Annotated in this window: 45 protein-coding genes and 1 tRNA gene (2 of these 46 cut by a window edge); 9 read left to right on the top strand and 37 right to left on the bottom strand. The window is 72.6% G+C overall.

Translation table 11 applies throughout. The features are described 5' to 3' along the window. The 3 genes from pgi to AC3EVP_RS13565 all read right to left on the bottom strand — a co-directional run. Window positions 1-146, bottom strand: the beginning of a protein-coding gene (gene pgi, locus AC3EVP_RS13555; protein WP_435129716.1) for a glucose-6-phosphate isomerase. It extends 1,513 nt beyond the left edge of the window; only the first 146 of its 1,659 coding nucleotides appear in the window; the start codon lies at window positions 144-146; its stop codon lies beyond the left edge, outside the window. Window positions 147-273: 127 nt separating this feature from the next. Then, window positions 274-1,038 carry a sugar isomerase domain-containing protein gene (locus AC3EVP_RS13560; RefSeq protein WP_335973512.1) on the bottom strand — a complete coding sequence of 255 codons (765 nt, stop codon included), beginning with the start codon at window positions 1,036-1,038 and terminating at the stop codon, window positions 274-276. Window positions 1,039-1,175: 137 nt separating this feature from the next. After that, the gene (locus AC3EVP_RS13565) at window positions 1,176-2,321 is read right to left on the bottom strand and encodes a BadF/BadG/BcrA/BcrD ATPase family protein (RefSeq protein WP_435129719.1); all 1,146 of its coding nucleotides are present in this window, start codon (window positions 2,319-2,321) and stop codon (window positions 1,176-1,178) included. 58 nt (window positions 2,322-2,379) lie between these two features. On the opposite strand from AC3EVP_RS13565, the gene AC3EVP_RS13570 reads away from it, so the two are divergent. Continuing rightward, window positions 2,380-3,267 (top strand): MurR/RpiR family transcriptional regulator, encoded by an 888-nt coding sequence (locus AC3EVP_RS13570; RefSeq protein WP_335973515.1) that lies wholly within the window; start codon window positions 2,380-2,382, stop codon window positions 3,265-3,267. A gap of 61 nt (window positions 3,268-3,328) precedes the next feature. On the opposite strand, the gene AC3EVP_RS13575 is transcribed toward AC3EVP_RS13570, so the two are convergent. The 11 genes from AC3EVP_RS13575 to uvrA form a co-directional block, all read right to left on the bottom strand. Beyond that, the gene (locus AC3EVP_RS13575; protein WP_073497103.1) at window positions 3,329-3,664 is read right to left on the bottom strand and encodes an RNA polymerase-binding protein RbpA; all 336 of its coding nucleotides are present in this window, start codon (window positions 3,662-3,664) and stop codon (window positions 3,329-3,331) included. A gap of 229 nt (window positions 3,665-3,893) precedes the next feature. Then, window positions 3,894-4,130, bottom strand: coding sequence for a preprotein translocase subunit SecG (secG, locus tag AC3EVP_RS13580; protein WP_335973522.1), 237 nt, complete (start codon window positions 4,128-4,130; stop codon window positions 3,894-3,896). Between the two features lie 126 nt (window positions 4,131-4,256). After that, window positions 4,257-5,042 (bottom strand): triose-phosphate isomerase, encoded by a 786-nt coding sequence (gene tpiA / locus AC3EVP_RS13585; protein ID WP_335973525.1) that lies wholly within the window; start codon window positions 5,040-5,042, stop codon window positions 4,257-4,259. 6 nt (window positions 5,043-5,048) lie between these two features. Continuing rightward, window positions 5,049-6,263, bottom strand: a complete 1,215-nt coding sequence (locus tag AC3EVP_RS13590) for a phosphoglycerate kinase (RefSeq protein WP_335973527.1) — start codon at window positions 6,261-6,263, stop codon at window positions 5,049-5,051. A gap of 149 nt (window positions 6,264-6,412) precedes the next feature. Beyond that, window positions 6,413-7,420 carry a type I glyceraldehyde-3-phosphate dehydrogenase gene (gap, locus tag AC3EVP_RS13595; RefSeq protein WP_335973531.1) on the bottom strand — a complete coding sequence of 336 codons (1,008 nt, stop codon included), beginning with the start codon at window positions 7,418-7,420 and terminating at the stop codon, window positions 6,413-6,415. 189 nt (window positions 7,421-7,609) lie between these two features. Further along, a complete protein-coding gene (gene whiA / locus AC3EVP_RS13600) occupies window positions 7,610-8,587 on the bottom strand; it encodes a DNA-binding protein WhiA (RefSeq protein ID WP_103884000.1) in 978 nt (325 codons plus the stop codon). Next, window positions 8,578-9,597 (bottom strand): gluconeogenesis factor YvcK family protein, encoded by a 1,020-nt coding sequence (locus AC3EVP_RS13605; RefSeq protein WP_335973536.1) that lies wholly within the window; start codon window positions 9,595-9,597, stop codon window positions 8,578-8,580. The genes whiA and AC3EVP_RS13605 overlap by 10 nt, the downstream gene beginning before the upstream one ends. A gap of 2 nt (window positions 9,598-9,599) precedes the next feature. Further along, the gene (rapZ, locus tag AC3EVP_RS13610; protein ID WP_335974149.1) at window positions 9,600-10,457 is read right to left on the bottom strand and encodes an RNase adapter RapZ; all 858 of its coding nucleotides are present in this window, start codon (window positions 10,455-10,457) and stop codon (window positions 9,600-9,602) included. A 287-nt stretch (window positions 10,458-10,744) separates the two neighbouring features. After that, window positions 10,745-12,889 (bottom strand): excinuclease ABC subunit UvrC, encoded by a 2,145-nt coding sequence (gene uvrC, locus AC3EVP_RS13615; protein ID WP_435129728.1) that lies wholly within the window; start codon window positions 12,887-12,889, stop codon window positions 10,745-10,747. 59 nt (window positions 12,890-12,948) lie between these two features. Continuing rightward, window positions 12,949-13,380 carry a Rieske (2Fe-2S) protein gene (locus tag AC3EVP_RS13620; RefSeq protein ID WP_335973541.1) on the bottom strand — a complete coding sequence of 144 codons (432 nt, stop codon included), beginning with the start codon at window positions 13,378-13,380 and terminating at the stop codon, window positions 12,949-12,951. Between the two features lie 117 nt (window positions 13,381-13,497). Beyond that, a complete protein-coding gene (gene uvrA, locus AC3EVP_RS13625; RefSeq protein ID WP_435129731.1) occupies window positions 13,498-16,476 on the bottom strand; it encodes an excinuclease ABC subunit UvrA in 2,979 nt (992 codons plus the stop codon). Window positions 16,477-16,721: 245 nt separating this feature from the next. Between uvrA and AC3EVP_RS13630 the strand changes: the two genes are divergently transcribed. Continuing rightward, window positions 16,722-17,378: an MBL fold metallo-hydrolase gene (locus AC3EVP_RS13630; RefSeq protein WP_335973549.1), complete on the top strand. Its 657-nt coding sequence runs from the start codon at window positions 16,722-16,724 to the stop codon at window positions 17,376-17,378. Between the two features lie 62 nt (window positions 17,379-17,440). On the opposite strand, the gene AC3EVP_RS13635 is transcribed toward AC3EVP_RS13630, so the two are convergent. The 5 genes from AC3EVP_RS13635 to uvrB all read right to left on the bottom strand — a co-directional run bounded on the left by AC3EVP_RS13635 (window position 17,441) and on the right by uvrB (window position 24,690). Then, window positions 17,441-18,499, bottom strand: coding sequence for a cytochrome c oxidase assembly protein (locus AC3EVP_RS13635; protein WP_435129735.1), 1,059 nt, complete (start codon window positions 18,497-18,499; stop codon window positions 17,441-17,443). Between the two features lie 138 nt (window positions 18,500-18,637). Further along, window positions 18,638-19,702 (bottom strand): TerC family protein, encoded by a 1,065-nt coding sequence (locus AC3EVP_RS13640; RefSeq protein ID WP_435129738.1) that lies wholly within the window; start codon window positions 19,700-19,702, stop codon window positions 18,638-18,640. Window positions 19,703-19,817: 115 nt separating this feature from the next. Beyond that, entirely contained in the window at window positions 19,818-21,746 is a 1,929-nt protein-coding gene (locus AC3EVP_RS13645) for a TerD family protein (protein ID WP_435129741.1), read from the bottom strand. A gap of 86 nt (window positions 21,747-21,832) precedes the next feature. Continuing rightward, window positions 21,833-22,411, bottom strand: a complete 579-nt coding sequence (locus AC3EVP_RS13650) for a TerD family protein (protein ID WP_335973561.1) — start codon at window positions 22,409-22,411, stop codon at window positions 21,833-21,835. Window positions 22,412-22,593: 182 nt separating this feature from the next. Then, complete coding sequence (uvrB, locus tag AC3EVP_RS13655; protein WP_335973564.1) at window positions 22,594-24,690, bottom strand: excinuclease ABC subunit UvrB; 2,097 nt, start codon at window positions 24,688-24,690, stop codon at window positions 22,594-22,596. Window positions 24,691-24,831: 141 nt separating this feature from the next. Between uvrB and AC3EVP_RS13660 the strand changes: the two genes are divergently transcribed. Continuing rightward, window positions 24,832-25,359, top strand: a complete 528-nt coding sequence (locus tag AC3EVP_RS13660; protein ID WP_435129745.1) for a methylated-DNA--[protein]-cysteine S-methyltransferase — start codon at window positions 24,832-24,834, stop codon at window positions 25,357-25,359. Between the two features lie 63 nt (window positions 25,360-25,422). Here the strand turns inward: AC3EVP_RS13660 and AC3EVP_RS13665 are convergent, their stop codons facing one another. From AC3EVP_RS13665 to rpsA, 5 genes are all read right to left on the bottom strand, one after another. Beyond that, window positions 25,423-26,358, bottom strand: a complete 936-nt coding sequence (locus AC3EVP_RS13665; protein ID WP_435129748.1) for a slipin family protein — start codon at window positions 26,356-26,358, stop codon at window positions 25,423-25,425. A gap of 32 nt (window positions 26,359-26,390) precedes the next feature. Further along, the gene (locus AC3EVP_RS13670; protein ID WP_335973576.1) at window positions 26,391-26,756 is read right to left on the bottom strand and encodes a tetratricopeptide repeat protein; all 366 of its coding nucleotides are present in this window, start codon (window positions 26,754-26,756) and stop codon (window positions 26,391-26,393) included. A gap of 135 nt (window positions 26,757-26,891) precedes the next feature. Beyond that, window positions 26,892-27,500: a dephospho-CoA kinase gene (gene coaE / locus AC3EVP_RS13675; protein ID WP_435129751.1), complete on the bottom strand. Its 609-nt coding sequence runs from the start codon at window positions 27,498-27,500 to the stop codon at window positions 26,892-26,894. An 85-nt stretch (window positions 27,501-27,585) separates the two neighbouring features. Next, window positions 27,586-28,521, bottom strand: coding sequence for a PAC2 family protein (locus AC3EVP_RS13680; protein ID WP_335973584.1), 936 nt, complete (start codon window positions 28,519-28,521; stop codon window positions 27,586-27,588). 195 nt (window positions 28,522-28,716) lie between these two features. Continuing rightward, entirely contained in the window at window positions 28,717-30,219 is a 1,503-nt protein-coding gene (rpsA, locus tag AC3EVP_RS13685; RefSeq protein WP_335973589.1) for a 30S ribosomal protein S1, read from the bottom strand. Window positions 30,220-30,512: 293 nt separating this feature from the next. Here rpsA and AC3EVP_RS13690 point away from each other — a divergent pair, with 293 nt between their 5' ends. Both AC3EVP_RS13690 and hrpB read left to right on the top strand, forming a co-directional pair. After that, complete coding sequence (locus AC3EVP_RS13690; protein ID WP_435129755.1) at window positions 30,513-31,382, top strand: class I SAM-dependent methyltransferase; 870 nt, start codon at window positions 30,513-30,515, stop codon at window positions 31,380-31,382. Continuing rightward, window positions 31,379-33,895, top strand: a complete 2,517-nt coding sequence (hrpB, locus tag AC3EVP_RS13695) for an ATP-dependent helicase HrpB (RefSeq protein ID WP_435129758.1) — start codon at window positions 31,379-31,381, stop codon at window positions 33,893-33,895. Before AC3EVP_RS13690 ends, hrpB begins: the two co-directional genes overlap by 4 nt. Before the next feature lie 76 nt (window positions 33,896-33,971). On the opposite strand, the gene AC3EVP_RS13700 is transcribed toward hrpB, so the two are convergent. Further along, complete coding sequence (locus tag AC3EVP_RS13700) at window positions 33,972-35,258, bottom strand: lytic transglycosylase domain-containing protein (RefSeq protein WP_435129761.1); 1,287 nt, start codon at window positions 35,256-35,258, stop codon at window positions 33,972-33,974. Window positions 35,259-35,473: 215 nt separating this feature from the next. Beyond that, window positions 35,474-38,140 (bottom strand): DNA polymerase I, encoded by a 2,667-nt coding sequence (gene polA / locus AC3EVP_RS13705; protein ID WP_435129817.1) that lies wholly within the window; start codon window positions 38,138-38,140, stop codon window positions 35,474-35,476. A gap of 134 nt (window positions 38,141-38,274) precedes the next feature. On the opposite strand from polA, the gene AC3EVP_RS13710 reads away from it, so the two are divergent. Together AC3EVP_RS13710 and AC3EVP_RS13715 are read left to right on the top strand one after the other, a co-directional pair. Continuing rightward, window positions 38,275-40,560 carry an FdhF/YdeP family oxidoreductase gene (locus tag AC3EVP_RS13710; RefSeq protein WP_435129764.1) on the top strand — a complete coding sequence of 762 codons (2,286 nt, stop codon included), beginning with the start codon at window positions 38,275-38,277 and terminating at the stop codon, window positions 40,558-40,560. Between the two features lie 114 nt (window positions 40,561-40,674). Beyond that, window positions 40,675-41,163 carry a PaaI family thioesterase gene (locus AC3EVP_RS13715; RefSeq protein ID WP_335973605.1) on the top strand — a complete coding sequence of 163 codons (489 nt, stop codon included), beginning with the start codon at window positions 40,675-40,677 and terminating at the stop codon, window positions 41,161-41,163. A gap of 68 nt (window positions 41,164-41,231) precedes the next feature. Here AC3EVP_RS13715 and AC3EVP_RS13720 read toward each other — a convergent pair whose 3' ends face one another. Further along, a complete protein-coding gene (locus tag AC3EVP_RS13720; RefSeq protein WP_435129767.1) occupies window positions 41,232-42,011 on the bottom strand; it encodes a helix-turn-helix domain-containing protein in 780 nt (259 codons plus the stop codon). Between the two features lie 99 nt (window positions 42,012-42,110). Then, window positions 42,111-42,193, bottom strand: a tRNA-Leu gene (locus AC3EVP_RS13725). A 97-nt stretch (window positions 42,194-42,290) separates the two neighbouring features. On the opposite strand from AC3EVP_RS13725, the gene AC3EVP_RS13730 reads away from it, so the two are divergent. Further along, window positions 42,291-42,926, top strand: a complete 636-nt coding sequence (locus AC3EVP_RS13730; RefSeq protein ID WP_335973610.1) for an ANTAR domain-containing response regulator — start codon at window positions 42,291-42,293, stop codon at window positions 42,924-42,926. Between the two features lie 106 nt (window positions 42,927-43,032). On the opposite strand, the gene AC3EVP_RS13735 is transcribed toward AC3EVP_RS13730, so the two are convergent. The 6 genes from AC3EVP_RS13735 to pyk form a co-directional block, all read right to left on the bottom strand. Beyond that, a complete protein-coding gene (locus tag AC3EVP_RS13735; protein WP_335973613.1) occupies window positions 43,033-43,749 on the bottom strand; it encodes an ABC transporter ATP-binding protein in 717 nt (238 codons plus the stop codon). Continuing rightward, window positions 43,746-44,648: an ABC transporter ATP-binding protein gene (locus AC3EVP_RS13740; RefSeq protein WP_435129771.1), complete on the bottom strand. Its 903-nt coding sequence runs from the start codon at window positions 44,646-44,648 to the stop codon at window positions 43,746-43,748. The genes AC3EVP_RS13735 and AC3EVP_RS13740 overlap by 4 nt, the downstream gene beginning before the upstream one ends. Before the next feature lie 8 nt (window positions 44,649-44,656). Next, window positions 44,657-46,567 carry a branched-chain amino acid ABC transporter permease gene (locus tag AC3EVP_RS13745; RefSeq protein WP_335973618.1) on the bottom strand — a complete coding sequence of 637 codons (1,911 nt, stop codon included), beginning with the start codon at window positions 46,565-46,567 and terminating at the stop codon, window positions 44,657-44,659. A 5-nt stretch (window positions 46,568-46,572) separates the two neighbouring features. Beyond that, window positions 46,573-47,502 (bottom strand): branched-chain amino acid ABC transporter permease, encoded by a 930-nt coding sequence (locus AC3EVP_RS13750; RefSeq protein WP_335973620.1) that lies wholly within the window; start codon window positions 47,500-47,502, stop codon window positions 46,573-46,575. 147 nt (window positions 47,503-47,649) lie between these two features. Continuing rightward, window positions 47,650-48,897, bottom strand: coding sequence for a branched-chain amino acid ABC transporter substrate-binding protein (locus AC3EVP_RS13755; RefSeq protein ID WP_335973622.1), 1,248 nt, complete (start codon window positions 48,895-48,897; stop codon window positions 47,650-47,652). Between the two features lie 534 nt (window positions 48,898-49,431). After that, window positions 49,432-50,868, bottom strand: coding sequence for a pyruvate kinase (pyk, locus tag AC3EVP_RS13760; protein WP_335973628.1), 1,437 nt, complete (start codon window positions 50,866-50,868; stop codon window positions 49,432-49,434). Window positions 50,869-51,153: 285 nt separating this feature from the next. On the opposite strand from pyk, the gene AC3EVP_RS13765 reads away from it, so the two are divergent. Next, on the top strand, window positions 51,154-52,983 hold the full coding sequence (locus AC3EVP_RS13765) for a bifunctional metallophosphatase/5'-nucleotidase (protein WP_435129776.1): 1,830 nt from the start codon (window positions 51,154-51,156) through the stop codon (window positions 52,981-52,983). Here the strand turns inward: AC3EVP_RS13765 and AC3EVP_RS13770 are convergent. The 3 genes from AC3EVP_RS13770 to pepN form a co-directional block, all read right to left on the bottom strand. Further along, window positions 52,952-54,457 carry a lysine N(6)-hydroxylase/L-ornithine N(5)-oxygenase family protein gene (locus tag AC3EVP_RS13770; RefSeq protein ID WP_435129779.1) on the bottom strand — a complete coding sequence of 502 codons (1,506 nt, stop codon included), beginning with the start codon at window positions 54,455-54,457 and terminating at the stop codon, window positions 52,952-52,954. The genes AC3EVP_RS13765 and AC3EVP_RS13770 overlap by 32 nt on opposite strands. Continuing rightward, window positions 54,454-55,839: a pyridoxal phosphate-dependent decarboxylase family protein gene (locus tag AC3EVP_RS13775; protein ID WP_435129782.1), complete on the bottom strand. Its 1,386-nt coding sequence runs from the start codon at window positions 55,837-55,839 to the stop codon at window positions 54,454-54,456. Before AC3EVP_RS13775 ends, AC3EVP_RS13770 begins: the two co-directional genes overlap by 4 nt. Window positions 55,840-56,265: 426 nt before the next feature. Continuing rightward, window positions 56,266-57,671: the 3' portion of an aminopeptidase N gene (gene pepN / locus AC3EVP_RS13780; RefSeq protein WP_435129785.1), read on the bottom strand. Its footprint extends 1,096 nt past the window's final position; only the last 1,406 of its 2,502 coding nucleotides appear in the window; its start codon lies beyond the right edge, outside the window; its stop codon occupies window positions 56,266-56,268.

Genomic DNA, 57,671 nt, shown 5'->3' on the forward strand with positions numbered 1-57,671 from the left:
AGGGTGTAGCGGCTGCCCCGGTCGGGGTCGCGGTCGAACAGGTCCCGCAGATGGGTGCCGGACAGCTCCTCGCTGTGCTTGGCGAGCGCGTGCCACTCGGGGCGCTGGTCGAGCCGGGGCGTGCCCTGCGTGTTCGTTTCGGACATCAGTCCACTTCTCCTCGTCCTCGCTGCGACACCCAAACTAATTGATGCCGCCGCCGAACGAGATCCGGCACCCGGGTATGCCGCGCAACTGCCGTCGGGCGGCCGCGTCCCACCCGGGTGCCGCAGGTCAGAAGCCGCCGCGGTGGATGCGGCCGGCGTAGCGCTCCTCCAGTACGGCGTTGCGCTCGTGGCCGCCGGGGAGGTTCGCGGAGACGTAGACGGGCGCGTCGTGGCCCTCGGCGGTCAGCAGGCCGACGGCCTCGGCGACGACCATCTGCACCAGCAGCGCGGAGGTGATCGTGGACACCCCGCACAGGGCGCCGCCGGACGGCAGCGGCAGCAGCGCGTCGCCGGCCGGGGCGCAGTTGTCGAGCACGGCGTCGGCGATGTCGGCCAGCCGCCTGCCGCTGGCGTGCAGGGCGGGCACCGCGCGGGTGTGGGTGAGCGAGGTGAGCGCCACCAGCCGGTGGCCGGCCTCCTTGACGTGCAGCGCCATGTCCACGATCGAGTTGTTGACCCCGGAGTTGGAGACGATCACGAAGACGTCCTGCGGGCGCGGGGTGGCCAGGTCGTACAGCCGGCGGGCCAGGCCGGGCGAGCGCTCCAGCAGCGGGTCGGCGAGGACCGCGCGGTCCTCGCCGCCGCGCAGCACCAGGTCCGCGAGGCCGATCCGGTTGGTGGGGATCAGGCCGCCGGCCCGGCCGACCAGTTCCAGCACGGTGGCCTGGGAGTGGCCGGTGCCGAAGCCGTGGATCACCCCGTCGGCGGCCACGCTGTCGGCGAGCAGCCGGGCGGCGGCCGGTACGGACTCCCCGTTCGCGGCGATCGCGCGCTCCACCGCCGCGCGGCTCTCGTCGGCGAACGTCGCGGCGCTGATCTGTCCCTCGGCCATGCCCGGGTCCCTCCTGCGGAAGTGCTGCTGCTCGGACGACTGCGACCCGCGGTCCAGGCCCCGAACTTCTGGTTGATCGAACCAACCGCGTGATGACTTGATGAAACATTGAGCCACCGCCGGCCGTCAAGGCACCCTCACAGCAGGCCGCGGGCGAGCGCCGCCGCACCGGCGGAGCCGTCCGCCACCGGGAAGACCCGCAAGCCGCGGTCGGCCAGCCGCTCGGTCACCCGCGCCAGCAGCGGCCCGCCGGGCCCCAGCAGCCCGCCGGTCACCACCAGCGGCTCGCCCGGCCGCGGAGCGAGCGAGCGCACCGTCGCCGCGAGCAGCCCGGCCGCGGTGTCGAGCAGGCCCCGCGCCACCGCGTCGCCGCCCGCCGCCTCCTCGACCACGGCCGGGCTCAGCGCGCCCAGCCGGGCCGGCGCCTGCGCGTAGGCCCGCGTGACGACGAGTTCGCCCACCAGGTGGCGCGCCACCGGGTCGCTCGCCGGCCCCACCGCCAGGGCCCGCCGCAACTCCTCACCGCCGCCCGCACTCCCCTCACCGCCGCCCGGGCTCCCCTCACCGCCTGCGGTGTCCCCCGCGCCGGCCGGCCCGCCCAGGAAGTGCGCCACCACCCGCGGCACCAGCGCCGTCCACGGGCCGCGGCCGTCCAGCGCCTCCAGCGCCGCCCGGGCCGCGCGGTTGCCCAGCCAGAACCCGCTGCCCTCGTCGCCGAGCAGCCAGCCGTGGCCGTCGGAGACCGCCGCACTGCGGCCCCCGGCCAGCCGCGCCGCGATCGCGCCGGTGCCCGCGATGAGCACCAGCCCGTCGGCGGGCGCCCCCGGCGCCGCCGCCAGCGCCACCTCGGTGTCGCCGCCGATGCCGAGCGGCACCCCGGTGATCCCGTGCGCGGCCAGCGCGTCGCGCAGGCAGGACACGGCCAGCTCCGCCCCGCGCTCCGGCCCCGCCCCCGGCGCCGCGCCCGCGAACCCGCCGAACGCCGCGCCGACCCGGCCGCGCAGCTCGCCACCGTCCGCGCGCCACCGCGGGGCGGAGGCGGCCTCGGCGAGCGCCTCGCCCACGGCCGCGGCGAGGTGGCGGGTCAGGTCGGCGCGGCCGACGCTCAGCGCGTTGCCGGGCCCGCCGGTGCCCCGGCCCAGCACCCGGCCGCCGGGCCCGCCCTCGGCCAGGCACGCCCGGCTGCGGGTGCCGCCCGCGTCGATACCCACGACCAGGGGCGGCCGGCCCGCCGCCCCGCCACCGCTGCCGCCGCTCACCGGGTGGCTGTAGATTTCCGTCATCACCACGCATCGTGGTTGAAGGATTCACCGGCGCACAACCCCGACGGGACGAGTCGTCATGATCACCGCACTGATCCGCACCGAACTCCCCCGGATGTCGGGGTCGCTGCGCAAGGTCGGCGAGCTGGTGCTCGCCGACCCGGCCGCGGCCACCCACGGCTCCGCGGCGGAGCTGGGGCGCCGCACCGGCACCTCGCAGGCGACGGTGACCCGCTTCTGCCGGGCGCTGGGCCTGGAGTCCTACCAGCAGTTGCTGATCGAGCTGGCGCAGGAGCAGGGGCGTACGGCTGCCGAGCCGCGCACGGCCCCGCTCGGCCCGCGGATCGGGCCGGACGACGACCTGGAGCAGGTCATCGGCGTGGTCGCCGAGGCCGATCTGCGGGCCCTGCGGCACACCGCCGAGCAACTGGACCGGGAGGCGCTGGAACGCGCCGCACAGGCCCTGGCACGGGCCCGCCGGATCGACGTCTACGGGGTCGGCGGCTCCGGCATCGTGGCCCACGAGACGCAGGCCCGGCTCTTCGGCATCGGCTGCGCCGCCCACGCCTGGACCGAGGTGCACGCCGCGGCGACCTCAGCGGCCCTGCTGACGCCCTCCGACGCCGTGGTGGCCGTCTCCCACTCCGGCGCCACCCGGGAGGTCCTGGAGCCGCTGCGGACGGCCGCGGAGCGGGGCGCGGCGACCGTGGCCGTCACCGGCGACCCGCGCTCGCCCATCGCGCAGGCCGCCGACGTCCGCCTGACGTCGTTCTCCGGCGAGACCAGCTTCCGGCGCGGCAACTTCGGCACCCGCCACTCCGTGCTGCTGATCGTGGACTGCCTGTACGCCCGCGTCGCGCAGCTCACCTACGAGCGGGCGACCGCGTCCATCGCGCTGACCGCGCACCTCGGAGCGACCCACAGCGCACGGAAAACCCCCGGCCGCCGGGCGGGCTCAGGAAGCTGAGCCGGCCCGGCGGCCGGGGGCGGGACGTGCGGGTCCGAGACGGACAGGAGCGGCCCGGGGGCTAGATCTCGCCCCGGAGCTTCGCCAGCGCCTCCGCGAGGATCGCCTCGCCGTCGGCGGCCGAGCGGCGCTCGCGTACGTACGCGAGGTGCGTCTTGTACGGCTCGGTGCGCGGCGGTGCCGGCGGGTTCTCCTCGTCCTGCCCGGCCGGGAAGCCGCAGCGCGGGCAGTCCCAGGTCTCCGGGATCTGCGCGTCGCTGGCGAAACTCGGCTGGGTCTCATGCCCGTTGGAGCACCAGAAGGAGATGCGCAGGCGCGGCGCGGACTCGCCGCGCTCGGCCTCTCCCATCGGCCCCGCTCCGACCCGACTGCCACGGATCGCGTTGCCACTTGCCACGGTCGTAACTCCCTGCGTGATGGTGCTGCGAGGTCGTCCACTTGACGGAGACCGGTTCGCCCCCGCACCTGGCGGGAAAGGGCACCGTATCCCAAGACGCGCGTCCATGATAAGTCGCGGACAAGTCGTCTTCACGACGCGGCGTCAATTCGCCTGGAACCGGCGGTAGTCGGACGGGCCTTATGCGCCACCCGCGCGAGTCGGACGGGCAGGAGCCGTGCGGCGGCGACTAGTTGTTCGTCTTCATCACGATGCCCAGGGCGACGATGCACGCGAACCACAGCAGGCCGATCACCACGGTGATCCGGTCGAGGTTGCGCTCGGCCACCGACGAACCGCCGACGGACGACTGCATGCCGCCGCCGAACATGTCCGACAGGCCCCCGCCCTTCCCCTTGTGCATGAGCACGAGCAGCAGGAGCAGCAGGCTGAAGATGATGAGGGCGATGGAGAACCCGATGACCACGGCTGGACCAACTCTCTCGGCTACATGACGGCACCACACGATTACGGCGCGGGGCCGGACGCGGTGCGATCACACCACTCCGGCCCCGACAGGGTACTTCACCGGACCCCTGACTTCACCGGTCCGTCACTGGTCGCGGAAGCGCACGATCCGCACGAACTCCTCCGGGTCCAGCGCGGCGCCGCCCACCAGGGCGCCGTCCACGTCCGGCTGGGCCATGATCGCGGCCACGTTGCCGGCCTTGACCGAGCCGCCGTACTGGATGCGGACGCCGTCGGCCAGCTCCTGGTCGTACAGCTCGGCGAGCCGGCCGCGGATCGCCCCGCAGACCTCCTGGGCGTCCTCGGGGGTGGCCACCTCGCCGGTGCCGATCGCCCACACCGGCTCGTAGGCGACGACGATCCGGGCCGCCTGGTCGGCGGGGACGTCCTTCAGGGCGCCGTCGAGCTGCGCGAGGGTGTGGGAGACCTGGTTGCCGGCCTTGCGGACGTCCAGGCCCTCGCCGACGCACAGGATCGGGGTCAGGCCGTGCGCGAAGGCGGCCTTCACCTTGGCGTTGACGACCTCCTCGTCCTCGCCGTGGTACTGGCGGCGCTCGGAGTGGCCGATCGCGACGTAGGAGCACTTCAGCTTGGACAGCATCGGCCCGGAGATCTCACCGGTGTACGCGCCGTGGTCGTGCGCGGACACGTCCTGCGCGCCGTACTTGATCCGCAGCCGGTCGCCGTCCACCAGGGTCTGCACGGAGCGCAGGTCGGTGAAGGGCACCAGGACGGCGACCTCGACCGCGTCGTGGTCCTTGTCGGTGAGGCCGAAAGCGAGCTTCTGGACGTGCGCGATGGCCTCGAGGTGGTTGAGGTTCATCTTCCAGTTGCCCGCCATCAGCGGGGTGCGGGTGCTCTGCTCACTCATCGGTCTTCAGTTCTCCAAAGCGGAAAGGCCGGGCAGGGTCTTGCCTTCGAGGTATTCCAGGCTGGCGCCGCCGCCGGTGGAAATATGGCCGAAAGCGTTCTCGTCGAAGCCGAGGATGCGGACGGCCGCGGCCGAGTCGCCGCCGCCGACCACGCTGAACGCGGGGCTGTCGACCAGCGCCTGCGCCACCGCGCGGGTGCCGTCGGCGAAGTCGGGGTGCTCGAAGACACCCATCGGGCCGTTCCAGAAGATCGTCGACGCGTCGGCGAGCTTGGCGGCGAACAGCTTGCGCGACTCCGGGCCGATGTCCAGGCCGATCACGTCGGCCGGGATGGCGTCCACGGGCGCGGTGACCGGGTCCGCGGGGGCCTTCGTCGCCAGGTCCGGGAAGCTGGTGGCGCCGACCACGTCGACCGGCAGCACGAACTCCACGCCCTTGGCCTTCGCCCGCTGGAGGTACTCGGTGACGACCGGCAGCTGGTCCTCCTGCAGCAGGCTCTTGCCGACCTCGTGGCCCTGGGCCTTGAGGAAGGTGAAGACCATGCCGCCGCCGACCAGGATGCGGTCGGCCTTCTCCAGCAGGTGGTCGATGACGCCGAGCTTGTCGGAGACCTTCGAGCCGCCGAGCACCACCGCGTACGGGCGGGAGACGTCCTCGGTGAGCTTCTTCAGCACCCCGACCTCGGTCGCGATCAGGCCGCCGGCCGCGTGCGGCAGCCGGGCCGGCAGGTCGTAGACCGAGGCGTGCTTGCGGTGCACCGCGCCGAAGCCGTCGCCCACGTACGTGTCGGCGAGGGCGGCGAGCTGGTCGGCGAAGGCGCCGCGCTCGGCGTCGTCCTTGCTGGTCTCGCCGGGGAAGAAGCGCAGGTTCTCCAGCAGCACCACGTCGCCGGCGGCGGCGCCTGCCAGCGCCTGCCGGGTCCGGTCGCCGACCGTGTCGGTGCCGAAGAACACCTGGCCGCCCAGGAGTTCGGCGAGCCGGTCGCGGACCGGGGCGAGCGAGAACTTCGGGTCGGGCGCGCCCTTGGGGCGGCCCAGGTGCGAGGCGACGATCACCGTGGCGCCGGACTCGGCGAGCTTGGCAATGGTCGGCACGGCGGCCCGGATACGGCCGTCGTCGGTGATGGTCGCGCCGTCCAGCGGCACGTTGAGGTCGGCGCGGACGAACACCCGCTTGCCCTCGACCTGCCCCTCGGCGATCAGGTCGTCGATCGTCTTCATCTGTCGGGTCTCCTGTGAGTAGGTCCGGCACCTGACGCCACGCGAACAGGGCCCGGACGGCGCGTCATCGCGCTCGTCCGGACCCTGTCGCTCGCATCGCGGTGCGGTGGCTGACGGAAACGGCTACGCGGCCGCGGTTCCGGCGTGCCTCAGAGCCGGCCGCCGACGAAGACCGCGAGGTCCACCAGGCGGTTGGAGTAGCCCCACTCGTTGTCGTACCAGCCGACGATCTTGACGGTCTTGCCGCCCTGCACCATGGTCAGCTTCGAGTCGAAGGTGCACGACGCCGGGGTGTTGACGATGTCCGAGGAGACGATCGGGTCCTCGGTGTACTCCAGCAGGCCCTTGAGCTGGCCCTCGGCGGCCTTCTGGAAGGCGGCGTTGACCTCGTCCTTGGTGACCTCGCGCTCCAGGTCCACCACCAGGTCGGTGACCGAGCCGGTCGGGACGGGCACGCGCATGGCCATGCCGTCCAGCTTGCCGGCCAGCTCCGGGATGACCAGCGCGGTGGCCTTGGCGGCACCCGTGGTGGTCGGGATGATGTTCTCCGCGGCGGCGCGGGCGCGGCGCAGGTCCTTGTGCGGGAAGTCCAGGATGCGCTGGTCGTTGGTGTACGCGTGCACCGTCGTCATCAGGCCCTTGACGATGCCGAAGTTCTCCAGCAGCACCTTCGCCATCGGCGCCACGCAGTTGGTGGTGCAGGAGGCGTTGGAGATGATGTGGTGCGCGGCCGGGTCGTACGCGTCCTGGTTGACGCCCATCACGATCGTGATGTCCTCGTCGGTGGCGGGCGCGGAGATGATGACCTTCTTGGCGCCGCCGGCCAGGTGCTTGCCCGCGTCCGCGGCCTTGGTGAAGATGCCGGTGGACTCGATCACGATGTCCACGCCCAGCTCGCCCCACTTGATGGCGGCGGGGTCGCGCTCGGCGAGCACCTTGATGGTGTGGCCGTCCACGGTGATCGTGTCGGCGGTGTGCGTGACCTCGGCCTTCAGGCGCCCGAGGATCGTGTCGTACTTCAGCAGGTGCGCCGTGGTGGCGGTGTCACCCAGGTCGTTGACAGCCACGATCTCGACGTCCGCACCCTGTTCCAGGATGGCGCGGAAGAAGTTACGACCGATGCGGCCAAAGCCGTTGATGCCTACCCGGATCGTCACGAACCGATCTCCTCGCTCAGTCGCCGGAGTCCCTCTCCGGCTGCGAAATATGGGATGTCCCCGACCACCCACGACCCTACCTCCCCGACGTGTACGAGGTGACATCGGCAAGCCACGTCGCGGCCACACCGCGGCAACACGCCGGGGGCGGGCGGCCGGAGCACCCGCGCCCGGGAGGAGGGACGGGACTCAGCCGACCATTTCCTCGGTGAGGTTCGCCTCGGTGCCGGGCATGCCCAGATCGGACGCGCGCTTGTCGGCCATCGCCAGCAGCCGCCGGATGCGCCCGGCCACCGCGTCCTTCGTCAGCGGCGGCTCGGCCAGCGACCCCAGCTCCTCCAGCGACGCCTGCTTGTGGTCCATCCGCAGCCGGCCCGCGGCGGCGAGGTGCTCGGGCACGTCGTCCCCGAGGATCTCCAGCGCGCGCTGCACCCGGGCGCCGGCGGCGACCGCGGCCCGCGCGGACCTGCGCAGATTCGCGTCGTCGAAGTTGGCGAGCCGGTTCGCGGTCGCGCGCACCTCGCGCCGCATCCGGCGCTCCTCCCACGCCAGCACCGAGTCGTGGGCGCCCAGCCGCGTCAACAGCGCGCCGATCGCGTCACCGTCACGGACGACGACGCGGTCGACGTTGCGCACCTCGCGGGCCTTCGCCGGGATCTGCAGCCGGCGCGCCGCGCCGACCAGTGCGAGCGCCGCCTCCGGCCCGGGGCAGGTCACCTCCAGCGAGGACGAGCGGCCCGGCTCGGTGAGTGAGCCGTGCGCCAGGAACGCGCCGCGCCAGGCCGCCTCCGCGTCGCAGGTCGCCCCGGAGACCACCTGCGGGGGCAGCCCGCGGATCGGGCGGCCGCGCCCGTCGACCAGCCCCGTCTGCCGGGCCAGCTGGTCGCCGCCGGCCACCACCCGCACCACGTACCGGCTGCCGCGGCGCAACCCGCCCGGCGCCATCACCACCAGGTCCGAGGCGTGCCCGAAGATCTCCAGGATGTCCTTGCGCAGCCGGCGCGCCGCGATCCCGGTGTCGAGCTCCGCCTCGATCACGATCCGGCCGCTCACCAGGTGCAGGCCGCCCGCGAAGCGCAGGATCGACGAGACCTCCGCCTTGCGGCAGCAGGTCCGGGTGACGGGGAGCCGGGAGATCTCGTCCTTCACCGCTGCCGTCATCGCCATGGGCCGATCCTTCCACGCATACGAAAAATCCGGTCATACGCGGCCGCCAACGACTCGGGGTCGTGCCGCGGCCCGTCGGGGGCGGCGACCCGGGCCAGTTCGACCGTAGCGCCCAACTTCTGGGCGGCCTGTTCCAGGCTGTCCCGATCGGGTACGGCGGCTTCGTCGGCGAGAACCACGTCGATGGTGAGTTTAGGGGCGTGTCGGCCCAAAACCTCCAAGTGACGCTGCGGAGAAAAACCTTCGGTCTCTCCCGGCTGCGGCGCGAGGTTGAGCGTGAGCACCCGCCTGGCCCTGGTCTGCGCCAGCGCGTCGGCCAACTCCGGTACCAGCAGGTGCGGAATGACCGAGGAGAACCACGAACCCGGGCCGAGCACCACCCAGTCGGCGTCCATCACCGCCTGCACCGCCTCCGGTACCGCCGGCGGGTCGGCCGGCACCAGCTGCACCTGCTGCACCTCGCCGGGGGTCAGCGCGACCGTGGCCTGCCCGCGTACGGTCGAGACGGTGTCGGGTCGCGCCGGGTCGTGGCCGCGGACGATCGCCTCCAGTTCCAGCGGCACCGCCGACATCGGCAGCACCCGGCCGTGCGCGCCCAGCAGCCGGCCCACCCACTCCAGGGCGGCCACCTCGTCCTTCAACTGCTCCCACAGCGCGACGATCAGCAGGTTGCCCACCGCGTGCCCGTGCAGGTCCCCGCCGCTGACGAAGCGGTGCTGGAGCACCCGCGACCAGGTCTGCCCCCACTCGTCGTCGCCGCACAGCGCGGCCAGCGCCTTGCGCAGGTCGCCGGGGGGCAGCACGCCCATCTCCGCGCGCAGCCGCCCGCTGGAACCGCCGTCGTCGGCGACCGTGACCACCGCGGTGAGGTCGCCGGTGATCCGGCGCAGCGCGGCCAGGGAGGCGGACAGGCCGTGGCCGCCGCCCAGGGCGACCACCTTCGGCGGTACCCCGGACCGGCGGCCCGGCGCGGCGTCCTTGCCGCCGCGGCGCCGCCGCCTACCCGTCATGATCACTCGCGCCCCATGTCCCTGTGCACGGTCACCGTCTCCACTCCGTCCGCCGCCAGCCGCGCCGCGAGCCGTTCCGACATCGCCACGCTGCGGTGCTTGCCGCCGGTACACCCGACGGCGATGGTCACATAGCGCTTGCCCTCGCGCCGGTAGCCCGCCGCGATGATGTGCAGCAGCTCGGCGTACCGGTCGAGGAACTCCTTGGCGCCGGGCTGGTTGAACACGTACGTGGCGACCTCGTCGTTGAGCCCGGTGAAGGGCCGCAGCTCCGGCACCCAGTGCGGGTTGGGCAGGAAGCGGCAGTCCACCACCAGGTCGGCGTCGACGGGCAGCCCGTACTTGTAACCGAACGACATGACGGTGGCCCGGAGTTCCGGCTCCTCCTCGCCGGCGAACTGCGCGTCGAGTTTGGCGCGCAGTTCGTGCACGTTGAGACTGGAGGTGTCGATCACCAGGTCGGCGTCGCCGCGCAGTTCGCGCAGCAGGTCGCGCTCGGCCGCGATGCCGTCCACGATCCGGCCGGCGCCCTGGAGGGGGTGCGGGCGGCGCACCGACTCGAAGCGGCGCACCAGCGCGTCGTCGGACGCCTCCAGGAAGATCACCCGGCGCTTGACGCCCTTGGTGGCGAGGTCGGCGAGCGACTCGCGCAGGTTGTCGAAGAACTGGCGGCCGCGGACGTCGACCACCACGGCGATCCGCGCCACGTTCCCCTGGGAGCGGGCGCCGAGGTCGACCATGGTGGGGATGAGGGCGGGCGGCAGGTTGTCCACGACGAACCAGCCGAGGTCCTCCAGGCACTTGGCCGCGGTGCTGCGGCCGGCCCCGGACATGCCGGAGATGATCACGAGTTCGGGGATGGCCGCGCCGGACTCCCCGCCGGCCCCGGCCTCGCCGGGGGCGCTGCCGGGCTGGCCGGTGCCGTGGTCGCTGCGGTGCGCTTCGATGGTGCGGTCCCCGTCGGTGGTGCGGACGTCGTCGATCGTACGGTTGTCATCGGTGCCGCCGGTGCCGTCGGTGCGGTCGGTGCCGTCGGTGCGGTCATGGGTACGGCCGCCAGGCGCGCCCTGGTCATGGGCGTGTCCGCCGGCCCGTTCGTCGGCGGCGGCCGCGTCCGGCAGCCCGGTCCTCGGTTCTTCCTGGTCGCTCATCTGCTCTTCCCCCGATGGTCGGACGGTTCTTCCACGGGCCCGGCGGGCCGTACGTCGCTGTCCTCGATGATCTCGCCGGTCGCCGTGTTCACCGCGGGCCCGCCGGGCGCGGCGGCGGCCAGCGTGGCGACGACCGTCTCGGCCGTGACGCGGCCGATCCCCGGCACCTCGCAGATCTCCGCCACGGTCGCCGCCCGCAGCCGCTTCAGCGAGCCGAAGTGCTTGAGCAGGGCCTGCCTGCGGGTGGCGCCGAGCCCGGGCACGGTGTCCAGGGCGCCGGCCTTCATCGACTTGGAGCGCTTGCTGCGCTGGTAGGCGATGGCGAAGCGGTGCGCCTCGTCGCGCACCCGCTGGAGCAGGTACAGGCCCTCGCTGGTGCGCGGCAGGATCACCGGGTCGTCCTCGCCCGGCAGCCACACCTCCTCCAGCCGCTTGGCCAGCCCGCAGACCGCCACGTCGTCTATGCCGAGCTCGGCCAGAGCCCGGCTCGCGGCGGCGACCTGCGGCCGGCCGCCGTCGACCACGACCAGCTGCGGCGGATAGGCGAACTTGCGGGGGCGGCCGGTGTCCGGGTCGATCGGCCCGTCGATCGGCCCCGAGCCGCCCTCGTCCGCCGCCTCGGCGCCCTCGAACGCCGACCCGTCCCCCAGCGGCCCGCCCCCGTCCGCCGCGGCGGCCGGTCCGTCCTCCTCATGCTCCTCCCACTCGCTGGTGCGCTGCTTCTCCTGGAGGTAGCGGCGGAACCGGCGGGTGATCACCTCGTGCATGGACCGGACGTCGTCCTGCCCGGCGAACGTCTTGATCTGGAAGCGGCGGTACTCGCTCTTGCGGGCGAGGCCGTCCTCGAAGACCACCATGGACGCGACCACGTCGTCGCCCTGGAGGTGGCTGATGTCGTAGCACTCGATCCGCAGCGGAGCGGTGTCGAGGTCGAGGGCGGTGGCAATCTCCTCCAGTGCGCGGGAGCGGGTGGTCAGGTCCGAGGCGCGCTTGGTCTTGTGCAGGGCCAGCGCCTGCTGCGCGTTGCGCTGCACGGTGGCCATCAGGTCCTTCTTGTCGCCGCGCTGCGGCACCCGCAGGCTGACGTGCGAGCCGCGCCGCTCGGCCAGCCACTGCGCCACCGGCTCGGTCGGCTCGGGCAGCGCGGGGACCAGCACCTCCTTGGGTACGCCGCCGCTGCCGCCGGACTGCTCGGCGTCGCCCTGCTCGTCGCCGTACAGCTGCTGGAGCGCGTGCTCGACCAGGCCCGCGGTGTCGACCGCCTCGACCTTGTCGGTGACCCAGCCGCGCTGCCCGCGCACCCGGCCGCCGCGGACGTGGAAGATCTGCACGGCCGCTTCGAGTTCGTCCTCGGCGACGGCGATCAGGTCGGCGTCGGTGGCGTCGGCGAGCACCACCGCGTTCTTCTCCATGGCGCGGCGCAGCGCCTCGATGTCGTCGCGCAGCCGGGCCGCCTGCTCGTACTCCATGGCGGCGGCCGCGTCCTTCATGCGCTGCTCCAGCCGGCGCAGGTAGGTGCCGGTGTGGCCGGCCATGAAGTCGCTGAACTCCTCGGCGAGTTCGCGGTGGTCCTGCGGGCTGATCCGGCCGACGCAGGGCGCGGAGCACTTGCCGATGTAGCCGAGCAGGCAGGGCCGGCCGATCTGCGCGGAGCGCTTGAACACCCCGGCGGAGCAGGTGCGGACCGGGAAGACCCGCAGCAGCAGGTCGACGGTCTCGCGGATCGCCCAGGCGTGGGCGTACGGCCCGAAGTAGCGCACGCCCCTGCGCTTGGGCCCGCGCATCACCTGGACCCGCGGGAACTCCTCGTTCATCGTCACCGCGAGCGAGGGGTAGCTCTTGTCGTCGCGGTACTTGACGTTGAACCGCGGGTCGAACTCCTTGATCCAGGAGTACTCCAGTTGGAGCGCCTCGACCTCGGTGGAGACCACCGTCCACTCCACGGAGGCGGCGGTGGTGACCATGGTGGCCGTGCGGTGGTGCAGGTGGGTGATGTCCTGGAAGTACGACGACAGGCGCTGGCGCAGGCTTTTCGCCTTGCCGACGTAGATCACCCGGCGGTGCTCGTCCCGGAACTTGTAGACCCCTGGGGAGTCGGGGATCTCGCCCGGCTTCGGTCGGTAGCTGCTGGGGTCTGCCATGCCTTCCACCCTACTGTCGGGGCCTGACGGTCCCGGGACGATCCGGACGCGTGGGGAGGTCAGGCCCCGGGGCCTGCGGTCAGGCGGCCGCCGGCCGCCTTGACGTCGACGGCCGGCAGGGCCTTGTCGGCCGGGCCGCGCACCACGGCGCCGGTCTCGGCGTTGAACTCGCTGCCGTGGCAGGGGCAGGACGCGGTGGTGCCGTCCACCGTGTCGAGCACGCAGCCCTGGTGGGTGCAGACCGCGCTGAACGCCTTGAAGGTGCCCTTGCTCGGCTGCGACACCAGCACCTTGTCCTCGCGGTAGAGCTTGGCGCCGCCGACCGGCACCGCGGTGGCGGCGCCGAGGTCCACCTGCTTGGTCGGCCCGTCCGCGGAGTCGCTCTTCTTGCCGCCGCAGGCGCTGAGGCCGACCTCGGCGGCGCCGACGGCGCCGGCCAGGGCCGCGCCGCGGAGAACGGTCCTGCGGGTGGCGGGCAGTTCGGTGGACATGGGGTGCTCCAGGTGCGGGATGTGGCCGGTCTTGCGGTCGGTACCTTACGGCCCGCCGCCGGGCGCCCACGCCACGGCATGCCGTGCGCGCCCGACCGGGTCCATCCGCCGGTGGTCCTACGCCTTGGCGGCCCGTTTGCGGGGCGCCGCGGTCTTCTTGGCGGCGGTGGTCTTCGCCGCCGCTGTCTTCGCCGCGGCGGTCTTCTTCGCCGGGGCGCGCTTGCGCGGCGCCGGCACGGCCGCGTCGCTGACCGCTTCCGGGCTGAGGATGTCCCGCAGGAACTTGCCGGTGTGGCTGGCCGGGACGCCCGCGATCTGCTCCGGGGTGCCCTCGGCGACCACCAGCCCGCCGCCGCTGCCGCCCTCGGGGCCCATGTCCACCACCCAGTCGGCGGTCTTGATCACATCGAGGTTGTGCTCGATGACGATCACGGTGTTGCCCTTGTCGACCAGCCCGGAGAGCACCTTGATCAGCTTGCTGATGTCCTCGAAGTGCAGGCCGGTGGTCGGCTCGTCGAGGACGTAGACGGTGCTGCCGGTGGCACGCCGCTGCAACTCGGAGGCGAGCTTGACCCGTTGGGCCTCGCCGCCGGAGAGTGTCGGCGCGGGCTGGCCGAGCCGGACGTATCCGAGGCCGACTTCGTTGAGGGTGCGCAGGTGGCGGGCGATGGCGGGCACCGCCTCGAAGAAGTCGAGCGCCTCCTCGATCGGCATGTCCAGCACCTCGGCGATGGACTTGCCCTTGTAGTGCACCTCGAGGGTCTCCCGGTTGTAGCGCGCACCGTGGCAGACCTCGCACGGTACGTACACGTCCGGGAGGAAGTTCATCTCGATCTTGATGGTGCCGTCGCCCGAGCAGTTCTCGCAGCGGCCGCCCTTGACGTTGAAGGAGAAGCGGCCGGGCAGATAGCCGCGGACCTTCGCCTCCATCGTCTCGGCGAAGAGCTTGCGGACGTTGTCGAAGACGCCGGTGTACGTGGCCGGGTTGGACCGCGGGGTGCGGCCGATCGGCGACTGGTCGACGTGCACCACCTTGTCCACCAGGTCGTCGCCGTCCACCCGGGTGTGGCGGCCGGGGACGCTGCGCGCGCCGTTCAGCTCGCGGGCGAGGTGGGTGTACAGGATGTCGTTGACCAGGGTGGACTTGCCGGAGCCGGAGACGCCGGTGACCGCGGTGAGCACGCCCAGCGGGAAGGACACGTCGATGTCCTGGAGGTTGTGCTCGCGGGCGCCGTGCACGGTCAGCCGCCGGGAGCGGTCGATCGGGCGGCGCAGCTCCGGGGTCGGGATGGAGCGCTTGCCGGAGAGGTACTGGCCGGTCAGCGACTCGTCGTTGGCCAGCAGCTCCTTCAGGGAGCCGGAGTGGACGACCTTGCCGCCGTGCTCGCCGGCGCCGGGGCCGATGTCCACCACCCAGTCGGCGGTCTTGATGGTGTCCTCGTCGTGCTCGACGACGATCAGGGTGTTGCCCAGGTCGCGCAGCCGGACCAGGGTCTCGATCAGTCGGTGGTTGTCGCGCTGGTGCAGGCCGATGGACGGCTCGTCCAGGACGTAGAGCACGCCGACCAGGCCGGAGCCGATCTGGGTGGCCAGCCTGATCCGCTGGGCCTCGCCGCCGGACAGGGTGCCCGCGGCGCGGTTGAGCGAGAGGTAGTCCAGGCCGACGTCGACCAGGAAGCGCAGCCGCTCGTTGACCTCCTTGAGGACGCGCTCGGCGATCTTCCGGTCCCGGGCGGCGAGCTTCATCCCGGCCAGGAAGTCGGCGCAGTCGCTGATCGACATCGCGGCGACGTCGGCGATCGACTTGTCCTGCACGGTGACGGCCAGCACGATCGGCTTCAGCCGCCGGCCCTGGCAGGTGGGGCAGGGCACCGCCCGCATGTACCCCTCGAAGCGCTCGCGGCTGGAGTCGCTCTCCGACTCGTTGTGCCGGCGGCGAACGTAGGGGATCACGCCCTCGAAGTGCGTGGTGTAGGAGCGCTCGCGGCCGAAGCGGGTCTTGTACGCCACCCGGACCTCGGACTTGTGCCCGTGGAGCAGCGCCCTCTTGGCGCGGGCGGGCAGCCCGGCGTACGGGATGTCGGTGCGGAAGCCGAGTTCCTCGGCGAGGCTCTGCACCAGCTTGTCGAAGTACCCCTTGGACATGCCGCCGGACCAGGGCGACAGGGCGCCCTCGTCGAGCGACTTCTGGTCGTCGGGGACGATCAGCTCGGGGTCGATCTCCATCCGGGAGCCGATGCCGGTGCAGTCCGGGCAGGCGCCGAAGGGCGAGTTGAAGGAGAAGGAGCGCGGCTCCAGCTCCTCGAACGACAGGTCGTCGTACGGGCAGTAGAGGTGCTCGGAGAACATCCGCTCGCGCTGCGGGTCGTCCTCGGGCAGGTCGACGAAGTCGAGGACGACCATGCCGCCGGACAGTCCCAGCGCGGTCTCCACGGAGTCGGTGAGGCGGCGCTTGGCGCTGTCCTTGACGGTGAGGCGGTCGACGACCACCTCGACGGTGTGCTTCTCCTGCTTCTTCAGCTTCGGCGGGTCGGTGAGCTGGATGGTGGCGCCGTCGACCCGGGCCCGGCTGTAGCCCTTTGTCTGGAGGTCGGAGAAGAGCTCGACGAACTCGCCCTTGCGCTCGCGCACCAGCGGGGAGAGCACCTGGAAGCGGCTGCCCTCCTCCAGTTCCAGCACCCGGTCCACGATCGCCTGCGGGGACTGCCGCGCGATCGGGCGGCCGCACTGCGGGCAGTGCGGCTTGCCGATCCGGGCGAAGAGCAGTCGGAGGTAGTCGTAGACCTCGGTGATGGTGCCGACGGTCGAGCGGGGGTTGCGGGAGGTGGACTTCTGGTCGATCGAGACGGCCGGGGACAGGCCCTCGATGAAGTCCACGTCGGGCTTGTCCATCTGCCCGAGGAACTGCCTGGCGTAGGACGAGAGCGACTCGACGTACCGGCGCTGGCCCTCCGCGAAGATGGTGTCGAAAGCGAGCGAGGACTTCCCGGAACCGGACAGGCCGGTGAAGACGATCAGCGAGTCCCGGGGCAGGTCCAGCGAGACGTTCCGGAGATTGTGCTCGCGAGCGCCGCGGACGGTGAGTCGGTCGGCCACGCCAGTGCACCTTTCCGTAGGAGGGGTGATGAGCAGTCTGCTACCCCCCGAAAAGCGTAAACGGGGAGCGGCCGGCTTTTCTTCCAGTCGGACCTCTTGCCGGCCCTGGCGCCGCCGTCGGTACCGGCCGCGGCGACATCTACGACCCTATAGCACGTGCATTCGATTTCCGGGCTTCCGCTACCCGTTTCACCCGATCGTGTGGCGCCCGCGGCCCCGTTGCCGCAGGCCCTACGCTGGTGCCCATGGCGTATACGGGAGAGGTCACGGTCGGCGGCAAGCCCGACGTGCACGAACTGGAAGACCTGATCATCACGAAGATCGCGGTCGGCCCCATGAACAACAACGCGTACCTGCTGCGCAGCCGGGCCACCGGCGAGCAGCTGCTCATCGACGCGGCCGACGACGCGGGGGCCCTGCTGGAGGCCGTCGGCTCCGATGGTCTCACCTCCGTGGTCACCACCCACCAGCACGGCGACCACTGGCAGGCGCTCCAGGACGTGGTGACGGCCACCGGCGCGGCCACGTACGCCGGGCGCGAGGACGCCCCGGGCATCCCCGTCCCCACCGGCACCCTGCTCGACGACGGCGACACCATCCCGCTGGGCCCGCTGCGCCTGACCGTCCGGCACCTGGTGGGCCACACCCCCGGCAGCATCGCGGTGATCTACGACGACCCGCACGGCCACCCGCACGTGTTCACCGGCGACTGCCTGTTCCCCGGCGGCGTGGGCAACACGCACGACGACCCGGCCGCCTTCACCAGCCTGCTGGACGGAGTGTCGGCGAAGCTCTTCGACGCGCTCCCGGACGAGACCTGGGTCTACCCCGGCCACGGCAGCGACACGACCATCGGCGCCGAGCGCCCGCACCTCGCGGAGTGGCGCGAGCGCGGCTGGTAGGCAGCGCCGGTCACCCTCATCGCGGCCGGGGCCCCGTCAGGTACGGGCCCCGGCCGCGCCGCTCAGCGCCCCCGGCGCATCCGCGCGCCGATCTCGCCCTCGTCCGTCTCCCACCAGGGGCGGGTCGTCGCCGGCACCTCGGCCGCCGCCGCGGCCACGGGAGCGGCGGAGGCAGCGGGGCCGACGGGATCAGTGGGAGGGGCCGCCTGCGGGACCGCGGGCGCCGCCACGGGCGCGGGCGCGGTCCGCGCGGCCTCGCGGTCCAGGGCCGCGTCGAGCGCCGCGGTCCGGTCCCGCTCGGCCCGCCACCACTCCAGGAACACCAGCAGCAGGAACGGCAGCCCGACGAGTTCGGCCAGCGCCAGCATGAGGCCGCCGCCGAGCATCTGGTCCCGCCGCACCGACGGCCCCCAGTCGCGGCCGTGCGCGTGGTACCAGTTCCCGGCCACGAGGGTGCCGCTGGTCATCACGACGATCCCCGGCACCGAGTCGAAGAGCCCGTCGAGGAAGACCAGCAGCGCGCGCACCGGGTGGCTGCACCAGCGCGGCAGCATCTCCTGGCGGCTGAGCATCGGCAGCACGAACAGGCAGCCGGTGAGCAGCAGTTGCAGGTGCATCAGCTGCCGTACCGCGTCGTTCGCCAGCGAGTGCGCGAAGTACGGCGTGAAGTAGATGGTCAGTTCGGAGACGAGCACCAGCACCGAGCTGATCAGCGGGTAGGTCAGCGCGCGCACCGGGCGGGAGGAGAACGCGCGGTGCAGCCGCCCGCCGGGGGCGGCCAGGCCGATCGGGTCGCCGAGCGCGAGGCCGAGCGGCGCGAACAGGTCGAGCAGGATGTTCTGCACCGCGGCCGGCCAGAACAGCACCCGGTTGTAGACCGCCAGCGCCGACATGGTCGCGAAGACCACGGTGCCCAGGCCGAAGACGTAGAACAGCGCGGCCCGCCACAGCGGCCAGCGGCCGCCGGACGCGAGCCTGCGCCGTACGCCGTAGCCGTATGCCAGGGCGAGCAGGAGGACGGCGGCCAGCGCGACGCCGTCGAGGTGCCAGGTGCCCAGGAAGCGGCTCCCGGTCAGCTCGGGCAGTGCCTGGAAGCCGGGTGCGGCTGCCGTGGTCGCCACATCTGCGCCTTTCGCGGGGTCCGGGACCGACGCTGACACGCTAGTCCCCGGCCGGACGCGGCCCGACGCAGGGGGGCGGGTGCGGGCGGCTGTGTCGCGGCTTCCGTAGCGCTCCCCGGGGGCTGCGGCACGGGCCCGTCAGAGGTCCGGGCCGCGTTCGCGGACCTGCCGGCCCGTCTCCCGTCCGCCCTGGTCAGCGCCACTGTCGACGGGACCCTGACGGGACTGCTCCCCCACGGTCGGCGCCCCCGCCGGGACCCCTCGGCGGCCGGCGAGCAGGCTCGTGGCGGTCGTCACCGCGAGCACCGCCAGGATCACCCCCAGGGAGACGGGGACGGAGATCTGCGGCACCTGCGCCCCGGTTTCGTGCAGGGCGTGCAGCAGCAGCTTGACGCCGATGAAGCCCAGGATCACCGACAGCCCGTACGACAGGTGCACCAGGCGCCCCAGCAGCCCGCCGATGAGGAAGTACAGCTGGCGCAGGCCCATGAGCGCGAAGGCGTTGGCGGTGAAGACGATGTACGGGTCCTGGGTGAGGCCGAAGATCGCCGGGATCGAGTCGAGCGCGAAGAGCACGTCGGTGCTGCCGATGGCGAGCATCACCACGAGCATCGGGGTCATCAGCCGCTGCCCGTTCTCGGTGACGAACAGCAGCGTGCCGTGGTAGCGGCTGGTCGACGGAACGCGCCTGCGCACCGCCCTGAGCAGCTTGTTCTCCTCGAACTCCCCCTCACCCGCGGGCGGTCCCGCGATCGCCTCCCGGACCAGCTTCCAGGCGGTCCACACCAGGAAGGCGCCGAAGACGAAGAACACCCAGGAGAAGGCGGCCACGATCGTCGCGCCCGCCGCGATGAACACCGCGCGCAGCAGCAGCGCGATGAGCACGCCGACCAGCAGGACCCGCTGCTGGTAGGGCGAGGGCACCGAGAACCTCGCCATGATCAGCACGAAGACGAAGAGGTTGTCGACGCTGAGCGCCTTCTCGGTGACGTAGCCGGCCAGGAACTCCCCGGCCGGGGCGGCGCCGCCGAGGAGCAGCAGCCCGACGCCGAACAGCGCGGCGAGCACGACCCAGACCGCGGTCCAGACCCCGGCCTCGCGGACGGACACGTCATGGGGGGTGCGGCCGATGAGGAAGTCGGCGCCGATGAGGGCGATCAGTCCGGCGATGGTGAGCGACCAGACGGTGAGGGAAACATCCACGGGGGTCTCTCTCCGGCGGTCTCGGTCGGTCAAGCGACCTTACCCGAATCACCAAGAGACGGTAAAGACCGCCGCCGGGGCGAGGCCGCGCCCCGCCCCGCCCCGCCGGGCACCCTCACATGCCGTATGCCGGGCGCGCCGCCGCCAGCTTGTGCAGCACCTGCGCCACCACCTGGCTGCCCGGCGGCACCAGCGCCGGTTCGTACGTCCACGCGTGGCCCACCCACGGGTCGGCGAGGTGGTCGCTGGGCAGCGGGGTCAGCCGCAGCATCGAGCGCCACAGCGGGTCCAGCACCGGCCCGTACGCGGAGGCGTCGTCCCGGTCGGCGACCAGCAGCAGGTGGACGCCCGCGGCGGGCCCCTCGTCGGCGAGGTAGCGCAGCTGGTTGACCGCCCGGTCGTCGAAGCCGTACGGGAACTCGTTGACGATCAGGAGCTGCTCGGCCTGGTCGAAGCCGGGCGGCAGGGCGTCGGCCGCGCCGCCGCGCATGGCCATGTGGAGCAGGTCGACCCGCGCGGTGAGGCGGCCGAGCACCTCGCTGACGCCCGCGGCGCCCGCGGCCGGCGGCGGCAGCACCAGGGCGCCGCCGGCGTACAGCGGGGCGAGCGCGCCCGAGGCCGAACCGGCCGGGTCCAGCGCCTGCATCGCGAAGCCGCCGGCCGGGTGGCAGGCGGTCAGCCGGGCGGCGATCGCCACGGCGACCTCCAGCGCCTTCCCGCGGTCCTCGGCGCTGTCGACCCACAGGCCGCGCTCCAGCGGCAGCCGGACCAGCAGCGGGATGTCCAACTCGGGCGCCTCGGGCACGGTCAGGCCGCCGAGCCGCACCGCGATCGCCGGGCGCCCCGGCACCTCGTAGGCGTGCCAGGCCGGGTTCTCCCAGCCGGCGAAGGCGGGCGGCAGCGCGGGATCGACCACCTCGGCCTCGGCGGCGAGCTGGGCGAGGTCGCGGTCGAGGACCGCCCGCGCCTGGTCGATCAGCGCGACCCGCTTGGTCATCGCCTGGTCCCGGGCGGCCTCGGCCTGCGCGCCGCCGCGGGTGCGCGGATCGGCCAGGAGCGCGTCCAACTCCTGGTCGTAGCGGGACTGCGCGAAGTCCTCGGCGCTGCGGTAGGCGGCGACGGTGCGGGCCAGGTCCTCGAACATGCCCCAGATCTGGTTGTGCAGCCGCTCCTCCATGCTCCAGCCGCCTGCGTCCCCGGCGACGGGGGCGGGCGGGCCGGTGGGAGCGGCGGCCGGGGCGGGCTGTGCGGCCGGGGCGGAGGCCGCGGGCGGCTGCGGTGGGAGCGGCGGGGCGGCGGCCGGGGACGCGGGGGCCTGGGCGTCCTGGGCGGCCTCGGTGTCCTGGGCGGCCGGACGGCGGCGCGGGTGGCGGTAGTCGACCGGGCCGGACCGCGCGGGCTCACCGGGCGCCGGGACGGCCGGCGGGGCGGCGGGCGCTATGGGGGCGTCCACCGAACGGGACTGCTCGCGGTCGACCGCCGCATGGATCTCGTCCGCGACGGTACGGGCGTCGGGCACACCCTGGTCGAGCAGCAGCGCGGGCAGCCCGCCGTCGTACCCCTGGCCGACCGCGCGGACCTTCCACGCGCCCTGCCGCCGGTACAGCTCCACGGCGAGCAGGGCCGTCTCGCTGCCGAGGCCGGTGAGGGTGCAGCCGGCGATGGCGGTGCCGTCGGGGGTGGTGACGGCCACGTGCGGGGCGGGCGCGGCACCGAAGTTCGCCGGGGCGCCGGCCCGGCCGGCCGGCAGGGCCAGCAGGATGTGCACCCGGTGCACCTGCTGCGGCATGGCGCCCAGGTCCACGGCGAGGCGGTGCTCGGCGGCAGCCTGCCGCGGCACCTCCACGCCGGGCAACTGCGGCGCGCCGGGGTGGGCCAGCCACTCCCGGCCGGCGGTGGGGTCGGCGCCGTCCGGCCCGACGGCGCGGCCGTGCTCGTCCCCCAGGGTGACCGCGGCCACCACCGGGGTCCCTGCCGACACCCGGATCTCCAGCCGGTTGCCGGGCAGCGGGTGGTTCTGCCCCCGGACCAGTTCGGCCGTCATGCCAGCCGCCCCCTGCTTTTCGTTGTCGTGCCGGTCGTCCGCGCACCGCGGCCCGGTGCTCCGGGGCGCGGCGCGCGGTGTTGCGCCTAGAGGGCGGGAAGGATCGCCGGGATCAGGTCCTGGAACGTCCGGCCGTTCGCCGCGGTGCCGATCGCGGTCATCGACCAGCCGCTCGCGCCGCGCTGCACCTTGGCCATGATCTGCGCGGTGTACGGGCCGCCGCCGGTGAGGGTGTAGCGGGCCAGCTCCTGGCCGTTGGTCTCGTCCACCAGGCGGCAGAACGCGTTCTGCACCTCGGCGAAGGTCTGGCCGGTGAAGGAGTTCACGGTGAAGACGATCTGGTCGACGTGCACCGGGACCCGCTGGAGGTCGACGATGATCGACTCGTCGTCGCCGCCCTGGCCCGCGCCGCCGACGAGATTGTCGCCGGTGTGTCGGACCGAGCCGTCGTCGCTGGTCAGGTGGCGGAAGAACACCACGTCGACCGGCTGCTTGTCGGCGAAGAGGACCGCGGAGGCGTCGAGGTCGATCTCACGGGTGCGGCTGCCGAACAGGCCCCGGCGCGGCGCGGCCTGCCAGCCCAGCCCCATCCTGACCGCGGTCAGCGTCCCCCCGTCAGCCTTGCTCAGGCTGATCTTCTGCCCCTTGGTCATGTTGACCGTCACGCGCTGTCCCCTCTCGCCCGTTGTGTTCGTATCGGTTGGTCCGCGGCTCTGGCACGGAAAGTCGTGTCCGCACCCTAACAAGACGCCGCCGGACCGTATCCCGGTTCGTCGCCGTGGGATTCCGTTTGCCCGCCGGCGCCGCTGCGGCACAACACGGGTGGCCGGGGCCGGTGTTGCCGCGGTTACGCGATCCCCGCCTCCCGCATCTGCCGCAGCTCCTTCTTCAGGTCGCCGAGCTCGTCCCGCAGGCGGGCGGCGACCTCGAACTTCAACTCGCCGGCCGCGGTGTGCATCTGCTCGGTCAGCTCGGCGATGAGGTCGGCCAGCTCCTCGGCGGGCAGCGCGGCCGCCGTCCGCTTCCCGCCGGACTTCGCCCCCAGCGCCGGCACCGGCGCCTTGCCGCGCGAGCGCTGCCGCCCGGAGCCGAGCAGCTCCTGGGTGTCGGCCTCCTCCCGGGCGTAGGCGTCCAGGATGCCGGCGATCTTCTTGCGCAGCGGCTGCGGGTCGATGCCGCGCTCGGTGTTGTACGCGATCTGCTTCTCCCGGCGGCGGTTGGTCTCGTCGATCGCCTTCTCCATCGCCGGGGTGATCCGGTCGGCGTACATGTGCACCTGGCCGGAGACGTTGCGGGCGGCGCGGCCGATGGTCTGGATCAGGGAGGTGCCCGAGCGCAGGAAGCCCTCCTTGTCCGCGTCGAGGATCGCCACCAGCGACACCTCGGGCAGGTCCAGGCCCTCCCGCAGCAGGTTGATGCCCACCAGGACGTCGAACTCGCCGGCCCGCAGCTCCTGGAGCAGCTCCATCCGGCGCAGGGTGTCGATGTCGCTGTGCAGGTACCGCACCTGCACGCCCAGCTCCAGCAGGTAGTCGGTGAGGTCCTCGGCCATCTTCTTGGTGAGGGTGGTGACCAGGACCCGCTCGTCCTTCTCGGCGCGCACCCGGATCTCGTGCACCAGGTCGTCGATCTGGCCCTCGGTGGGCTTGACCACGACCTCGGGGTCGATCAGCCCGGTCGGCCGGATGATCTGCTCCACCACGCCGTCGCCGCGGGAGAGTTCGTACGGCCCGGGGGTCGCCGACAGGTAGACCTTCTGGCCGACCCGGGTCAGGAACTCCTCCCACTTCAGCGGGCGGTTGTCCAGCGCGGAGGGCAGCCGGAAGCCGTGGTCGACGAGGGTGCGCTTGCGGGACGCGTCGCCTTCGTACATCGCGCCGATCTGCGGCACCGTGTTGTGCGACTCGTCGACGACCAGCAGGAAGTCCTCGGGGAAGTAGTCGATGAGGGTGTCCGGCGCGGAGCCGGGGCCGCGGCCGTCGATGTGCCGCGAGTAGTTCTCGATGCCGGAGCAGGTGCCGATCTGGCGCATCATCTCGATGTCGTAGGTGGTGCGCATCCGCAGCCGCTGGGCCTCGAGGAGCTTGCCCTGCCTCTCCAGCAGCGCGAGCTGGTCGGCGAGCTCCGCCTCGATCCCGGCGATGGCCCGCTCCATCCGCTCGGGTCCCGCCACGTAGTGCGTCGCGGGGAAGACGTACACCTGCTCGTCCTCGGTGATCACCTCGCCGGTGAGCGGGTGCAGGGTGTACAGCGCCTCGATCTCGTCGCCGAACATCTCGATGCGGACCGCGAGCTGTTCGTAGACCGGGAAGATCTCGACGGTGTCGCCGCGGACCCGGAAGGTGCCGCGGGTGAACGCCAGGTCGTTGCGCGTGTACTGGATGTCGACGAACTTGCGCAGCAGCTGGTCGCGGTCGATCACGTCGCCGACCTTGAGCCGGACCATGCGGTCGATGTACTCCTGCGGGGTGCCCAGGCCGTAGATGCAGGAGACGGAGGCGACCACGACGACGTCCCGGCGGGTGAGCAGCGAGTTCGTCGCCGAGTGGCGCAGCCGCTCCACTTCCTCGTTGATCGACGAGTCCTTCTCGATGTACGTGTCCGTCTGCGGGACGTACGCCTCCGGCTGGTAGTAGTCGTAGTAGGAGACGAAGTACTCGACCGCGTTGTTCGGCAGGAGCTCGCGGAACTCGTTGGCGAGCTGGGCGGCCAGCGTCTTGTTCGGCGCCATCACCAGGGTGGGGCGCTGGAGCCGCTCGATCATCCACGCGGTGGTCGCCGACTTGCCCGTGCCGGTCGCGCCGAGCAGCACCACGTCCTGCTCGCCGGCGCGGATACGGCGTTCGAGGTCGTCGATCGCCGCCGGCTGGTCGCCGCTGGGCTGGTAGGGACTGACGACCTCGAAAGGCGCCACAGTGCGTTCGATGTCTGAAACGGGCCGCATGACACCACCGTACGGCTCCCCTGTGACAATCGGCGCCGCGCTCGCCCCGGCCCACCCCGCGGACCGCTTCTGACCTGCGGTTTCGCGGCGGCAGGGGGCGTTCGGGGGGCGTTGTCGGACCCCGGGTCTACCGTGGTGGGCATGGACGAGGTGGCGTGGGTGGTGAAGGAGACGGCGGTGGGGCCGCTGATGGCCGCGTGCAGCGGTCAGGGGCTGGTGCTGGTGGCGTTCCGGGCCGGTCCGCGGACGGTGGCGCGGCAGGTGGCCGCGCTGGAGCGGCGGCTGGGGTGCCCGGTGGTGGAGGACCCGGTGCGCACGGCGCCGGTCTCCGAGCAGTTGGACGCGTACTTCGCGGGGGAGCTGAGGCGGTTCGACCTGCCGCTGGACTGGTCGCTGACCGCGGGGTTCAACCGGCGGGTGCTGCGCGAGCTGGCCACGGGCGTGCCGTACGGGACGGTGGTGGGGTATCAGCACCTGGCCGACCGGGTCGGCGAGCCGGGCGCGGCCCGGGCGGTCGGCGCGGCGATGGGCGCGAACCCGCTGCCGGTGGTCGTGCCCTGCCACCGGGTGGTGGAGAGCGGCGGCGGGATAGGCGGCTTCGGCGGAGGTCTGGAGATCAAGCGGACGCTGCTGGCGCTGGAGGGGGTGCTCCCGGCCCCGCTGTTCTGACGGGGCTCCGGTGTTCCCAGGGAACGGGCCGCGCCGCTGCTCCGGCCGGTCGGCGCCGGCGCGCTACTCCCCCGAGGTGCGCGGGTCGGGGATCTGGGGGTGCCCGGCGGCCCGGGGCAGCTCGACCGGCGCGGGCGCGGGTACGTCCGCCCCGGTCCCGCCGCCGGCCTCGGCCGTGGGCTCCGGCTCCTCCTTTGCGCTCTCGGCCTTCGTGCCGTCGCTGCCGGCGGCCTCGCCGGTGCCGGCCGCCGCCCGGTCGAAGAAGCGCAGCATCTCCACCGGGAACGGCATGACGAGCGTGGAGTTCTTTTCCGCGGCGACCTCCACCACGGTCTGCAGCAGCCGCAGTTGCAGGGCGGAGGGGTTGGCGTCCATGGTCTTCGCGGCCTGGGAGAGCTTCTGCGACGCCTGGAGTTCGCCGTCGGCGGTGATGATGCGGGCCCGCCGCTCCCGGTCTGCCTCGGCCTGCCGGGCCATGGACCGCTTCATGGACTCCGGCAGCGCCACGTCCTTGATCTCGACCCGGTCGATGTGCACGCCCCACCCGGTGGCGGGGGTGGCCAGCATCAGCTCCAGGCCCTCGTGCAGGCGCTCCCGGCCGGAGAGCAGGTCGTCCAGCTCGCTCTTGCCGATGATGGACCGCAGCGAGGTCTGCGCGACCTGGAGCATCGCGAACTGGTAGTTCTGCACGTCCACGGTGGCCCGGACCGGGTCGACCACCCGGAAGTACAGCACCGCGTCGACCCGTACCGACACGTTGTCGCGGGTGATGCCGTCCTGCGCGGGCACCGGCAGCGTGATGACCTGCATGTTGACCTTCGTCATACGGTCCACGAAGGGCACCAGCATCCGCGGGCCGGGCTGCTTCGGCAGGGCGCTGACCCGGCCGAAGCGGTAGACCACCCCGCGTTCGTACTGCTTGACCACCTTGACGCTGCTCTTCAGACCGATCAGGCCGACAACGACGAGGATGATCACGAGGACGACGACGGCTTCCATGCCCGGGCCCCTTCTCGAGGTCGGTTCGCGGATCAGTTCGCGTCGAAGCGGGCGGCTGCCAGGTAGTCGGGGCGCGGGTCGAGCGCGGCGGCGAGCCGGAAGTGTCGCTGGGCTTCGGCGGAGCGGTTGGCGCGCTCCAGGGTACGGGCCAGCGCGAAGTGTGCGAAGGCGTTGTCCGGTTCCCGTTCCAGAACAATCTGGAACTCCAGCTCGGCCGGGCGCAGTTGGGCCGCGGCGAAGAACGCGCGGGCCCGCAGCAGCCGGGCCGCGGTGTTCTCCGGGTGCGCGGCGACCAGGGGGTCGAGCAGTTTGACGGCGCCGCGCGGGTCGCGGGCGGAGAGCAGTTGCTCCGCGGCGCGGTAGTCGATGACAAAGGTTTCCGGGGACCGCTCGTGCAAGGCCGCCTCCCTGGAACTCGGGCACGGGGACGACTGATCGTCTGGACAGACATACCCAACACGACCGGCGGCAACCGCATTCCCGGTCCGGCCGGCCCCGGCGCGGCCCCGCCCTCGGCCCGCCCCGGGGTGCTGCTACTCCCCCGCCGCGGCCGCCCGTGCCCGCAGCTGCTCCCACACCTTCCGCACCTGCGGTTCGAGGTCCGCCAGCGGGCCGTCGTTGTCGATGACGAGGTCCGCGATGGCCAGCCGTTCCTCCCGTGCGGCCTGCGCGGCCATCCGGGAGCGGGCTTCCGGCTCGGCCATGCCGCGCTGCCGTACCAGCCGGTCGAGTTGGGTGGCGGGGGCGGCGTCCACGACGACGATCAGGTCGTAGCGCGGGGCGAGGCCGTTCTCGGTGAGCAGGGGCACGTCGTGCACCACGATCGCGTCCGGCCCGGCGGCCTGCTGGAGTGCGGCGGAGCGCTCGGCGACCAGCGGGTGCACGATCGCGTTGAGCGCCTTGAGGCGGTCGGCGTCGGCGAAGACGATCGCGCCGAGCCTGGGGCGGTCCAGGGTGCCGTCGGCGCGCAGCACGTCCGGCCCGAACTCCGCGACGACGGCGGCCAGTCCGGGGGTGCCCGGCTCCACCACCTCGCGGGCGATACGGTCGGCGTCCACCACTGTCGCGCCGTACGACCCCAGCAGGCGGGTCACTTCGCTCTTGCCGGCACCGATGCCGCCGGTCAGCCCCACGTTCAGCATGGCAGCAGCCTAGGCCCTGCCGTTCGGCAGGCCCCGGCGGGTCCGGCGGGGCGGTGCGGGCGCCCCGACGGGGTGTCAGCGGGCGTCAGCGGCCGTCGTCTTCGCGGTCGGCGAGGAACCGCTCGAACTCGGCGGCCAGGTCGTCGGCGGTGGGCAGGTCGACCGGCTCGGCGATCAGGCTCTCCCGGCTCTGCGAGCCGGTCACCGCGTCGTACTGGCTCTCCAGGCCCCGCACGACGGAGACGAGTTCGCTGTCTCCCTCGGCGACCTGGCGGTCGATCTCGACGCGGACGGTGTGGGCCTCGCGGCGCAGCGCGTGCGCGACGTCGGGCAGCACCAGGCCGGTGGCGCCGGTGACGGCCTCCAGGACGGCGAGCGCGGCGTCCGGGTAGGGCGAGCGCGCCAGGTAGTGCGGCACGTGGGCGGCGACGCCCAGGACGTCCCGTCCGGCCTCGGCGAGCCGCAGCTCGACCAGGCTGGCGGCGCTGCCGGGGACCTGCGCCTCCTCGAACCAGGCGCGGTGGCCGGGCACCAGGTCCACCCGGTTGCCGTGCGGGGTCAGGCCGACCGGGCGGGTGTGCGGGACGCCCATCGGGATGCCGTGGAAGTTGATGGCCAGGCGCACCCCGAGCCGCTCGACGACCTGGAGCACGGCGGCGCTGAAGCGCTCCCATTCCACGTCCGGTTCGGAGCCGGTGAGCAGCAGGAACGGCGTGCCGGTGGTGTCCCGCACCAGGTACAGGTCGATGCAGGGCGCTTCGTACGACGACCAGTGGTCGCTTTCGAAGGTCATCAGGGGGCGGCGGGCCCGGTAGTCGACCAGCCGGTCGGCGTCGAAGCGCACGACGAGTTGGTTGTCGAGCCGGTCCAGCAGGTGCTGGGCGATCTGCTGGCCGGTCTCGCCGGCGTCCATGTACCCCTCGAAGTAGTAGAGCAGGACGGGTCCGGTGTCGCCGACCGCTTCGTCAACGGCTTCGGCACCGCCCGGTACGTACTCGTAAAGCCCCTGCGGATCGGCCACGATGATCGTCCTCCCTTGCTCCTCGTGAGCGACAACGAACCGTATCCGCCCGCCATTCCCGCCCGCGCGCCCCGAACCCGTTTTCCGGCCGGTGCACAGGTGTTCACCCCGGGTGTCCGCCCGCCGGAAAGGCGGTGGGCCCGCCCCTCTCCGAGGAGAGGAACGGGCCCACCGGGGAACCTGGAGCGGGGAGCGTCAGCTCTGGCCGCCCGCCAGCTTCTCGCGCAGCGCGGCGAGCGCCTCGTCGGAGGCGAGGGCGCCGCTGTTGTCGTCGGACTCCGAGGAGTACGAACCGCCACCGCCACCGCCGGAGGCCGCCGCCTGGGAGGCGGAACCGGCCTCGGCCGCCGCCTGCTCGTCGGCCTCGCGGGACTTGATGACCTGCGCCTGGTGCTGCTCGAAGCGGGCCTGGGCCGTGGCGTACTGGCCCTCCCACTCCTCGCGCTGCTTGTCGTACCCCTCGAGCCAGTCGTTGGTCTCGGGGTCGAAGCCCTCGGGGTAGATGTAGTTGCCCTGGTCGTCGTAGGACGCGGCCATGCCGTACAGGGTCGGGTCGAACTCGACCGAGGCCGGGTCGGCACCGAAGGACTCGTTGGCCTGCTTGAGGGACAGCGAGATCCGGCGGCGCTCCAGGTCGATGTCGATGACCTTGACGAAGATCTCGTCGTTGACCTGGACGACCTGCTCGGGGATCTCCACGTGGCGCTCGGCCAGCTCGGAGATGTGCACCAGGCCCTCGATGCCCTCGTCCACGCGGACGAACGCACCGAACGGAACGAGCTTGGTGACCTTGCCGGGCACGACCTGCCCGATCTGGTGGGTCCGGGCGAACTGCTGCCACGGGTCTTCCTGGGTCGCCTTCAGCGACAGGGAGACGCGCTCGCGGTCCATGTCGACGTCCAGGACCTCGACCGTGACCTCCTGGCCGACCTCGACGACCTCGGAGGGGTGGTCGATGTGCTTCCAGGACAGCTCGGAGACGTGCACCAGGCCGTCGACCCCGCCGAGGTCCACGAACGCACCGAAGTTGACGATCGAGGAGACGACGCCGGAGCGCACCTGGCCCTTCTGGAGGGTGGTGAGGAAGGTCTGGCGGACCTCGCTCTGGGTCTGCTCCAGCCAGGCGCGGCGGGACAGGACCACGTTGTTGCGGTTCTTGTCCAGCTCGATGATCTTCGCCTCGAGCTCCTTGCCGACGTACGGCTGGAGGTCGCGGACCCGGCGCATCTCGACGAGCGACGCGGGCAGGAAGCCGCGCAGGCCGATGTCGAGGATGAGGCCGCCCTTGACGACCTCGATGACGGTACCGGTGACGATGCCGTCCTCTTCCTTGATCTTCTCGATGGTGCCCCAGGCACGCTCGTACTGGGCGCGCTTCTTCGAGAGGATCAGGCGGCCTTCCTTGTCCTCCTTCTGGAGGACCAGGGCCTCGATCTCGTCGCCGACGGCAACGACCTCGTTGGGGTCGACGTCGTGCTTGATCGACAGCTCGCGGGAGGGGATGACGCCCTCGGTCTTGTAACCGATGTCGAGCAGGACCTCGTCCCGGTCGACCTTCACGATGACGCCGTCGACGATGTCGCCGTCGTTGAAGTACTTGATCGTCTCGTCGATCGCGGCGAGGAAGGCTTCCTCGTTGCCAATGTCGTTGACCGCCACCTGCGGGGTGGTACGAGGGGCCTCGGTGCTGCTCGTCATTAGGGAAAGGACTCCGGTACGGACAGTAAGTCGTAGGTACTGCTACGCCGGGAACCTTTTTCAAGCTGTCGCCCCCACCATGTGAGGGCCCGTGGCCGCTGGGCCGAGGGTTCTGCAACAGTTCGAGCGTGGCCTGCTCCGTCTGAGGCGCGCAGGCTCGCAGCGCAACTTGTAGCATACGGGGGCAGCCGGGCACGGTCAATGCGCGAAGAGGCACAGCAGGCGCATAACGGACCCGACCGACGCAAACCCGCCACCTGCCGGTCCTCTGAGAGAGTACGACGACTGCCGCGATGATCCAAGGACCCGAGATCCAGGGACCCGAACCCGAAGCGACCCGGCGCACCGCGGGCAGCACGGAGAGCAGCCGGGCGAACCGCCGCTGGTGGGACCGCAACGCCGACGACTACCAGCGCGAGCACGGCGACTTCCTCGGCGACGGCCGCTTCGTGTGGGGCCCGGAGGGCCTGGACGAGGCCGAGGCCGCGCTGCTCGGCCCGGCCGCCGGCCTGAAGGGCCTGGACGTGCTGGAGGTCGGCGCGGGCGCCGCCCAGTGCTCCCGCTGGCTGGCCGCCCGCGGCGCCCGGCCGGTCGCGCTCGACCTGTCCCACCGCCAGCTCCAGCACGCCCGCCGCATCGACCTGGAGGCGGGGGATGCAGTTGCAGACGGCCCCGCCGCGGCGGCCCCGGCCGCAGCGCCCGCCCTGGTGCAGGCCGACGCGGGCGCGCTGCCCTTCGCCGACGCCTCCTTCGACCTGGTCTGCTCCGCCTACGGCGCGCTGCCCTTCATCGCCGACACCGCCCGCGTGCACCGCGAGGTGGCCCGGGTGCTGCGGCCCGGCGGCCGCTGGGTGTTCTCCGTGACGCACCCGGTGCGCTGGGCCTTCCCCGACGAGCCGGGCCCCGAGGGCCTGACCGCCGTCGCCTCCTACTTCGACCGCACCCCCTACGTCGAGCAGGACGATCGGGGGCTGGCCGTCTACGTCGAGCACCACCGCACCCTGGGCGACCGGGTGCGGGAGATCACCGCCGCCGGGCTGCGCCTGGTCGACCTGGTCGAACCCGAGTGGCCGGACTGGAACGGGCAGGAGTGGGGCGGCTGGTCCCCGCTGCGCGGGCGGCTGCTGCCGGGCACCGCGGTCTTCGTCTGCCTCGCGCCGTGATCCGGCCGCGGCCCGAGGGCCTGGCCCTGCCGGTCGCGACGGTCGTGCCCGCGCTGCTGGCCGCGCTGCGGGAGCGGGGCCGCGCGGTGCTGGCCGCGCCGCCCGGCACCGGCAAGACCACGCTCGTCCCGCTGCTGCTGGCCGCGGAGTCCACCGGCCGGGTGCTGGTGGCCGAGCCGCGGCGGATGGCCGCGCGGGCCGCCGCCCGGCGGATGGCGTGGCTGCTGGGCGAGGAGGTCGGCGGCACCGTCGGCTTCACGGTGCGCGGCGAGCGGCGGGTGTCGGCGGCGACCGCGGTGGAAGTGGTCACCACCGGAGTGCTGCTCCAGCGGCTGCAACGCGACCCGGAACTGGCCGGGGTCGGCACGGTGATGCTCGACGAGTGCCACGAACGGCACCTCGACGCCGACACCGCGACGGCCTTCCTGCTGGACGTACGCTCCGTGCTGCGCCCGGAACTGCGGCTGCTGGCGGCGTCCGCCACGACCGACACGGCGGCGTGGGCGGAACTGCTGGACGGCCCGGTGATCGAGGCCGAGGGGGTCCTGCACCCGGTCGCGGTGCGGTGGGCGCCGCCGCCCCGCCCGCCGCGGCCCCCGCACAGCGGTGGTCCGTCCGCCGCGAGCAGGGGCCGGGTGGACCCGGCGCTGCTGGAGCACGTGGCCGCCACGGTGCGGCGGGCGCTGCGCGAGCAGGACGGCGACGTGCTGTGCTTCCTGCCCGGCGCGGGCGAGATCGCCCGGGTCGCCGGGATGCTCGGCACCGACGGGCCGACCGAGGTGCTCCAGGTGTACGGCCGCGCGCCCGCCGCCGTACAGGACGCGGCGCTGCGGCCCGGGGAGCGCCGCCGGGTGCTGCTGGCCACCTCCGTGGCCGAGTCGAGCCTGACCGTGCCCGGGGTGCGGGTCGTGGTCGACTGCGGGCTGGCCCGGGAGCCGCGGATGGACCACGCCCGCGGCCTGGGCACCCTGACCACGGTGCGGGTCTCCCGCGCCGCCGCCGAGCAGCGGGCCGGCCGCGCCGGGCGGGAGGCGCCCGGCACCGTCTACCGCTGCTGGGCCGAGGCCGAGCACGCCCGGCTGCCGCGGCTGCCCGCGCCCGAGATCGCGCTGGCCGACCTGACCGCGTTCGCGCTCCAGGCCGCCTGCTGGGGTGCGCCGGACGCCGAGGGGCTCGCCCTGCTCGACGCTCCCCCGCCCGGCGCGCTCGCCGCGGCCCGCGCCACCCTGCACGGGCTCGGCGCCGTGGACGGTGCCGGCCGCGCCACCGACCGCGGCCGGCGGCTCGCCCTGCTCGGGCTGCACCCCCGGCTGGGCCGCGCCCTGCTGGACGCCGCCCCCGAGGCGGGCGCCGCGCGGGCCGCGGAGGTCACCGCCCTGCTGTCCGAGGAACTCCCCGGCTCCTACGGCTCCGACCTGACCGCCGCCTGGCACCGGGCCGGCCGCGGCGGCGACCCCTATGCCCGGCGCTGGCGCGCCGAGGCCCGCCGCCTTGAGGCCGCCCTGCGCTCCGCACTGCCGCGCGGCGGCCAGGCGGCCGACCCGCCCGCGGGCGGCGGGCGGCTGTCCGACGACGCGGTGGCCGGGCTGGTCGCCGCGCTGGCGTTTCCCGAACGGGTCGCGCGGCGCCGCGGCCCGGGCGCCTACCTCATGGCCGGCGGTACCGCGGCCGAGGTCGGCGGCGGCATCGGCGAGGCGGAGTGGGTCGCCGTCGCGGTCGCCGACCGGGGCGCGGGCCGGGCCGGTGCGCGGGTGCGGGTCGCGGCCGTCATCGACGAGGGCATCGCCCGGCAGGCGGCGGGCGGCGTCCTGGAGTCGTACGAGGAGGTGCGGTGGCGCGACGGCGACGTGGTCGCGCGCCGCGTGGAACGGCTGGGCGCGATCGAGTTGGGCACCGCGCCGCTGCGCCGCCCCGAGCCGTCCTTGCTGCGGGCCGCGCTCCTGGAGGGGCTGCGGGCCGAGGGCACGGGGCTGCTGCGCTGGTCGCGCGAGGCGGCGGGCCTGCGGCAGCGGATGGCGTTCGCGCACCGGGTGCTGGGCGGGACGTGGCCGGACGTGGCCGAACAGGCCCTGCTGGAGCGGGCACCGGAGTGGCTGGGCCCCGAGCTGGCCGCCGCCCGGCGCCGCGCCGACCTCGAACGCGCCGACGCCGGGGCGGCGTTGCAGCGGCTGCTGCCCTGGGCGACCGGCGAGGCGGCGCGCTTCGCCGAGCTGGTGCCCGAGCGGATCGCGGTGCCGACCGGGTCGAAGATCCGCGTCGACTACAGCGGTGAGCAGCCCGTACTGGCGGTCAAGCTCCAGGAGTTGTTCGGACTGCGGCAGACCCCGCAGGTGGCCGGGGTGCCGGTGCTGGTGCACCTGCTGTCCCCGGCCGGGCGGCCGGCCGCGGTCACGGCCGACCTCGCGTCCTTCTGGCGCGAGGGGTACCGGGCGGTGCGGGCGGAGTTGCGCGGGCGCTACCCGCGCCACTCCTGGCCGCAGGACCCGACGGCGGCGCCGCCCACCCGGCGCTGAGGAGCCGCGCCCGCGGTACGAGCCCAGCGCGCCTCACACTGACGCCTTACGAGCCGGCCGCTTACGGGTCGGCGGCTTACGAGCTGAGTGCTGCGCCCGTGGCCGTGCCCGCCGTGTCGGTGGGGTCGGGGGTCGCCGAGGGGGAGGTACCGTCCGAGCTGCCGGAGTCGTCGCTGCCGCACGTGGGGTCGGGCGTGGGCGAGTCGGTCGGCGAGTCGGTCGGGCTCGCGGTGGCGGAGTCCGTCGGCGTCGGGGTGTCCGTGGTGCAGCCCGGGTCCGTCGGGGTGCTGCTGGTGGGCGGCGTGGTGGGCGAGGTCGACGGGTCGCTGCTGGTGGGCGGGGTGGTGGACGCGCCGCCGCTCGGGCTGGTCGTCGGGCTGGAGGACGCCGGGGAGCTGGGTGCCACGGTGCCGCTGACGCTCTTCGTCGGGGACGGCGACGGCGAGGCGGTGCCCGAGGCGGACGGCGTCGGGGTGGCCGTCTTGCTCGGGGAGGGCGTCGGGGACGTCGACGGGCTGAGCGCGGGGCTGGCCGAACCCGACCGGTCCGGCACCGTGACGGTGCCGCCCTGCCGGAAGTGCTCGTACCAGGCCATCACCAGGTTCAGGTAGTCCTGCGAGTGGTTGTAGCCGAGGATCGCCCGGTCCATGTCGGCGGGCACCGCCAGGTCCCGGCCGTCGGCGCACAGGTAGTGCGCGGCGGCGAGCGCCGCGTCGTAGATGTTGTTCGGGTCGCTCACCCCGTCGCCGTTGCCGTCCGCACCCCAGGTGCGCCAGGTGGACGGGATGAACTGCATCGGCCCGACGGCCCGGTCGTGCACCGCGTCCCCGTCGTACTTGCCGTTGTCGGTGTCGGAGATGTTCGCGAAGCCGTCGCCGTTGAGCACCGGGCCGAGGATCGGCTTGTACGTGGTGCCGTTGGCGTCGACCGCGCCGCCGCGGGCCTGCCCCGACTCCACCTGGCCGATCGCGGCGAGCAGTTGCCACGGCAGGTGGCAGCCCGGGTCGGACTCCGCGACCGACGCCTGCGCGCGCTGGTAGGCCGCGAGCACCGTCGTCGGCAGGCTCGCGCCGCCGGACACCGTCACGTCCGTGTCCGTGCCGGTGCCGGTGGGCGAGGCGACCGGGCCCTGCGGGCTGCTCAGCGGCGGGAGTTCGGTGACGTACGGGGAGTCGCCGTCGATCGAGCCGTCCGGAGTGGTGCTCGCCTGGGACTGCTGCTGGTCCTGCGCGGCGGCATGGGCGACCTGGATCAGGCCGGGGGCCTGCGAGGCGCCCAGCGCCGCCATGGCCGCGGCGGCCACCACGGTGCCCGCCGCTCCCCTACGAACCCTCTTGCTGGTGCCGAAGCGCCGCGCTGCCATATCGGCGTCCCTCCCCGAAAGCGATATGTGAGCCTGTCCCGGCTCCACAACTCGCACGACCCTACGGCAACTTCAGCCCCGCGACCATGGCCCGTCGGTGAATCCACAGCGTCCGGGAGCTGTCGTGCGGTGTGCTCCCGGACCCGCGAGGCCCCTTCCGGCGGCCCCCATCCCGGGCGCCCCCGGGCGCCCCGGCCGCCCCCGGCCGCTTCCCCCTAGTGCGCGGCCGACTCCCAGTCCGGGCCCGAGCCCACGGAGACGTCCAGCGGCGCACGCAGCGGGTACGCGGTGGACATCTCGTGCCGCACCAGCGCCTCCACCTGCTCGCGTTCGCCCGGAGCGACCTCCACCACGATTTCGTCGTGCACCTGGAGCAGCATGCGCGAGGCCAACTGCCGGTCGGTGAGGGCCTGGTCGACCCGGAGCATCGCGATCTTGACGATGTCCGCGGCCGACCCCTGGATCGGCGCGTTCAGCGCCATGCGCTCGGCCATCTCCCGGCGCTGCCGGTTGTCGCTGTTGAGGTCGGGCAGATAGCGGCGGCGGCCGAGCAGCGTCTCGGTGTACCCGGTGCCGCGGGCCTCCTCCACCGCGCGGCGCAGATAGTCCCGCACCCCGCCGAACCGCTCGAAGTACGTCTCCATCAGCGCCCGCGCCTCGGCCGCCTCGATCCCGAGCTGCTGGGACAGCCCGAACGCCGACAGCCCGTACGCCAACCCGTACGACATCGCCTTGATCTTGCGGCGCATCTCGGCGTCGACCTTGTCGCGCGGCACCGAGAAGACCTGCGAGCCGACCGTGGTGTGCAGGTCCTCGCCGGAGGTGAACGCCGCGATCAGCCCGTCGTCCTCCGACAGGTGCGCCATCACCCGCAGTTCGATCTGGCTGTAGTCGGCCGTCAGCAGCGAGTCGTACCCCTCGCCGACGACGAAGCCCCGGCGGATCGCCCGGCCCTCGTCGGTACGCACCGGCACGTTCTGCAGATTGGGGTCCGTGGAGGACAGCCGGCCGGTCGCCGCGACGATCTGGCTGAACGTGGTGTGGATACGGCCCTCGGGCGCGATCGTCTTGACCAGGCCCTCGACGGTGACCCGCAGCTTCGCCTGCTCCCGGTGGCGCAGCATGATCACCGGCAGCTCGTGGTCGGTCTGCCCGGCCAGCCACGCCAGCGCGTCGGCGTCGGTGGTGTAACCGGTCTTCGTCTTCTTCGTCCTGGGCAGGCCCAGCTCGCCGAAGAGCACCTCCTGGAGCTGCTTGGGCGAGCCGAGGTTGAACTCGTGGCCCACCGAGGCGTGCGCCTCCTCGACCGCGTGCCGCACCGCGGCGGCGAACTGCTGCTCCAGCCCCTCCAGATGGGCCCGGTCCGCGGCGATCCCGGCCCGCTCCATCTTCGCCAGCAGCGCCGACGTCGGCAGCTCCACATCCCGCAGCAGCTCCGCGGCGCCCACCTCCGGCAGCCGCTGCCCGAACACCTCGCCCAGGTCCAGCACGGTCCGCGCCTGCACCATCAGCGCCTCGGCGGCGGCCGACTCCCCGTCGTCCTCCTCGCCGAACGCCAACTGGCCGCCGTCCGAGGCAGCCGGTGCCAGCTCACGGCCCAGATACTCCACCGACAGCACGTCCAGCGCGAACGACCGGCGGCCCGGCTTGATCAGATACGCCGCCAGCGCCGTGTCCATCCCGACACCCGCCAGCTGCCAGCCGTGCTCGGCGAAGACCCGCATCGCGTTCTTCGCGTTGTGCACCACCTTGGGGCGCGCCGGATCGGCCAGCCACTGCGCGAACGCCTTCTCGTCCGCCCCGTCCAACTGCGCCGGGTCGAACCACGCCGCGTCCTCCCCCGCCGCCAGCGCGAGTTGGCTGACCGCACCGGACCCCAGCGCCCAGGTGTCCACGCTCGCCAGCCCCACCGGGCCCCCGGCGTGCCCCTCCAACCAGCCCGGCAGCTCACCCGCCGACAGCACCACACCCTCGACCGCCACCCCCTCGGCGATCTCCGCCTCCTCCGCGGCCGCGCCCGGGTCGGCCGCGAACAGCCGCTCCCGGAAGTTCGGGTTGCGGAACTCCAGCGCGTCCAGCACCTGGCCGAGCGACTCGCGGTCGTACGGCTCCCGGCCCAACCCGTCCGCGCTCGCCGGCAGCGCCACGTCCCGCACCATCTCGGTCAGCCGCCGGTTCAGCTTCACCGCGTCCAGGTGGGCCCGCAGGTTCTCGCCCGCCTTGCCCTTCACCTCGTCCACCCGCGCGCACAGCTCCGCGAACGAGCCGAACTGCATGATCCACTTGGCCGCGGTCTTCTCGCCGACACCGGGAATGCCCGGCAGGTTGTCCGACGGGTCGCCGCGCAGCGCCGCGAAGTCCGGGTACTGCGCGGGGGTCAGGCCGTACCGCTCCTCGACCTTCGCCGGGGTGTAGCGGGTCAGCTCCGAGACGCCCTTCGTCGGATACAGCACCGTGACGTGGTCCGAGACGAGCTGGAAGGCGTCCCGGTCACCGGTGACGATCAGCACCTCGTAACCCAGCGCCTCCGCCTGCGTGGCCAAGGTGGCGATGATGTCGTCGGCCTCGAAGCCCTCCACCGCGAAGCGCGGCACCACCATCGCGTCCAGCAGCTCCCCGATCAGCGCGACCTGCGAGCTGAACTCGTCGGGCGTCTTCGAACGGGTCGCCTTGTACTCCGGGTACTCGTCGAACCGCCAGGTCTTGCGGGACACGTCGAACGCCACCGCCAGATGCGTGGGCTGCTCGTCGCGCAGCGTGTTCGCCAGCATCGACGCGAACCCGTACACCGCGTTCGTCGGCTGCCCCGTGACCGTGTTGAAGTTCTCCACGGGCAGCGCGTAGAACGCCCGGTACGCCAGCGAATGCCCATCGAGCAGCATCAGCCGCGGTCGGTCGGTCGTCGTCTTCGATCCGGATACTTTCTCAGCCACATCCCGATCCTCCCACGCCCCACCGACAGACTTGCCGCTCCGCGGGCGGAGCGGCGGCGAACGGCAGGTGGGAGGATGGGGTCATGGCGAAGAAGCCCCCTGGTGGTGACCCCGTACAGGACGCGCCGGATGTCGGTGCGCCCAAGCACGCTGCCGCGGGGCTGACCGCGGTCGCGAAGAGCATGAGGATCGCCGACGCGCAGATGGGCGCGCGGCGGACCGCACTGACCTTGCTGAAGGTCAACCAGAAGAACGGCTTCGACTGCCCGGGCTGCGCGTGGCCCGAGGGCGAGCGCCGCCACACGTTCGAGTTCTGCGAGAACGGCGCCAAGGCCGTCGCGGAGGAGGCGACGCTGCGCCGGGTCACCCCGGACTTCTTCGCCGCCCACCCCGTCTCGGAGCTGGCGCGCCGCAGCGGCTACTGGCTCGGCCAGCAGGGCCGGATCACCCAGCCGATGTACCTGCCCGAAGGCGCCGACCACTACGAAGCGGTCCCCTGGGAGCGGGCGTTCGAGATCATCGCCGGCGAACTGACCGCCCTGGACAGCCCCGACGAGGCCGTCTTCTACACCTCAGGCCGCACCAGCAACGAAGCCGCCTTCCTCTTCCAGCTCTTCGCCCGCGCCTACGGCACCAACAACCTCCCCGACTGCTCCAACATGTGCCACGAGTCCTCCGGCTCCGCACTGACCGAGACCCTCGGCGTCGGCAAGGGCAGCGTGCTCCTGGAAGACCTGCACCGCGCCGAACTCATCATCGTCGCCGGCCAGAACCCCGGCACCAACCACCCGCGGATGCTCTCCGCACTGGAGAAGGCGAAGCACGGCGGCGCCCGCATCGTCACCGTCAACCCGCTCGCCGAAGCCGGCACCGAACGCTTCAAGAACCCGCAGACCGCCACCGGACTGGCCGGGCGCGGCACCGCGCTGTCCGACCTGCACCTGCCCATCCGGCTCGGCGGCGACCAGGCCCTCTTCCGCGCCCTGGGCCGCCTCCTGATCGAGGACGACGCCCTCGACCACGACTTCATCGCCACCCACACCCACGGCTACCAGGAGTACGAAGCCGCCGCCCGCGCCGCCGACTGGGCCGAGGTCGAACGCGCCACCGGCCTGACCCGCGCCGAGATCGAGGAACTGCACACCCTCGTACGCGGCGCCAGGAGCGTCGTCGTGTGCTGGGCCATGGGCCTGACCCAGCACAAGCACGCCGTCCCCACCATCCGCGAGGTCGTCAACTTCCTGCTGCTCGGCGGCAACGTCGGCCGCCCCGGCGCCGGCGTCTGCCCCGTCCGCGGCCACTCCAACGTCCAGGGCGACCGCACCATGGGCATCTTCGAACGCCCCGCGCCCGCCTTCCTCGACTCCCTGGAACGGGAGTTCGGCTTCGCGCCGCCCCGCCACCACGGCTACGACGTCGTCCGCGCCATCCGCGCCCTGCGCGACGGCACCGCCAAGGTCTTCCTCGCCATGGGCGGCAACTTCGTCGCCGCCTCCCCCGACACCGACGTCACCGAAGCGGCCGTCCGCAACGCCCGGTTGACCGTCCACGTCTCCACCAAACTCAACCGCTCGCACACCGTCACCGGCGCCCGCGCGCTGATCCTGCCCACCCTCGGCCGCACCGAGAAGGACCGGCAGGTCGGCGGCGACCAGTTCGTCACCGTCGAGGACTCCATGGGCATGGTGCACGCCTCCCGCGGCAACCTGCCCCCCGCCTCACCCCAGCTGCTCTCCGAACCGGCCATCGTCAGCCGCCTCGCCCGCGCGGTGCTCGGCCCCCGGCACGGCATCCCCTGGGCCGACTTCGAAGCCGACTACGACCAGATCCGCGACCGCATCTCCCGCGTCGTCCCCGGCTTCGACGACTTCAACACCCGCGTCCGCCGCCCCGGCGGCTTCACCCTGCCGCACGCGCCGCGCGACAGCCGCACCTTCCCCACCGCCACCGGCAAGGCCAACTTCACCGCCGCGCCCCTGGAGTACCCCGAGGTCCCCGCCGGGCGGCTGCTGCTCCAGACACTGCGCTCGCACGACCAGTACAACACCACCATCTACGGCCTCGACGACCGCTACCGCGGCATCCGGAACGGCCGCCGCGTCGTCCTCGTCCACCCCGACGACGCCGCCGCGGCCGGCCTCGCCGACGGCGACTACGCCGACCTCGTCGGCGAGTGGACCGACGGCACCGAACGCCGCGCCGACGGCTTCCGCGTCGTGCACTACCCCACCCCCCGCGGGTGCGCCGCCGCGTACTACCCCGAGACCAATGTGCTGGTCCCGCTCGACCACACCGCCGACACCAGCAACACCCCGGCGTCGAAGTCCGTGGTGATCCGGCTCGAACCGCACCGGCCGGACCGGCCCTGACCCCCGGCGGGACGGCGGGTCCGACCGGCCCTTACCCTCGATCTGCGCGCCGGCCGCACCGGCCGTCCCGCGCCTCCCGACCGCACCACCACCGGCAGAACGGAGCCGACCCGCATGGGCGAGCAGACCCCCACCCAGTTCTCCCCGGAGACCCTGGCGCAGTACGCCGGGCTCGGCATCGACCTGCCGTCGTTCTTCTCGGCCGGGCCGCTCGGCGGGCGGATGGGCATCCAGATCGTCGAGGCCACGTCCGAGAAGGTGGTGGGCACCATGCCCGTCGAGGGCAACACGCAGCCGTACGGGCTGCTGCACGGCGGGGCGTCCGCGGTGCTGGCGGAGACGCTGGGGTCGGTCGGGGCGATGCTGCACGGGGGGCCGAGCAAGATCGCGGTCGGGGTGGACCTCAATGCGACGCATCACCGCAGTGTGCGCAGTGGGAGCGTGACGGGGACGGCGACGCCGGTGCACCGGGGGCGGTCCTCGGCCAGCTACGAGATCGTCATCACCGACGACGCCAGCGGCAAGCGAGTCTGCACCGCGCGCCTCACCTGCATGCTGCGCCCCGCCTCCCCGCCCCAGCCCGCCCCCACCGCCACCGCCTGAGAACCCCCCGGCCGGCCCACCGCCACCGCCTGAGCGGCCCCCGGCCGGCCCCGCCCCGGGACGGCCGCTCAGTGCTTGGGGCCGACGTGGCGGTCCATGAGCGCGACGGCCTCCCGGCGGGCGACGGAGATGTTGTACGGCCGGCCGGCCCGCCGGGTCACCTTCCACTCCACTCCCACCGCGTCGAGGGCGTCGCAGTACAACTTCCTGATGTCGTCGGACACGTTGGTGAACAGGTAGCGCGGGTACTCGTAGCGCTTGCGCTGTCCCGCGACGGTGCGGACCGTCCAGTTCACCACCCGGCAGCCGTCGGAGTGGATGAGGCCGCGGATGAACTCCCACGGGTGTGCGTCCACGATCTGCTGCTGCCAGGGGGCCAAGGCGATCGTCCGCTCGTGTTTCCTGCCGGGCCCGTGCTGCGGGAAGAGGCAGGAGAGGTGCTTCGAGTACGCCTTCACGACATGGCAGCCGGTCCGGCGCAGGCGGCTGGTCCGGTTGAAGGGGAGGACTGTGCGCATCGCGGCCTCGGCGGCGTCCATCAGTCCGGGCCAGTCGTCGGCGCAGGTGATCGACAGGCTCGGCACGCGGTGCCCGGAGTAGCGGCTGACGTGGCCGTCGCCCAGGTAGAGGCCGAGCAGGTAGCTGTAGGCGGGCCGGTCCAACGGGGCCCCGTCGCAGCGGGGGCAGGGGCGTTCCCGTCCCGGGCACGCGCCGCGCTCGGCCCGGTCGAGGTGGACCCAGTAGCCGACCGTGCCGGCGGGGACGCCGAGCCGGCGGGCGGCTTCGGCGTTGGTCACACCGCTGCGCACGAGGTCGACGGCTGTGCGGCGGAGCTCCGGGGTGGCCATGAAGCGAGCGTCACACCCGCAGCCGTACGAGCGCACGAACAAAGGATCGAAATCACTCGATCGAGCGATGGGCGTCTGGGACGCGCTGGAGAACAGGGGTGCCGGGTGCGGGATTCGAACCCGCATGCCCTCTCGGACAGATGTGTTTGAGACATCCGCGTATGCCGTTCCGCCAACCCGGCGAGGTTGTCGTGGTCAGCTTAGCGTGTGGATGCGCGGCATCGCAGCTAGGTAGGCTCAGGGATGTACCACACGCCATGACCCGAGGAGCACCGCACCGTGAGCGCCCCCGACGAGCCCACACCCGCGCAGGATGACGCTGCCCCGCATGTGCCGCCCGCGACCACGCGGGTCGTCATCGCCGAGGACGAGGCGCTGATCCGGCTGGACCTGAAGGAGATGCTGGAGGAGGAGGGCTACGCGGTCGTCGGCGAGGCGGGCGACGGCGAGACCGCGGTGAAGCTCGCCGAGGAGCTCCGCCCGGACCTGGTGATCCTGGACGTCAAGATGCCGGTCCTCGACGGCATCAGCGCCGCGGAGCGGATCGCCGGGGAGAAGCTGGCCCCCGTGCTGATGCTCACCGCCTTCTCCCAGCGCGAGCTGGTCGAGCGGGCCCGGGACGCGGGCGCGATGGCGTACCTGGTGAAGCCGTTCACCAAGAGCGACCTGGTGCCGGCGATCGAGATGGCGGTGAGCCGCTTCCAGGAACTGCGCGCCCTGGAGGCGGAGATCGCCGACCTGTCGCTGCGGCTGGAGACCCGCAAGCTGGTGGACCGGGCGAAGAGCGTGCTCCAGACCAAGTACGGGCTGACCGAGCCGGCGGCGTTCCGCTGGATTCAGAAGACGTCGATGGACCGGCGGATGTCGATGCAGGCGGTGGCGCAGGCGGTCATCGACGAGGTGACGGAGAAGTAGGTCCCCGCCCGCGGTACAGGGCGGCTGCACGGTACGGGTAAGGCCCGCACTCTTGGAGTGCGGGCCTTACCCGTCGATCGGTCCCCGGTGTGCCCCGGGGCGCCGGTCAGTCCTCGCCGAGGTACGTCTTGCGGACGCCCTCGTCGTGCAGGAGTTCCTGGCCGCTGCCGGAGATCTTGATGCTGCCGATCTCCATGACGTGGGCCTGGTCGGCGAGCGAGAGGGCGGCCTGGGCGTTCTGCTCGACGAGCAGGATGGTCATGCCCTGGGACCGCAGCTCGACGATGGTGGCCATGATCTTCTGCATCATGATCGGCGAGAGGCCCATGGAGGGCTCGTCGAGCATCAGCAGCTTGGGCTGGGACATCAGGGCGCGTCCCATGGCGAGCATCTGCTGCTCGCCGCCGGACAGGGTGCCGGCGGCCTGCTTGCGGCGTTCCCCGAGGATCGGGAACAGCTCGTAGGCGCGCTCGACGTCCTTGGTGATGCCGGCGGCGTCCCGGCGGAGGAAGGCGCCGAGCAGCAGGTTCTGCTCGATGCTGAGCCGGGGGAAGATGTGCCGGCCCTCCGGGGAGTGGGCCAGGCCCAGGGAGACGATCTTGTGCGGGGGTACCCGGGTGAGCACCTTGCCGTCGAAGGTCACCCGGCCGCCGATCGGCTTGAGCAGGCCGCTGAGGGTGCGCAGGGTGGTGGTCTTGCCGGCGCCGTTGGTGCCGATGAGGGTGACGACCTGGCCGGCCTCGACGGTAAACGAGATGCCCTTGACGGCCTCGATCTTGCCGTAGGCGACCCGGAGGTCCTCTACTTCGAGCAGTGCGGTCATCGGTCGTTCTCCTGCTCCTGCGCGCCGGTGCCGGTGCCGGCCTCGTTGTCGCCGTCGGCCGCCGGTTCCGGTTCGGCCGCCGGTTCCGCCTCGAACGGCTCGCCCAGGTAGGCCGCGACGACGCGCTCGTCGCTCTGGACGACGTCCGCGGTGCCCTCGACCAGTTTCTGGCCCTGGACGAGGACGGCGACGCGGTCGCAGAGGTTGAAGATGAACCGCATGTCGTGCTCGATGACGAGCACCGCGATGCCCTGGTCCCGGATGGCGAAGACCAGTTCCTCGGTGGCGCGGGTCTCCTGCGGGTTCATGCCGGCGGTGGGCTCGTCGAGCAGGAGCAGCCCGGGCTCGCTGGCGAGCGCGCGGGCGATCTCAAGCTTGCGCTGCTCGCCGTAGGGGAGGTTGCGGGCGAGGTGGTCGGCCTTCGCCGCGAGGCCGGTGAACTCCAGGAGTTCCATGGCCCGTTCCCGGGAGCGGGCCTCGGCCTTGTGGTAGCGCGGCCCGCGGATGAGGGCGGAGAAGAGGCCCTCGCGGGTGCGGGTGTGCCGGCCGACGAGGACGTTCTCCAGCACGGTCATGTTGGCGAACAGCCGGATGTTCTGGAAGGTGCGGGCGACGCCTGCCTTGGTGACGAGGTGGGGCTTGGGCGGCAGGACGGTGCCCTGGTAGCGGACGGAGCCCTCGGTGGGGACGTACAGCCCGGTGAGGCAGTTGAAGAAGGTGGTCTTGCCGGCGCCGTTGGGGCCGATCAGGCCGACGATCTCACCGCTGTTGACGGTGAGGCTGACGTCGCGGACGGCGGTGAGGCCGCCGAAGCGCATGATGACGCCGCTGGCCTGGAGCAGCGGGGTGCTGCCGGGGGTGGCCGCCGGGGCGGCGGGGGTGCTGGTCGTCGTGGTCATGGTGTCCTTCACGCCCCTGCCGCGCCGGCGGCCGCGCCGTCGCCGCCGACGGCCGGCTGTGCGGGGACGAGGGTTTCGTCCGGGGCCGGGGGTTCGTCCTTGTGGAACTCCAGCTGGCGGCGGCGGTTGGCGATGATGCCCTCGGGCCGGAACCGCATGATGAGTACGAGGGTGACGCCGAACGCGAGGAGTTCGTAGCGCTGGAGGAAGCCGAGCTTCTCGGGGATGAGGTAGAGCAGGGCCGCGCCGAGGACGGGTCCGGTGACGGTGCCCATGCCGCCGAGGACGACGGCGGCGAGCAGGAACGCCGAGTTGGGCGGTGCGGCGCCGGAGAACTGGTACGGGTTGGGCACGACGCTGTAGGTGACGTGGGCGCTGACGGTGCCGGCCAGGCCGGCGAGGGAGGCGCCGAGCGCGAACGCGATGAGCTTGACCCGGAAGCCGTTGATGCCCATGGCGGTGGCGGCGGTCTCGTCCTCGCGGATGGCGATCCAGGAGCGGCCGATCCGGGAGTCGGAGGCGCGGGTGAAGACGAGGACCACGATCACCGTGATGACGAGCATCAGCAGGTAGTAGTTGGCGAACCGGCCCAGCGTGATGGAGCCCATGGTGTGCGGGTCGCCGAGGTTGTAGCCGAAGATCGACAGGTCGGGGATCTGCGAGATGCCGTTCGGGCCGTTGGTGACCTTGGGGCCGGAGACGCCGTCGAGGTTGTTGACCGCGATGCGGAAGATCTCTCCGAAGCCGAGGGTGACGATGGCCAGGTAGTCGCCGCGCAGCCGCAGGGTGGGGGCGCCGATGAGGACGCCGAAGACGAGCGAGGCGGCCATGCCGGTGAGGGCGGCGGCCCAGAACGGGAACTGGACGCCGGACCAGATGGAGTACTCGGAGCCGGAGACCAGGGCGGCGGCGTAGGCGCCGACGCCGAGGAAGGCGACGTAGCCGAGGTCGAGCAGGCCGGTGAGGCCGACGACGATGTTCAGGCCGAGGGCGACGGTGCCGAAGATGAGGATGTTGACGCCGAGGTTCGCCCAGTGCTCGTTGTTCTGCACGAACGGGTAGGCGATGGCGGCGAGGATGCCCATCAGGATGGCGAACGGCCGGTGGTCGGCGGTGATCTTGGAGAACTGCCGGGTGAGTCCGGCGGCGTTGAACGACCACAGGGTGAAGGCGACCAGGATCAGGTAGCCGACGAAGAGTTCGGTGTATCCGGTGGCCAGGCCGTAGGTGAGGACCTTCACGCCGACGGCGGCGACCACGACGATGGCCAGGTACTGCACCCACGCGGGGGCCCGGGCCGGGTCGGGGACGGACAGTTCGGTGTGGTGCAGCCGGGCCTGGCGCAGCCGGCGGTAGGTGGCGCGGGCGGCGCCGTTCTCGCTCAGCCGGCCGAGTTCGTAGTACTCGGCGTCGGTGGCGTCCAGCGGCTGGCGGTTGATGGGCAGGGCCAGGGCGCCGACGAGCAGGACGAGCGAGGCGACGGCGGCGACGAAGCCGCCGGGGTTGAGGTTGGCCAGGCCGCCGAGTTCCTGGGCGATGGCGATGACGGCGTACCAGGTGGTGGCGAAGGTGCCGGCGGCCAGCAGGAGGACGGCGTTGGCGGAGCGGTTGGGCACCAGCCAGGTCAGGCCCTTGACGCCGAAGGCGCCGAGGGCGAGGAGCCCGGTGAGGACGGCGCCGATCAGGGTGAGGACCTGGAGGCCGCCGGGGTAGCCGTTGACGGTGAGGTCGCCGGGGAAGTCGGAGGTGTAGGTCCACGACATGAACGTGGAGGCCACGGTGCCGACGGCGCCGACGAGGGTCGCGATGCGGGCGGCGGCGGGCGGCAGGCTGAGGTAGGAGTCGGCGCGCGGGGCGTCGGGGCGGGTGGTGCCGAGCGGGGTGGGCTGGAGCGCCTCGGTGGCGGGGATGTCGGTCATGGGTGTCACGCCCTGTCCGCTACGCGTTCACCCAGCAGGCCCTGTGGTCGGACCAGGAGGACCACGATGAGCAGGACGAATGCCCATACGTTGGCCCAGCCCTGTCCGCCGAGCTGGTGCATACCGGGGATGTTGGCGATGTAGGCGGTGGCGCAGGCTTCGGCGATGCCGAGGACGAGTCCGCCGAGCATGGCCCCGTAGATGTTGCCGATGCCGCCGAGGACGGCGGCGGTGAAGGCTTTCAGGCCGGCCTGGAAGCCCATGTTGTAGTTGATCTGGCCGTACTTCAGGCCGAAGGCGACGCCGGCGACGGCGGCGAAGAGGCCGCCGATGGCGAAGGCGATCACGATGATGCGGTTGGTGTCGATGCCCATGAGCTGGGCGGTGTCCGGGTCCTGCGCGGTGGCCTGCATGGCGCGGCCGGTGCGGCTGGTGCGGACGAAGGCGGCCAGGCCGATCATGCAGATCGCGGCGGCGACGACGAGGAAGATGTCGTTGCGCTGCACGCTGATGGAGCCGAGGTGGTACGGGTGGGTGCCGAGCTGCGGGAAGTTCTTGGCGTTGTCGGCGCCGGGGTACCAGACGAAGATCGCCTGCTGGAGGGCGAGGGAGAGGCCGATCGCGGTGATCAGCGGGGCGAGGCGTGGTGCGCCGCGCAGCGGCCGGTAGGCGAACCGTTCGGCGCCGACGGCTATGAGCACGGAGACGATGGCGCCGCCGATGAGCATCAGGGGCAGTGCGGCCCAGATGTTCATGCCGTCGGGCAGGACGTTCCATACGGTGAGCGCGCCGAACGCGCCGGTCATGAAGATCTCGCCGTGGGCGAAGTTGATGAGCTGGACGATGCCGTACACCATCGTGTAGCCGATGGCGATGAGCCCGTACATCGAGCCGAGGAACAGCCCGTTGGCCAGCTGTTGCGGCAGGGTGTGCACCGCATGGCCTCCATGTCGCTGGGAGCAGGTGGGTGGGGACGGGTCGCGGGTGGGTGGTGCGGCGGGCGGGTGGGTCGCGGGGGCGGCAAGCAGTGGGCCGCGCGGCCGGGGTGACCGGCCGCGCGGCCCTCGGTGCTGCGGGGTCGGTCAGCCCGTGTAGACGCCGCTCTTCACGGCGGTCCACTTGCCGTTCTTGACCTGGTAGACGGTGAGCTGCTTGTTGGTGGTGTCGCCGTACTGGTCGAAGGAGACGTGGCCGGCGATGCCCTGGAAGTCGGTCTTCTGGACGGCGTCGACGACCTTGGAGCGGGCGTCGTTCATGGCCGGCAGCTTGCCGCCGTTGGCGTCCATGACGCTCTTGACGGCGTTGATGATGGCGGTGGCGGCGTCGTAGGAGTAGCCGCCGTAGGTGCCGTAGTCGCCGGGGTACTTCGCGGCCTTGTAGGCCTTGATGAAGTTCTGGGCGGCCGGGAGGGTGTCGACGGGGACGCCGACGGAGGTGGCGAGGTCGCCGTTGGCGGCCGCGCCCGCGGTCTTGATGTACGTGTCGGAGTACATGCCGTCGCCGCCCATGAGCGGGATGTTCACGCCGCCGGCCTTGAGCTGCTTGGTGATCAGCTCGGACTCGTCGTACTGGCCGCCGTAGTAGAGCATGTCGGCGTGCGACTGCTTGATCTTGGTGACCAGCGCGGAGTAGTCGGTGTCACCGGTGTTGACGTGGTCGGTGCCGGCGATCTTGCCGCCGAGGGCGGCGAACTTGCTCTTGAAGATCGACGCGAGGCCGGCGCCGTAGGCCTGCTTGTCGTCGACGACGAAGACGTCCTTCTTCTTCAGGGTGTTGTAGGCGTAGTCCGCCGCGAAGCCGCCCTGGTTGGCGTCGGTGGTGGCGGTGCGGAAGTAGGTCTTGAAGGGGCGGACCTTCTTGCCGGTGGCCCAGTTCTTGCCCTGGGTGAGGTCGGGGTTGGTGTTGGCCGGCGAGATCTCCACCAGGTTGGCGGTGGCGAAGACCTGCTGCATGGATTCGGCCACACCGGAGTTGAGCGGGCCGACCACGCCGATGACGTTGTTGTCCTGCACCAGGGCGGTGGCGTTCTGCTGGCCGGTGGCGGGCAGCGCCTTGTCGTCCAGCGCCTTGACCTTGAAGGTCACGCCGGGCACGAGCTTCTTGGAGTTGGCGTCGTCCACCGCGAGCTGCGTGCCGTACTGCAGGCCCAGGCCGGTGGCGGAGTTCTGGCCGGTGAGCGGCGCGTCGACGCCGATGGTGAGCGTGACGCCGCTGCCACCACCGTCGCCGCCGCTCTTCTTGCTGTCGTCGCTGCGCGATCCGCAGGCGGTCAGAGTGAGGGCTCCTGTGGTCAATACGGAGGTGAGCAGCAGCAAAGAGCGGTGTCGCACAAGCGGTCCTTTCCCCTGGCTCGACCGGTCCTCGTGGACGGTCGAAGTCGCACGCTTCAGTCCGATCGCTAATTCGGAGGCGCGGTGACTGGCCGTGACTCTAGGCGCGTGATGGGGGGTCGGGGAGCAGTACGGCGAAGAGTGTGACTGTCTTGTTATGCCAAACGTCTGTTCTTGAGCTTCAGTTGAGGTTTGCCGTGCTGTTTGGGTGCTTTGCGCGGGGTCCGCATGATGAGAACGTGCACTTCGAGTGGGCGCGGCAGGCCGGCGGCAGCGGTACGCCGTCATTTCGGACAAGATCGACGCAACGGGAATACGGGGGCGGCGGCGCACGGCGGCGGCGAGGGAGCGCGGGCCGCCGATTGCGTATTGCAGACAGGTAACAGAGTGTTAATTGCGAGGGTTCGGAGTTTCCGCCACTGGCCGAAAACCGACGGGCCCCGCCGGACTGTCCGTCCGGCGGGGCCCGCTATTGGAGAAGGGGCGCCGACCGCTCCAAGCTGGGAAGTCAGCACCAACGTCGGCAATGGTGCATTACCGTTTCGGGGAGTCGTCCTCACCGATGTGGTGGACCCGGACCATGTTGGTGGTGCCGGGCATTCCGGGCGGCGAACCGGCCGTGATCACCACGACGTCGCCCTTCTTGCAGCGGCCGATCCGCAGCAGCTGCTCGTCGACCTGCTGCACCATCTCGTCGGTGGTCTGCACCGTCGGGCCGAGGAACGTCTCGACGCCCCAGGTCAGGTTGAGCTGGGAGCGGGTGTCCTCCTCGGGGGTGAAGGCGAGCACCGGGATCGGCGAGCGGTAGCGGGACAGCCGGCGCACCGTGTCGCCGGACTGGGTGAAGGCCACCAGGTACGACGCGCCGAGGAAGTCGCCCATCTCGGCGGCGGCGCGGGCCACGGCGCCGCCCTGGGTGCGCGGCTTGTTGCTGTCGGTGAGCGGCGGCAGCCCGGCGGCGAGGATGTCCTCCTCTGCGGCGGCGACGATCCGGGACATCACCTTGACCGTCTCGATCGGGTGCTTGCCGACGCTGGTCTCGCCGGAGAGCATCACCGCGTCGGTGCCGTCGATCACCGCGTTGGCGACGTCGCTGGCCTCGGCGCGGGTGGGGCGGGAGTTGTCGATCATCGAGTCGAGCATCTGGGTGGCGACGATGACCGGTTTCGCGTTGCGCCGGGCGAGTTTGACCGCGCGCTTCTGGACGATCGGCACGGCCTCCAGCGGCATCTCGACGCCCAGGTCGCCGCGGGCGACCATGATGCCGTCGAAGGCGTCGACGATGTCCTCCAGGTTCTCCACCGCCTGCGGCTTCTCGATCTTGGCGATCACCGGGACCCGGCGCCCCTCCTCCGCCATGATCCGCAGCACGTCGTCCATGTCGCGCCCGCTGCGCACGAAGGACAGCGCGATGACGTCGGCGCCGGTGCGCAGCGCCCAGCGCAGGTCGCGGATGTCCTTGTCGGACAGCGCCGGGACGGAGACCGCGACGCCGGGCAGGTTCAGGCCCTTGTTGTCGGAGACCATGCCGCCCTCGATCACCATGGTGTGCACGCGGGGGCCCTCGACGTCGGTCACCTCCAGGGTGACCCGGCCGTCGTCGACGAGGATGCGCTCACCTCGGGCGACGTCGGCGGTCAGGCCCTTGTAGGTGGTGCCGCAGATCGTCTGGTCGCCCTCGATGTCGTCGACGGTGATGGTGAACTCGTCGCCGCGTTCAAGCAGTACGGGCCCCTCGGCGAAACGTCCCAGCCGGATCTTCGGGCCCTGAAGGTCCGCGAGGATGCCGACGCTGCGCCCGGTCTCGTCGGCGGCCTTGCGTACGCGGCGGTAGCGGTCCTCGTGTTCGGCGTAGCCGCCGTGGCTCAGGTTCAGGCGGGCGACGTCCATCCCCGCCTCGACCAGTGCTTTGATCTGGTCGTAGGACTCGGTGGCAGGACCCAGGGTGCAGACAATTTTGGCTCGGCGCATGTGTCGAGCGTATGACTTACTCGTTGGTAGGGAGCGCGGTGACGCCAACAGCCCAACGACGTTCGGATTAACGGTTGTTGACAAGTGTCGAAGTGTGTGCGGGCGCCCGCTCCGATGAGCGGTCCGCGGTCCTCGCGCGCGGTCGTCGCCGGCCCATCGTGTACGAGCGGCGGGCCGTTCACTCCCCGGGGGTGTTGCCGGGCCCCTCCTCTGGTCCAGAATCTACGCGCGTCGCGATGCCGTCCGGCCGCGCCCACCGCCCGACCCCTTCAGGGAGAACCCGACATGCCGCTCAACCGCAGGGACTTCATCAACCGATCCGCCGCGACAGGTGCGGGCGTCGCGCTCACCGGAGCGGCCGGTGCGGTGGCGGCGGCACCGGCGCAGGCGGCCGACCGGCAGCCCGCGCCCGGCCACGGCCACCGGCCCACCACTTACAGCCTGCGGGTGCTGGGCACCACCGACGTCCACGGCCACGCCCTGAACTGGGACTACTTCACCGACGCCGAGTACGACGACGCGACCCACAACGACGTCGGCATGGCGAAGCTCGCCACCCTCGTCGAGGACGCCCGCGCCGAGAAGGGCCACGACCGCACCCTGCTCGTCGACGCCGGCGACATCATCCAGGGCACCCAGCTGTCCTACTACTTCGCCCGCGTCGAGCCGATCACCGGCGCGAAGAAGGGCCCCCAGCACCCGATGGCGCTGGCCATGAACCACATGCGCTACGACGCCGCCGCCCTGGGCAACCACGAGTTCAACTACGGCATCCCGCTGCTGCGCGCCTTCCAGGACCAGTGCGACTTCCCGCTGCTGGCCGCGAACGCCGTGGACGCCAAGACGCTGCGCCCGGCCTTCCCGCCCTACCTCGTCAAGGAACTGCGGGTGAAGGGCGGCCCGAACATCAAGGTCGGCATCCTGGGCCTGACCAACCCGGGCATCGCGGTGTGGGACAAGGCCAACGTGCAAGGCCAGCTGTCCTTCCCCGGCCTGGTCGAGCAGGCCCGGGTGTACGTCCCCAAGCTGCGCGCGCTCGGCTGCGACGTGGTGTTCTGCACCGACCACTCCGGTCTGGACGGCAGCACCACCTACGGCGACGCGGTGCCCTACCCGGAGAACGCCTCCTCGCTGGTCGCCGCGCAGGTGCCCGGTATCGACGCGATCCTGGTCGGCCACACCCACGTGGAGCGCCCGCAGACCCTGGTGGTCAACGAGGAGACCGGCAGGACCGTGGTGCTGTCCGAGCCGCTGATGTGGGGCATGCGGCTGAGCGTCTTCGACATCGACCTGGAGCTGGAGCACGGCCGCTGGAAGGTCACCTCCGTCAAGGCCGAGGTGCGCAACGCCAACACCGTCGAGGAGGACCCGGCCGTCGCCAAGCTGGTGCGCGACGAGCACCAGAAGGTCGTCGACTACGTCAACCAGGTCGTCGGCACCTGCACCGAGGCGATGTCCGCGGCGGAGTCCACCTACAAGGACACCCCGATCATCGACTTCATCAACAAGGTCCAGGCCGACACCGTCACCGCCGCGCTGGCCGGCACCGACTACGCCGACCTGCCGGTGCTCTCCCAGGCGTCGCCCTTCTCCCGCACCGCGGCCATCCCCGCCGGGCAGGTCTCGCTGCGCGACGTGGCGGGCCTGTACGTCTACGAGAACACCCTGGACGCCAAACTGCTGACCGGCGCCCAGATCAAGGACTACCTGGAGTGGTCCGCGGAGTACTTCGTGCAGACCGCGCCGGACGCCGCCGTGGACGTCACGAAGATCACCAACGCGAACAACACCCCCGACTTCAGCTACGACGTGCTCAGCGGGGTGTCGTACGACATCGACATCGCGCAGCCGGCCGGCTCGCGGGTCACCAACCTCACGCACGGCGGCGCGGCGCTCGACCCGGCCGCGCAGTTCGTGCTCGCGGTGAACAACTACCGCTCCAGCGGCGGCAGCAACTACCCGCACGTGGCCGCCGCGCAGTCGGTGTGGTCCACCTCCGACGAGATCCGCAACACCATCATCGCGTGGGTGCAGGCGCACGGCACGATCGACCCGGCCGGCTTCGGCGGCGACCAGTGGCAGCTCACCCGCGACGGAGTTCCGCTGTTCGGCTGAGCTCCTGGGCCGTGTCGGCGGCCCCCGCACCCGCTCCCGTCCCCTGCCCTGTCCCCTGCCCCGCGCCCGGTCCGCCGGCCGGGGCGGGGCCGGGCAGGCCGAAGGTGGTGAACGCGGTCCGGTCCGGCAGCCGGTAGTGCTCCGTGCCGGTCAGCAGCGCGGTCAGGTCGTTGAGCACCACCGCGGACCGCCAGGCGGCGAGCCCCAGGTCGGGCGCGCCCACGCCGTGCGTGTGGCGCTCGGCGTTCTGCACGTAGATCCGGCCGGAGACCGAGGGGTCCAGCCGCATCCGGTAGCGGGCGTCGATCTGCGGCCGGCCCGACGCGTCCCGCCCGACGTACGGCGCGAGCGGGTCGAGCAGCCGGTCCAGCGGGCGCTCCTCGTAACCGGTGGCGAGCACCACCGCGTTGGTCACCAGCCGGGTGCGGGTGCCCTGTTCGGCGTGCTCCACGTGCAACTCGACGCTCTGCGTGCCCAGCCGGCCGGCGGTGCGGACGCTGACGCCCGGCGTGAGCACCGCGTCGGGCCAGCCGCCCTCCAGGGAGCGGCGGTACAACTCGTCGTGGATCTCGCTGATCGTCTCGGTGTCGATGCCCTTGTGCAGCTGCCACTGCTGCGGCACCAGCCGGTCCCGGACCGGCTCGGCGAGCTGGTGGAAGTAGCGGGTGTAGTCGGGGGTGAAGTGCTCCAGGCCGAGCTTGCTGTACTCCATGGGCGCGAACGCCGGGGTCCGGGCCAGCCAGGTGATCCGCTCCCGGCCGGGCGGGCGCTGCCGCAGCAGGTCGAGGAAGACCTCGGCGCCGGACTGCCCGGAGCCGACCACGGTGATGTGCTCGGCGGCCAGCAGCCGTTCGCGCTCCTGGAGGTAGCGCGAGGAGTGCACGACCGGCACCGCCGGGGAGTCCGCGAGCGGCCGCAGCGGCTCGGGGACGTGCGGCCGGGTGCCGACGCCGATCACCAGGTGCCGGGCGTAGGTGCGGGCCAGCGCCTCGGCCTCGCCGTGCGCGTCGACGTGGGTGTGGTCCACCTCGAACAGGGCGCGGGCCGGGTTCCACCGCACGCTGTCGACCTGCTGGCCGAAGTGGGTGGTGGGCAGTGCCTGGGCGACCCAGCGGCAGTAGGCGTCGTACTCGGCGCGGTGCACATGGAAGCGCTCGGCGAAGTAGAACGGGAAGAGCCGGTCGCGGCCGCGCAGCCAGTTGAGGAAGCTCCAGCGGCTGGTGGGGTCGGCGAGGGTGACCAGGTCAGCGAGGAAGGGCACCTGGAGGGTGGCGCCGTCGATGAGCAGCCCGGGGTGCCAGCGGAAGTCGGGGCGCTGGTCGTAGAAGGCGGCGGTCAGCTCCGGGACGCCGTCGGCGAGCGCGGCCAGGGAGAGGTTGAACGGGCCGATGCCGACGCCGAGCAGGTCGAAGGGCTCCTCCGCGGGCGCGGCGGTGCCGGGGGCGCCGTCGGCGCCGGACGGGGTGGGGTTCATCGTGCCGTGGTGCCTTCCGTGGTGAGGTGGAGCAGCCGGTCGAGGTCGTCGGGGCGCAGGTGCGGGTTGAGCAGGGTGGCCTTGAGCCAGAGCCGGCCGTCGGCGCGGGCCCGGCCGAGTACGGCGCGGCCCTCGTGGAGCAGGCGGCGCCGCAGCTCGGCGGTCTCCTCGTCGTCCGCGGCGGTCGGGCGGAACAGGACGGTGCTGATCGCGGGCCGGGCGTGCAGGGTGAGCGCGGGGTGGCGCTCGATGCGGTCGGCGAGGTCGTGGGCGAGGTCGCAGACGGCGTCGACGAGGGCGGCGACGCCCTCGCGGCCCAGGGCGCGCAGGGTGACGGCGACCTTGAGGATGTCGGGGCGGCGGCTGGTGCGCAGCGAGCGGCCGAGCAGGTCGGGCAGGCCGGCCTCGGTGTCGTCGGCGGCGTTGAGGTAGTCGGCCTGGTGGGTCAGCGGGCGCAGCGCGGTGCCGTCGGGTACGGCCAGCAGTCCGGCGGCGACCGGCTGCCAGCCGAGTTTGTGCAGGTCGAGGGTGACGGAGACGGCGGACTGCAACCCGTCGAGCTTGGCGGCCTCGCGGCTGCTGAACAGCAGGGGGCCGCCGTAGGCGGCGTCGACGTGGAGTTCGGCGCCGTGCTGCCCGGCGGCGTGGGCGATCGCGGGCAGCGGGTCGATGGCGCCGCTGTCGGTGGTGCCGGCGGTGGCCACCACCAGGGGGCGGCCGGGCAGTTGGTCGAGTGCGGTGTCCACGGCGGCCGGGGCGAGGACGCCGGCGGGGGTGTCGAGCACGATCGGCTGCGGCAGGCCGAGCAGCCAGGCGGCGCGCTGGACGCTGTGGTGGGCGTTGGCGCCGCACACCACCTGGACCCGGGGGCCGCCGGCGGCGCGCTCGCGGGCGAGCAGCAGGGCGAGCTGGTTGGACTCGGTGCCGCCGGTGGTCACCAGCGCGTCGGGCGCGGGCAGGTCGGGGTAGACGAGGGCGGCCAGCGCCGCGGTCACCCGTGCTTCGAGGGCGCTGGCGGCGGGGGCCTGGTCCCAGGAGTCCATGGACGGGTTGAGCGCGGAGGCGGCAAGGTCCGCGGCCACCGCGACCGCCAGCGGCGGGCAGTGCAGGTGGGCGGCGCACAGCGGGTCGGCGGGGTCGGCGGCGCCGGCCGCCATGAGGTGCACCAGGGTGGCGAGTGCTTCGTGCTCGCCGGTGCCGGCCAGCGGCAGTACGTCGGGGGCGGCCTGCTCGACGAGCCGGGCGACGCCTTGCGGTCCGCCGCCCGGCATCGGACCGCCGCGGTCGCGGGCGCCGTCCGCCAGCGCGCCGCAGACGGTGTCCACCAGGGGGCGCAGCGCCTCGGCGGTTCCGCGTCCTCCGGCAAGTCCGGGCATCGGCATGGGTGTTCCTCACTCAGCGGCGGCACGGCGCGGCCCGACCGGCGCCCGCCGGCGCGCACGACAAGGGCGTTGTGTTCAACGACCGCTGCCCCGAATGGGTACGTCCCCACCCCGACCCGCGCCCGTCCCCCGAACTCTCCCCAACTCGCCTCGATTTCAGGCCAGTTGAAGATCCACGCTACGTCACATCTCCCGCCGGGCAGGGCCGGGGTGTGGACGGAGGGGCGCCGCCCCTCCGCTCCCCGAGCCGAACGGCCTTCCGGCCGGGGCCGAACGAGCGGACCGGCTCGGCCCCAGAGCGGACCGGGCCCCCGCACCCGCCAGGGCACCCCACAAAGCCCCGCGGCCCGCGCACCGCGCTGGCCTCACGGACCGCCCGCGCGGCACCCCGTGACGCCCTGGCGTCGGTGCGGGAAAGGGGCCCGCTCAGGCGGGGAAGACCTGGTGGATGCGCAGGGCGCGGGCGAGGTCGTCGACTTGGTCGGCCAGGGCGCGGCGCAGGGCCGGGGTGAGGGAGGGGTCGTCCAGGGCGGCGCGGCCCAACGCCAGGGCGGGTGCGGTGACTTCGGTGCCGGGGAAGCCGCGGCGGGCGACGGCGTCGGAGATAGCGGGGCCGCGCCGGGCGGCGGCCGCTGCCGCGTCGGGGTAGTAGCGCGGCAGGTAGTCGGCGAGCACCTCCCGCTGCTCGGGGTGCCAGAAGCCGTCCGCGGCCGCGCCGACCAGGTGCGCGGAGCGCGACTCGTGGAAGATCGCCTGCCAGGCGGCGGCCTTGGCCCCGGGGTCGGGCAGGGACGCGCGGCAGCGGGCGGCGGCCTCGTGTCCGGCGGCGCCGGGGTCGCGGGCCAGCTCCGCGTCGATGTCGGCGCTGTCCGCCGCGCCGAGGACGGCCAGCCGTGCCAGCAGCAGCCAGCGCAGTTCCTGGTCGAGGGTGTCGCCGCCGGGCCCGGTGCCCGTGTCGTACCAGCCGCGCAGTTCGGCCGTCCCGGCGTCGCCCGCCGCGGAGGCGGCCAGTGCGCGCAGGGCGGTGAGCCGGTTGCCGGGGCGGCCCTCGGCGAGCAGCGCGCGGGCGGTGGCGGCGAGCGCGGCGAGCGCCGCGGGCCGCGCCTGCGGGCCGAGGTAGCGGTCGGCGACGGTCACCCGGGCGAAGGTGAGCACCCCGTGCACGATCGACGGGTCGGCCTCCCCCGGCAGGTGCCGGCCCACCAGGTCCAGGTACTGCGCGGGCGCCAGCCGGGCGTCCCGTACCAGGTCGCGCGCCGCGTTCCAGGCGACGGAGCGCGACAGCGGGTCGGGGATGCTGCCGAGCGCGTCGCGCACCGCCTCCCACGAGCGGTCGTCGAAGCGGACCTTGACGTAGCTGAGGTCGTTGTCGTTGAGCAGCACCAGGTCGGGCCGGGCGCCGTCGAAGGTGCGGCGCTCGACGGCGGCGGTGGCCGTGATGTCCACGGTGGCGCGTTCGCGCAGCACCAGCCGCGCGGTGTCGCCGGGCGCGCGGTCGTAGAGCCCGACGTCGATGCGGTGCGGGCGGTGGCCGCTGTGCCCGATCTCCAGCCGCCAGCCGCCGGGCGCGAGGGACGCGGACGGGGTGAGGGTGTCGATGCCGGTGCTGCGCAGCCACGCCTCGGCCCAGGCGGGCACGTCGCGTTCGGTGGCGGCCGACAGCGAGTCGATGAGGTCGGCGAGGCGGGCGTTGCCGAAGCGGTGGCGGGCGAAGTGCGCGTTCAGGCCGGCCAGGAAGTCCTCCCGGCCCATCCAGGTGACCAGTTGGCGCAGCGCGGAGCCGCCCTTGGCGTAGGAGATGCCGTCGATGTTGGTGAGCGCGGACGCGGTGT

Source organism: Actinacidiphila sp. bgisy144 (assembly GCF_057708105.1).

What these genes read in the sequence shown, in the direction of transcription:
- AC3EVP_RS13700 (WP_435129761.1), bottom strand. Translation starts at nt 35,258, where the DNA reads ATGGCAGCGCGGCGCTTCGGCACCAGCAAGAGGGTTCGTAGGGGAGCG.
- AC3EVP_RS13765 (WP_435129776.1), top strand. Translation starts at nt 51,154, where the DNA reads ATGCCGCTCAACCGCAGGGACTTCATCAACCGATCCGCCGCGACAGGT.
- AC3EVP_RS13720 (WP_435129767.1), bottom strand. Translation starts at nt 42,011, where the DNA reads ATGGCCACCCCGGAGCTCCGCCGCACAGCCGTCGACCTCGTGCGCAGC.
- AC3EVP_RS13715 (WP_335973605.1), top strand. Translation starts at nt 40,675, where the DNA reads ATGGGCGAGCAGACCCCCACCCAGTTCTCCCCGGAGACCCTGGCGCAG.
- AC3EVP_RS13560 (WP_335973512.1), bottom strand. Translation starts at nt 1,038, where the DNA reads ATGGCCGAGGGACAGATCAGCGCCGCGACGTTCGCCGACGAGAGCCGC.
- AC3EVP_RS13775 (WP_435129782.1), bottom strand. Translation starts at nt 55,839, where the DNA reads ATGCCGATGCCCGGACTTGCCGGAGGACGCGGAACCGCCGAGGCGCTG.
- AC3EVP_RS13665 (WP_435129748.1), bottom strand. Translation starts at nt 26,358, where the DNA reads ATGGAAGCCGTCGTCGTCCTCGTGATCATCCTCGTCGTTGTCGGCCTG.
- uvrC (WP_435129728.1), bottom strand. Translation starts at nt 12,889, where the DNA reads ATGGCAGACCCCAGCAGCTACCGACCGAAGCCGGGCGAGATCCCCGAC.
- AC3EVP_RS13590 (WP_335973527.1), bottom strand. Translation starts at nt 6,263, where the DNA reads ATGAAGACGATCGACGACCTGATCGCCGAGGGGCAGGTCGAGGGCAAG.
- AC3EVP_RS13745 (WP_335973618.1), bottom strand. Translation starts at nt 46,567, where the DNA reads ATGACCGACATCCCCGCCACCGAGGCGCTCCAGCCCACCCCGCTCGGC.
- whiA (WP_103884000.1), bottom strand. Translation starts at nt 8,587, where the DNA reads ATGGCGATGACGGCAGCGGTGAAGGACGAGATCTCCCGGCTCCCCGTC.
- pyk (WP_335973628.1), bottom strand. Translation starts at nt 50,868, where the DNA reads ATGCGCCGAGCCAAAATTGTCTGCACCCTGGGTCCTGCCACCGAGTCC.
- AC3EVP_RS13770 (WP_435129779.1), bottom strand. Translation starts at nt 54,457, where the DNA reads ATGAACCCCACCCCGTCCGGCGCCGACGGCGCCCCCGGCACCGCCGCG.
- AC3EVP_RS13660 (WP_435129745.1), top strand. Translation starts at nt 24,832, where the DNA reads ATGGACGAGGTGGCGTGGGTGGTGAAGGAGACGGCGGTGGGGCCGCTG.
- AC3EVP_RS13605 (WP_335973536.1), bottom strand. Translation starts at nt 9,597, where the DNA reads ATGACGGGTAGGCGGCGGCGCCGCGGCGGCAAGGACGCCGCGCCGGGC.
- AC3EVP_RS13630 (WP_335973549.1), top strand. Translation starts at nt 16,722, where the DNA reads ATGGCGTATACGGGAGAGGTCACGGTCGGCGGCAAGCCCGACGTGCAC.
- polA (WP_435129817.1), bottom strand. Translation starts at nt 38,140, where the DNA reads ATGCTGCTCGATGGGCATTCGCTGGCGTACCGGGCGTTCTACGCGCTG.
- AC3EVP_RS13645 (WP_435129741.1), bottom strand. Translation starts at nt 21,746, where the DNA reads ATGACGGCCGAACTGGTCCGGGGGCAGAACCACCCGCTGCCCGGCAAC.
- AC3EVP_RS13690 (WP_435129755.1), top strand. Translation starts at nt 30,513, where the DNA reads ATGATCCAAGGACCCGAGATCCAGGGACCCGAACCCGAAGCGACCCGG.
- coaE (WP_435129751.1), bottom strand. Translation starts at nt 27,500, where the DNA reads ATGCTGAACGTGGGGCTGACCGGCGGCATCGGTGCCGGCAAGAGCGAA.
- AC3EVP_RS13710 (WP_435129764.1), top strand. Translation starts at nt 38,275, where the DNA reads ATGGCGAAGAAGCCCCCTGGTGGTGACCCCGTACAGGACGCGCCGGAT.
- rpsA (WP_335973589.1), bottom strand. Translation starts at nt 30,219, where the DNA reads ATGACGAGCAGCACCGAGGCCCCTCGTACCACCCCGCAGGTGGCGGTC.
- AC3EVP_RS13570 (WP_335973515.1), top strand. Translation starts at nt 2,380, where the DNA reads ATGATCACCGCACTGATCCGCACCGAACTCCCCCGGATGTCGGGGTCG.
- AC3EVP_RS13740 (WP_435129771.1), bottom strand. Translation starts at nt 44,648, where the DNA reads ATGACCACGACGACCAGCACCCCCGCCGCCCCGGCGGCCACCCCCGGC.
- tpiA (WP_335973525.1), bottom strand. Translation starts at nt 5,042, where the DNA reads ATGAGTGAGCAGAGCACCCGCACCCCGCTGATGGCGGGCAACTGGAAG.
- AC3EVP_RS13735 (WP_335973613.1), bottom strand. Translation starts at nt 43,749, where the DNA reads ATGACCGCACTGCTCGAAGTAGAGGACCTCCGGGTCGCCTACGGCAAG.
- uvrB (WP_335973564.1), bottom strand. Translation starts at nt 24,690, where the DNA reads ATGCGGCCCGTTTCAGACATCGAACGCACTGTGGCGCCTTTCGAGGTC.
- AC3EVP_RS13565 (WP_435129719.1), bottom strand. Translation starts at nt 2,321, where the DNA reads ATGACGGAAATCTACAGCCACCCGGTGAGCGGCGGCAGCGGTGGCGGG.
- AC3EVP_RS13620 (WP_335973541.1), bottom strand. Translation starts at nt 13,380, where the DNA reads ATGTCCACCGAACTGCCCGCCACCCGCAGGACCGTTCTCCGCGGCGCG.